Source organism: Flavobacterium ustbae, from assembly GCF_003946915.1.
Classification (GTDB): Bacteria; Bacteroidota; Bacteroidia; order Flavobacteriales; family Flavobacteriaceae; genus Flavobacterium; species Flavobacterium ustbae.
This window is the reverse complement of record NZ_RPOC01000012.1, coordinates 1-57,671: the sequence shown is the minus strand read 5'-3', so window position 1 is coordinate 57,671 and position 57,671 is coordinate 1. Positions and strand designations below refer to the sequence as shown.

Sequence of the window (57,671 nt, the reverse complement as noted above, 5' to 3'; positions counted from 1 at the left end):
ACCAGCTTTTGGTATTCTATATAAATGGAATAGAAGTGCTAGACATTCTTGGCGATTCTCCTACACACAGTCAAACGTCGTTGGAAACGACCTAAAATCTGATGAAACCGGGCGTAGCGGAAGAGGATATCGTTTTGAGAATAACATTAAAGAACTTTCTGCTGGTCTAGAGTTCAATTTTTTCGACTTTAACCTGCATGATTATCACACCAAAGTAACCCCTTACGTGTTTTCGGGTGTAAACTATTTTCTTTTCGATAATTTATACAGATATAGTACAAACCCAAATATCGTATATTCTCAAAAAAATCAAAGCTCAATTGCAATACCTATAATATTAGGTATAAAATCAAATATAACACCCCGCTTTGTTTTAGGGGCTGAAGTTGGAGCACGTTACACTTTTACAGATAATATTGACGGAAGTAACCCAAACACAAGCAATTCAACTATCCTAAAGTTTGGAAATTTAAATAATAATGACTGGTATGTTTTTTCGGGTATTACTTTAACGTATACCTTTGGACAGAAACCATGCTATTGCGCAGAATAAAAAATGAATTTAATAGAATCAATAGATCACACCAACCTACCAAAACACCTTGCCATTATTATGGACGGCAACGGACGCTGGGCAAAACAACAAGGCTTTCTGCGTGCATTTGGCCACGAAAATGGCACCAAATCTGTAAAAGAAATAATCAAAACCACAGCTAGGCTTGGAATTGAGTATTTAACCTTATACGCCTTCTCTACAGAAAACTGGAACCGCCCAAAACTTGAAGTACAGGCACTAATGAAAATATTGATTAATTCATTAAAAAAAGAACTTGTTACCCTTCAAGAAAACAATATCAGACTTAACGCTATTGGAAATCTTGATAAATTGCCAAAAACAGCCCAAAAAGAACTTTTGGATGTTATGGAAAAGACTAAAAACAATACTCGCTTAACTCTTACTCTGGCTCTAAGCTACGGCTCTAGAGAGGAACTGGTTAATGCTGTAAAGTCAATTAGTGATAAAGTTAAAAATAATATAATTTCAATAGACACTATTGACGATTCAATTATAAATGAGCATCTTTACACGCAAAATTTACCTGACGTAGATTTATTAATACGAACCAGTGGAGAACATAGAATAAGTAATTTTTTGCTGTGGCAGATCGCTTATGCAGAGTTATATTTTACTAATGTCTTATGGCCAGACTTTAAAGACCAAGATTTATATGAGGCTATTATTAGTTATCAAAAAAGAGAACGTAGATTTGGAAAAACCAGTGAACAAATTAAATAAGTTTTTAGTGTTACAAAAAAGAATACCGCAAATAATCTGTACCCTTTTACTACTGGGTAGTTTTTCACAAGTTAAAGCACAGGAAAGAGTTCCTTTTGATCAAGGGAAAAAATATATTCTAGCTAAAGTTTCTGTTGTTGGTAAAATAAGCTTCAATGAACAGACTGTTGTTACGTTTTCAGGACTTCAAAAAGGTCAAGAAATTACTGTACCAGGAGAAGAGATCAGTAGCGCAATTAAAAAATTAGGTAAACTAGGACTTTTTGATGAAATCGCTTTTTATGTTAATAAAGTAGAAAACGACAGTATTTATTTAGACTTAGATATCGTTGAGCTTCCTAAATTAAATGAAGTTAAAATTGTAGGGGTTAAGAAAAGTAAAATAGAAGGCTTAATTAAAGATAATAACTTGACAAAGAACAAAATTGTCAACGAAAACTTAATCACTACGACCAAAAATTACATCGAAAATAAATACAAAAAAGAAGGTTTTTATAACACGAAAGTTACTATTACAAATACTCCAGATACCATAAACGGGCATCAAGTTAATATGCTTGTTAGAATAGATAAAGGAGATAAAGTAAAAATCAGCAACATTGATTTTACTGGAAATAAACAACTTACAGACACTCAATTGCGAGCTGCAATGAAGGACACCAAACAGAAAAACTTTATTCGTGTCTTTAAGGCTTCTAAATTTATTCCAGAGAAATACAAAACTGACTTAGAAAAAGTAATCGCAGCGTACAAAGAAAAAGGATATCGTGACGCTCGTATAATTTATGATTCTGTAAAATATAATAAACAAAAAAACACCCTTGCTATTAATATTAACGTAGAAGAAGGAAATAAATACTACTTCGGAAACATTAAGTTCTTAGGAAATACTGTCTATTCAGACCAGCTTTTGAGCCGTTATTTAGGAATTAAAAAAGGGGAAACGTATAACGGAGTTTTATTAGAAAAAAGAATTGCTGATAAGACAAAACCAGATGCCGAAGATATTACGAACTTATACCAAAACAACGGTTATCTATTCTCAAACATTAATGCGGTAGAGGTTAAAACGGTTAACGATACTATCGATTTTGAGATTAGAGTTACAGAAGGTCCTATTGCTTATTTCAACAAAATTACGGTTGTTGGAAATGACAAAACAAACGATCACGTTATTTATCGTGAGTTAAGAACAAAGCCAGGAGAAAAATACAGTAAAGAACAATTAGTAAGAACGATTCGTGAGATTGGACAATTAGGTTTCTTTGATCCTGAAGCAATCGATCCGAAGTTTAAAAACGTAGATGCAGGTGCTGGAACTGTTGATATCGAATATAATGTTGTAGAAAAAGGATCTAGCCAGGTAGAGCTTCAGGGAGGTTACGGAGGAGGAGGTTTCATCGGAACCTTAGGGCTTTCGTTCAATAACTTCTCGGCTAGAAATATCTTTAATAAAGAATCCTACAAGCCTTTACCAATGGGAGATGGGCAAAAAGTTGCACTTCGTTTACAGGGAAGTACTTACTTTCAAACTTATAGTTTGTCATTCTCAGAGCCTTGGTTTGGAGGAAAAAAACCAGTACAGTTTAGTTCATCAATTTCATACAGTAAGCAATTTCTTAACAATTTCGTTACCCGAACTGTTGATAGAAGCAAAAGTTTTAATATTTTTACAGTGCAAGTTGGTTTAGCTAAAAGGTTAACTGTTCCAGATGACTATTTTGTATTATCACAATCTGTAAGTTATCAGCACTACGACTTGAATAATTATAATACAGGTTTGTTTACTTTTGGTAATGGTGCATCAAGAAATTTAGCTTATACTATTGGACTTTCAAGAAGTAATAAAGGGGTAAACCCGATATTCCCGACTTATGGTTCTGAATTTAGTATTAGTGCAAAAGTTACACCTCCATACTCATTATTTAATGGTATTGATTATGGTGATTTGCAAAACCAAAAAGAATATAAGACTCAATATACTGGTGCAAATAGATCAGATGATTTTGGACAGCCACTTAATAATGGTGATTATATAAAAACTGATTCATCAGGAAGAGTTACGAGTGTAGGATCTGATTACGCAAGTGCAGACACAGATGTAGCAAAAGTCGATCAGAAAAAATACAACTGGTTAGAATATTACAAAGTTAAATTTAAAGGAGATTGGTATACTAAAGTATATGGAAAACTAGTATTGAGAACCCTTACAGAGTTTGGTTTCTTAGGAGCTTACAATCAACAAAGGGGAGTAATTCCGTTTGAGCGTTTTTACTTAGGAGGAGATGGAATGGCTAACTATAACATGGATGGTAGAGAGAATGTTCAGTTAAGAGGATATCCTAACAACTCATTAACTCCGGTAAATAGTGTTGGTGATCCAATTGGAGCAACGATATACAATAAATTCTCTATGGAATTACGTTATCCAATTACATTAAAAGCATCGGCTTCTATTTATGCATTAACATTCTTAGAAGCAGGTTCATCATATCCAACGTTTAAAGATTACAACCCGTTTGACTTAAACCGTTCTGCTGGTGCTGGTTTACGTGTATTCATGCCTGCATTTGGATTATTAGGTATTGACTTTGGTTATGGATTTGATGCTCTTCCAGGACAAACAAAACCTAATGGATGGGAAACGCACTTTATCATTGGACAACAATTTTAGTGAAATAACGTTTGGTTAAAAATCATCAAATAAAGTTATGTTATGAGAAAACAATTTTTATTTATATTTTTAGCCTTGATTGTAGCAAATACAAGTCAGGCACAAGGTAAGACGACTAGAATAGGCTACATCGACATGGAATATATTTTAGAAAATGTTTCCGATTATAAAGAAGCTAAATCACAATTAGAGCAAAAAGCTCAAAAGTGGAAACAGGAAGTTGAGGCTAAAAAATTAAATATAAACAATTTGAAGGAAAGCTTAAAAACAGAAAAAGCTTTACTTACAAAAGAATTAATAGAAGAAAGAGAAACTGAAATTAAGTTTCTTGAACAAGAAATGATGGATTACCAACAGAAACAGTTTGGTTCTGACGGAAATCTTATGAGACAAAAAGCAGCTTTAGCAAAGCCTATACAAGATCAGGTTTTTACTGCTGTGCAAGATATAGCTGAAGCAAAAAATTACGATTTTGTTTTTGATAAATCATCAGATCTTACAATGCTTTTTAGCAATAAAAGATTTGATATCAGCGATCAGGTTTTAAGAGTTTTAAATCGTACTGAAAAACGCGAACAGCTGACGAAAAAAGAATTGAAACAGCAAGAGGCTAAAGAAAATATTGAAAATGCTATTGATGATAATCCAGCAATGCAAGATCGCCAGAAAGCACTTGATGAGAAAAGAGCCGCTAGAGAAAAATTAATTCAAGATCGAAAATTAGAGCAGGAAGCTAAGAGAAAGGAATACGAAGATCGAAGAAATGCAGCAGCTGCAGAAAGAGAAGCCAAAAAAAATGGCACGGTTTCTGGAACAGCTACACCAACAGCAACTCCTGCACCAACAAGCGGAGCTGTTAACACAAATTCGACTGCTAAACCTGCAACAACGCCTGCGGCAACAGGAGAAACACCTGCCACCGAACAGCCTGGAATGTCTAAAGCAGAAGAGAGACAATTACTTTACGAACAGCGTAAAAAAGAATTGGAAGAAAGAAGAAAGAAAATTTTAGAAGAAAGAGAAGCGGCTAAAAAAGCAAAAGAAGCCGAACAACAAAAAGCAAATACGACCAATAATTAATTAATATTTTAAAAATGATGAAACAAATCAAAACTTTACTAATTGCTGCGATTTTAATTTTAGGAGCAAGTAACACAATGAACGCGCAAGCGAAGGTAGCCCATGTTGATGTAAGCGAGATCATGTCGAAAATGCCTGCTATGCTTGACGCTCAAAATCAACTGCAAAAATTAAGTGGTACATATGATGCTGAATACAAAAAAATGGTTGACGAATATCAAGTAAAAATCAAAAAGTATGAAGCTGAAGCTACAACTGTAACTGATGCTGTTAATACTGAGCGTTCTAAAGAGGTTCAGGACATGCAAAAGAGAATTGTTGATTACAGAGACAATGCTCAAAAAGAATTACAACAAAAAGAAACTGACATCGTAAAACCATTAATGGAAAAAGTAAGAGCTTCTATCCAAAAAGTTGGAAAAGCTAAAGGTTTCCAATACGTTTTAGATGGATCTACTTTATTATTAGCTGATGGTCCAAACATCACTGCTGATGTTAAAAAAGATTTAGGATTCTAAGAAATTAAATCCCTATAATTAAACTGCTCAATTTTAAAATTGAGCAGTTTTTTTTTACAAAAATTTAAAAGTAATTTTTGTTGTAATTTCAAGATTTGACTTAACTTAGAATAACGAATTTATATTTAAAAAATATTACATTTGCTTTATGACAAACAATAATCCTATAGGCGTTTTTGATTCTGGTATTGGCGGAACTTCCATTTGGAGCGCCATTCACGATCTTCTTCCAAATGAAAAAACCATTTATCTGGCTGACAGTAAAAATGCACCTTATGGACAAAAAAGCAAGGATGAGATTGTTGCTTTAAGTAAAAAAAATGTAGAATTTTTACTCGAAAACAATTGTAAATTAATTGTTGTGGCCTGTAATACAGCTACTACAAATGCTATATTTGAACTTCGTAGAGATTATAACATTCCGTTTGTTGGGATTGAGCCAGCAATTAAACCTGCAGCAAACAATTCTCAGACACAGATAATTGGAATTTTGGCCACAAAAGGAACTCTTAACAGTGAATTGTTTAATAAAACAGCTGAGATGTTTCAGAATACGAAGATCATTGAGCAAGTTGGCCATGGTCTTGTACAGCTTATTGAAGATGGTAATTTGTATTCGCCAGAAATGACACAATTGTTAGAATCTTATCTAAAGCCCATGATTGAAGCTAATATTGATTACTTGGTATTAGGATGTAGCCATTACCCGTATTTAATTCCACAAATAAAAAAAATTCTCCCAGATCATATTAAAATAATAGATTCAGGAGAAGCTGTTGCGCGCCAGACCAAAAATCTGCTACGTGATAAAGTTGGTTTTTCTGAAAATATAGACCATGATCCTGTATTTTATGTCAACTCAAATCCTGCGGTTTTGGAGTCAATTTTAGATCATAAATACCCTGTAATCAAAAAAGACTTTTAGAATATTATTCAAATTTTCGCTTGACGAACCAAATTCCGTCCAACGATAAATTGATTGATATTTTATGGTAATTTTCTTTTATCAAATCATTTGCTATTCTGCCTTTCTGACCGTATGAATACGAAACATTAAGCGACGAAAATGTATTATCAATAGGTAGGTTTAATCCAATAGAAATTGAGGCATTATTAACACGATGTTTATCGACTTCAAGGTAGCCATTATCAAAATTTACACCAGCCGCATACCCCACTCTATCCCAATATTTTCTTATATTCTTTTTGGCACTGTAAGTAAATCCGAGTGCAAAACGATCCTGATTTACAAATTCGCCATAAAGTTCAGATTGCTTTGTGTTTTTCCAAAAACTCTTTTCGTAATCCAAAGTCACATTCAGATTATTTTTAAATCTTTTACTGGCTCCAAAACCAATTTCTAAAGGCATATAATAATCGTCTGTATCTGTAGCCTGATCGGTTTCTATAGAAGATTCTACGTCGTCTGCAACGCTTGTTACGGTCTGTATTTTGGAAGCATTTATTCTGGCAGGAATTTTAACGGTTGCTCCTATTGTGAATGTTGAATCTATTTTATACTGAGATCCTAAAGTGGCGCGAACTCCACTATAATCTGTTTTCTTATGTATCGTTGTAATTGTATTTGATATTAAAAAAGCACGATCATCTACTGTATTTCCAAATAGAACCGTACCTGTTACTCCCAACGACAATTTTTTTCCAATTTTAGATCCGTATGAAAAATCTAGATTATTCAATCCACCAGATCCTTGCGCTGTTACATAATAATATTCTTGGCTATCGGCAATTGGAAGCTGCAGATTTGAGATTTTAAATACAGAACTAGAATACGGACGAAGCGCTAAACTAAAACCAGAATTTTTAGAAACTGGAAAAGCAAAAGCTAAATGAGAAAATTGAAAATTATTTCGATTTTCTGTACGAGTGCTATTCTGATAAGTTGTTGCAATAGCTTTTCCTCCAATATCAAAAAGAAAATGATTCTGATTTATAGATCCTAATGAGGCTGGATTTAGATTATTAATAAAAGTATCTGAAGGCAAAGCAATTCCTGAACCACCAATTGAAGGCAAATAACCAAAATCGGAGTCATACAAGCTTCCTACGCCATAGAGCGAATACGGAGAACTGGAAATACTTTGCGAAAAGGAAGTTAGCGGTATTAAAAGGAAACCGATCCAAAAAACAATATTATTTTTCATTTAGTAAGAGATGTAATAAATTTTCAGCTGAATCTTATTAGTGTGTTTTTGATTTCCTAAAACAATTCTATCAACAGATTTTGAAATTCCAGGCAACGTCAAGATAAGGGACGATCTTGAATTTGTTTTAAGCATTTCCTTCTGAAGAAAAGCTCCTATAGGAATAGTATAACCAACATTTTCGTTAAGCTCATCGCTCTTTTTATTTAATACTCCGTAAACGGTGGTTCCTGCAGAATTTACTAAGTTGCCGCTTATGCGATTTAAATTATCGCCAATATAAACACTTAAAGAATCTGCCAACGGATATTTCTCAGAATAAGAATTATTTACAGGCTTCAAAATCAATTCTGCGTTTACGATCGCACCATTGGTCGAAAGATTTTTAAACTGTTTAATATTCGGAAATTCTACTCTACAGGCCACCCCTGTTCCCGATTGGATAAAGCCTTGATTATTGGTCAAATTACTGGAGAGGTTACTGCTCGAGACGGGAAGATTTTGGAGTAATGTTCCAGTTTTATCCAAAGAAATAGAATTGAACTGTTTTGCTTGATCTATAATTGTAAAATCGAGAATATAGGGCACCTCATTTTCATCTGCCATATATTTTGAATAATACATTCTAACTTTACTGTTTAAGGCACTAAATCCTATTATATTAGAATTGGAAGTTTCAGAAACTAAAACAAGCCCTTTAAAGAATTCTGTAAAACTGTCAAAATCTGTAATTTCTCTTTTTTTAATTTTCTGAAAAAGAGCTTCTCCAAACTCACTATTCATCTTAATATTTATAGAGTCCTTTTGAGTTGGTCTTGGTATAAAAGAGATCTTTCCCAAGCTTTCAGAACTATAATTTAAAGCAGAATTGTTATAGAAGTTGCTGTCATCGGTATTAGCCTTAACTTTTTGAAGTAAACGATGAATATTAAATGTCTGCACTTTTGTAGTATCGCCATAATAATATTTATCATATTTAAGAATCATCGAAATAGAATCGAAAACATAATTTACCGATTCGGTATCTGAACCCGAACTATTTAACGCATAACTATCGCCTGAAAGCTGAAAATAACTATCCGATTTTACTTTTCCGAAAATAGGATCGTCATAATTTCCGATCAAGATTCTGCCTTGATTTGACGTTACCAGCGAGTCAAAATTGATGGTCGACATTTCTACTGTCACCGTATCAATTAGAATTACTTTATTGCTCAAAGCCAGATAATCTGATCCGACAGTAAATTCTCCAGTATCTGTATCTGTACCACAGGAAAATAAGGTTAGTACAAAAAGCAGTATCAATATAAACTTGTGCATAATTTGTTTTTTGAGCAAATATAAATGGCGCACTTTGGCGACGCACTATAACATATACTACCGCCTTTTTTTAAGCTACAAAATGCACAAATTGATCTATAACATGAATTCTGTCTCTAAATTATAATTCGACTAGAAAAACGACGATTTTGTCTATCAAAATACGTCATACATATATCTTCTTTTTTTTAAGGGCATCATCTCTCTAATTTTGAGCCAATAAAATAAATAATGAAAGTAAGGTTTTTAATTTGTTTTCTTTTTTTGATTTCATTTTTAGGTTTAAAAGCTCAAAAAAAATTTAGTGCTACTCTAAACTTTAAAACAGAGCCAACAGAAAAGATAAATTTTAGCAAAACAAATATTGCAGTTCTCTACAACAAAAAACTAGGAACAAAAAGTGAAATAAAGAATACGTTAGAATATTCTAATTTGAAGATAAATTATGAATTCAATCCCTATGATTTTTATGCGAGTCAGGATAAATTCAACCAAATTCAAAACAAGTTTGAATATTCATCTGAAATAATAGAAAAAACAAAATGGCAGTTTTCTATTGTTCCTACAGCAAATTTCGAGAGCAAACTGGATTTTTCGGACGTTACCGTTTTAGGAAGTTTGACAATTACACAGCAATTTGGCTCAAAACTAAATGTGACTGTTGGAGCCGGAAGGACAACCGCTTTTGGAAGTCCTAAAATTATGCCGATCGCGGCTTTTGATTATAAAATGAATGAGAAAACCGATTTCAGAATTGGATTTCCAGATTCGAAAATTTCTTATTCAAACAATGAGCGAAACAAATTTAGCCTGACGAATGGTTTTAATGGAAATTTTTATCATTTAGATCAAAAAGACCGTGTAGATAAGAATGCAGAAAAAGCAGTGCTATCGCAAATGACATCGGCTTTAGAATACGAAAGAAATGTTGGAAATGATTGGTTTTTAAATTTTAAGGCTGGATACAATTTCAACAAAAAATACAATTTGCTAGACAGCAATAATCAGAAAATATACGACTACAATAGCGGAAATGGTTCCGTTTTAGGAATAGGGATCAAATACAAACAATAAATATTAAATACACTATGATTAATCTAAAAAAAAGAATTTTATTCACAGCGCTTTTATCAAGCCTCTTTTTTATAAGTTGCAGCAATGATAATGATGATGATGATTTGATGGGAAACTGGATTAAAAAATCATCTTTTGACGGTCCTGCAAGATCTAGTGCAACAAGTTTCGTTATCAGAGATTATGCCTATGTAGTTGGCGGTTATACTGGAGATGTTTATTTAAAAGATGTATGGGCTTACAACTCAACTGGAGATTATTGGGAGCAAAAAGCAGATTTTGCAGGCGTAGGAAGGAGTTCTGCTTCTAGTTTTGCCTTAAACGAAAAAGGTTACGTAGGCCTTGGTTATGACGGAACAAACAAACTCAAAGACTTTTACCAATATGATCCTGCAGCAAACAGTTGGACACAAAAAACAGATTTTGCAGGAACAGCACGTTACTCAGCTGTTGGCTTTCAGGCGGGCGGAAAAGCATATTTCGGAACCGGTTATGATGGCAATTATTTAAAAGATTTTTATCAGTACGATGATCAGGCAAATACTTGGACTTTGGTAAATGGTTTTAGCGGAAACAAAAGACGTAATGCAACTGTTTTTACAATTGCAGACAAAGCTTATTTAGTGACTGGTGTAAACAATGGCGTTTATCAGGAAGATTTCTGGGAGTTTGACCCAGCAACAGATGTATGGACTAGAAAAAGAGATATCGACAAAGATACAGACGATGATTACAGCTATAACGACGATTATGCCATTGTGCGTTCTAATGCTTCCAGTTTTTCTATGAATGGTTTAGGGTATATTGTGGGAGGTGAAAATCTAAGAACAATCTGGGAATATAACCCGACGACCGATTTGTGGGCAGAAAAATCTCCAATGGAAGGCGCAACAAGAACAGATGCTGTTGGTTTTGCTATCAATAACCGCGGATTTTATATGTTAGGAAGAATTGGTTCTACTTATTTTGATGATGCATGGGAGTTTAAGCCATTAGAAGAACAAAACAATGATGATTAATAAGAAACAATTCTTCAGTTACATCTTGAAGAATATAATAGTTCTTGCATTTCTTTTTTCTGCATCCTGCACAAAAAGAGAAACTTTAAAAACAGCTTCATTTCAAACCCATTTAGGCTGGGGATACACCATTGCTTCCAAAGAAAAGCTGTTAATTAAACAGACCGTTATTCCCGCAATAAGCAATATTAAAAGTTTTGAAACAGAAGCTGATGCTCTGAAAGTGGCTAATCTTGTTAAGCAGAAACTCCAACAAAACTTATCTCCAACGGTAACCAAAAATGAATTAATTTTATTAAAAATAAAATTGTAAATGCAGATAGACACCATTAAAAATACGGGCTACAACAAAATATTGTTCCATTGTGCGATATGGATTTTCTTTATTTTAACTTCTTTAATTCAGTTTTACGAAAGTCCATTTAAAATGAACAACGATTTTTATGCCCAATGGCTTACAGGAATTGTATTGTTTTATCTCAATTATTTTTATTTGGTTCCAAACTATTTACTGCAAAAAAAATACTGGCTTTATTTTACGTTTGCATTTGTTCTAATTGCAATATTTATGATTATTCGGCTAAACTATTTTATTCCTGAATTTAGACATTTAAGACCTGAGAATATAGTGCCAGCCCGATTGGTGCCTCATGATTTTCATGACTTTCATGATCCGAATTTTATGCCAAGAGCACGAATTACAGAAAGAATTGAAATGAAACAGCCACTTTTCTTTAAGCTTGGCCCTTCTTTTTTCTATATTTTGATTATTACTATTTCTGCCATTATTAGAACACTAACTGAATTTTATAATAATCAGCAAAATAAACTGATTGCCGAAACACATCGAACAAATACCGAATTAATATACCTGCGCAAACAAACCAATCCGCATTTTTTATTTAATTCCTTAAACAGTATTTATTCTTTGGCACATAAAAAGTCTGATTTGGTCCCTGATGCCATCGTAACCTTGTCTGAACTTATGCGCTATATGCTGTATGAAACAGACAATAAAACGGTGGCTTTAGAAAAAGAGGTTAACTATATTCAGAATTATATCGATTTGCAAAAGCTGCGGTTAAATAACATTGAAGACATTGTAATTAATGTTCATGGCGATACTAGAAATAAATTTATCGAGCCTTTATTATTGATTTCTTTTGTTGAAAATGCCTTTAAATACGGAACCGATTACAAAGGCGCAGCTCACGTAAAAATTAAGATTCTGATTATGGATAACAGCCTTGATTTTTGGATCGAAAATACCATTGAAAATTATGTAAAAGACCCTGAAAATTCGGGAATTGGATTAGTAAATATCCAAAGCCGTCTTGATCTTTTATATCCTAACGCACACCAACTAACCATTACTCAGGATAACGAATATTATAGAGTTCATTTGAATTTAAAGTTAGACGAAATTAAAACCGCAACACATTAAGTATAAATAGTTTCACACTAACAAAAACCATAACCGTAAACGCATAATTTTGATTAGTTAAACCAGTATTTTATGAAAATTTTAAAACTTAATTTACTGGTTTCAAATTACTTTTGACTGCTAAACAAATTTTAACAAATTAATTCAGAAAAGATGAAATGTGTAATTATTGATGACGAACCTTTAGCTGTAGAATTACTGCAGGATTTTGTCAAAAAAGTAGATACGCTCGAACTGATAAATACTTTCAATAATGCTATTGATGCCGTTTCATTTATCAATCAGAATAATGTTGATCTTGTTTTTCTAGATATTGAGATGCCTCATTTTTCTGGAATTGATTTTTTAAACACAATAGAAAAAAAGCCTTTGGTTATTTTTACCACCGCTTATTCTGATTATGCTGTAGAAGGATTTAATCTTGGAGCTGTCGATTATTTAGTAAAACCAATTCCATTTCATCGCTTTTTAAAAGCCGTAGTAAGAGCGCAGCAAGCTTTACAACCTGCTTTGGCAAACCAAACACTCACAGAGAATAATAATGCTCCTGAAATTGAACAGGATTTTATGTTTGTTCGAGCTGAATATGAAAATGTAAAATTGAATTTTGCCGATATTCTTTTTATTGAAGGTCTAAAAGATTATGTAAAAATTTATACAACCGACAATAAGTTTACGCTTACACTAATTAGTTTAATTAAATTGGAAAATTTACTTTCCAGCAAAGGTTTTGCAAGAATTCACAGATCGTATATTATCAATATAAAACACGTAAAATCGATTCAGAAAAACAAAGTATTAATAAGCGATAAACGAATTCCTATCAGCGAAAGCTATAAAAATACTTTCTTCGAAAAAATCAACCTCTAATTTTTTAAATTCCAAATAATCCCGAAGTTTCGGGACCAAATTCCAAAACTTGCTGAGCATTGGAATTTGGAATTTCTTTTTTGAAGTTTTTTAAAGTTATTCTTCTTTGAACCAGCTCGAATACATTACATAATTATTCGAGATACGTTCTATTTCACCTGCAAAATCAGATTGGTCAATATCTTTTACTTTTTTGGCAGGGATTCCGGCATAAATAGTTCCTGAAGGCACAACCGTATTTTGTGTCACTACAGAGCCCGCCCCTATTATCGAATTGCTTTCTATAACACAATTATCCATTACAATTGCTCCCATTCCGATTAAAACATTATCGTGAATTGTACAGCCGTGTACAATCGCATTATGCCCAATCGAAACATTATTTCCTATAATTGTCGGATGTTTTTGGTACGTACAATGAATTACGGCACCATCTTGAATGTTTACTTTATTTCCAACTTTAATAAAATGTACATCTCCTCTCACAACAGCATTAAACCAAACACTGCAAGAAGCTCCAAAAATAACATCTCCTACAATTGTAGCATTTTCGGCAACATAACAATCCTCTGGAATAAGAGGCGATTTTCCGTTTACAGATTTAATCAGCATAAAAATAAAATTAGTTAATTGCAGGACAATTACAGTCGTAACGTGCTTTTCTGCAGAATAAATTAATTCCTAAAGTAATTTGATGGTATCCGCCCGTATCAAACTTAACATCTCCCATTACTTGCGAATAAGTATAAGCGAACATAAAGTTCTTGAAATTAACTCCAACAATAGGTGTAAAATATTGCAGTTTTTGAGTTGACACACTATTTCCTGAAATATATTGCGCTCCGTCAAAAGCTCTTCTGTATGATAACGCAGCCCAAAGACTTCCAAAATCCATATTTCTATAGGCTTTCATGTTCAAATCGAGTGTTTTTCCTTTCGTTTGATCAAAATACTGAAAAAGAATAGAAGGCTCCCAAGTCCAATTGCCATTTTTACCAAACACATAACCTGCGCTAAATAAAAACTTTCTCAAATTATTATTCTCATAATCAGAATACAAGTCTTTTCTAGTTTGTATTAGACCTTGAACCGTAGCGTGGGCGTAAAAATCCAAATAATTATAAGATGCGCCAACATCCATGGTAAAATAATGATCGTTAAGAATAGAATTAGAAATAAGTGGATCTAAAGTAGGTCCAAATTTTGTTTCGTCCAGTTGATTCTGCATGACGCCTCCGCTAATACCAAATGACAACTGATTCAAATCGATTTCATCTCTTGAAAACAAAATATGATGCGCATACGTAAGCTTTAGTCCTTTTTGAGAATGATAACCATTTTTATCATTAAAAAGAATAATACCAGCCCCAGAACGTTCTCCTATTCTTCCATTAAAACTTAAGGTTTGCAATGATGGAGCATCTTCTTGTCCAAACCATTGTTTTCTGGCGGTCAATCTAATCTTGGCACAGTTTGCTGCACCTGCCATAGAAGGGTGAATTAAGTAATAATTATCAGACAAGTAATCGGAATAAACAGGTATTCCCTCTTGAGAATAAGAGTACGAAACCGTAATGAAAAAAATTAATAAAACCTTGATTTTAAATTTCATAAAGGCAATTTTGTTTCTATATAATTTTCACTCTTGCAATTTAACACGATTTATTTGAAAAGAGTCTTAATTATTTCATTAAAAAATCAAATATAGCCATTAGTAGAAAATAACTTTAGTAAATTTGCAAAAAATATATAATCATGACTAAAATCACTATAAAAGAAACCCAAAATCCAACTATTTTAAAGTTTGAATTTGAAGACTTTATTACTCAAAATCAAAACTTTGAGTTCAAAAATATTGACGAGGCACAAGCTTCTCCCCTAGCGCAACAATTATTCTATTTACCGTTTGTAAAAACCGTTTATATCTCTGGAAATTTTATTGCTATTGAAAGATATAGCATTGTGGATTGGGACGATGTAAAAGACGCGGTTGCCGAGCAGATTACTGCTTTTGTTGATAAAGGTGGCGTTATCATTAAAGTTGATGAAAATAAGGCTAAAAAACAGCCTATTACGGTATACGGAGAAACTACTCCCAATCCTTCTGCTCTGAAATTTGTTGTAAGCAGAATGCTGACTCGTAATGCTGTGGAATATAAAAATATCGATCAGACTGCTTCTTCTCCGCTAGCGCAGGAATTATTTAAATTTCCTTATGTGAAAGAGATTTTTATTGACGAAAATTATATTTCTGTTACTAAATACGAAATCAATGATTGGTCTGAAATTACTTTAGAACTAAGAACTTTCATTAAACAATTTATCGAAAATGGCGGAACTGTTTTAGACGAAAATCTTATCCAAACTGCTACAAAAAATGAAGTTACTAAAGATGAAGCGTTTGATAAATTGGATGTTACTTCGCAGCAGATTATCAATATCTTAGAAGAATATGTAAAACCAGCTGTAGCTGCAGATGGCGGAAACATTGCTTTTGAATCTTATAATGAAGATGATAAAACCGTAAAAGTACTATTGCAAGGTGCTTGTAGCGGTTGTCCTTCTTCTACTTTTACTCTAAAAAGTGGTATCGAAAACATGCTGAAAAGTATGCTGAATGATGAAGCTATTAAAGTAGAAGCTGTAAACGCATAAGATTAAAAATGCCGTTTCGATGGCTTTTTATCATCTAAATAATATACCTATATTTGCAACATTAATACCACCTTCTCTTTTTGAGAAGGTTTTTTTATTTTAAAAAAATATGAACATCGATCCAGATAAACTTGGCAATTACGCCACAAGATTTTTAAACGTTTTATTAGATTATTCTCCAAAATTAATTTCGGCATTTTTAATATTGTTTGTTGGTTTATATGCCATCAGACTAATTAATAGAATCATTAGAAAAATAATGGTCAAGAGAAATCTTGATCCAACATTGACTAAATTTCTTGCCGATATTTTATTATGGGCCTTACGAATTTTACTTTTTGTAACTTTTATATCTAAGCTAGGAATCGAAACTTCGTCGTTTGTTGCTATTTTAGGAGCAATGGGACTTGCTGTTGGTCTATCGCTTCAAGGTTCGCTTTCTAATTTTGCTGGAGGAATGCTAATTATTGTTTTCAAACCTTTTAAGGTTGGAGATACTATTGAAGCGCAAGGGATTATTGCTACCGTTGACGAGATTCAAATTTTTGTTACCAAAATGATTACTGGAAACAATCAAATCGTTTTTGTGCCAAATGGAGCTCTTTCTAACGGAACTATAATCAATTATTCTATGCAGGAAGAAAGAAAAGCAGACTTAACTTTTTCTATTTCTTATGATTCTGATATTAAAAAAGCAAAAGATGTTCTTCTAGAAGTTTTATTAAAAAACCCAAAAGTATTGGTAAATCCTGCACCAGAAGTATTTGTAAAAAACTTATCTGCAAGTTCTGTAGATTTTGCTGTGCGTCCGTGGGCGAAAAAGGAAAATTTTGGTTCTGTAGTGGCTGATACTTTAGAGAATTGCAAAATTGCTTTGGATGAAGCGGGAATCTCTGTTCAGCCGTATACTATACAGAAATAACATTTAGCAGTATTATTGAAATTGAAAAGTTAATCTTTAACACATAGAAACATAGATTCTATGCACGTAGAAGGTAACAAAGAGAAAAACATTTCTTTCGCATAGTCCAACGATGTGCATTTAAATAATTGAAACGCTTTTATAAGTTTAAATCCGATAGCTATCGGTACTATGTGTTTAAAAGCAAATTTCGTCTAAGTAAATAATTATTGCTTCTTTGGTGGAGCAATCATAAAATCTTTCAGATAATAAGGTTCAAAATAAGCGACATCTACAGTGTCGCTTTTTTGATACTTTTCAAAACTGATTTTACTCATTGCTTGAGCCGAAGGATATTTTATGTTTTCTAAAAAAACAAAATTGGCTGCAGTTAAAACAGGTTTACACTTATCGGCACAATCGCCAACAAAATAAAGCTTGTCTGTATATTCCTGAAATGAATTTTCGTCAATAATTTCCGCTTTAATAGCTCTTTCAAGTGTCAAATCCGAATTAAAAATGGCGCTGTAAACTTCCATACGGCGCGCATCCAGCATCGGTATGATTTTTCCGTCTGTCACTCCAGCCTGAGAAGCTAGAGTCTGCAAGGTATCTACAGCAATTAACGGAATATTTAAAGCGTAACAAAGGCCTTTTGCTGCCGAAACACCAATTCTTAAACCTGTATAAGATCCTGGACCTTGACTAACTGCAACAGCTGCTAAATCTTGCGCAGAAATGCCTGCTTTTTCTATTACTTCTTCAATAAAAACATGAAGTTTTTCGGCATGCGAATATCCTTCATCTGACAATTCGTTGCAAACAATGGTCTGGCCATCTTTTGCAATAGATACAGAACAATTTTTAGTAGCCGTTTCGATATTGAGAATAAAAGACAAAGTATTAGATTTTAAATTATTGTGGTATTATATTATTTTTTTGGAGCTTCCGATTTTTTAAGCTTTACCTTATCGCCAGAATTAAGTTCTTTAGAAACAGTTGTATAAGGACCTGTAATTACTACATCTCCAGATTTTAATCCAGACATTACTTCGATATTAGTATCGTCTTGAATTCCAGTTTTAATGACCCTGATTTTAGCTTTATCCCCAACTTTAACAAAAACGCATTCGAATTTTTTATCGCTTTTTGGAGCCGCTTTTTTGTCTTCATTTGGATCTTCAACCGTAAAATCTTTTACTGCTGTAGTATCCGATTTTACTACAACAGAACTAATTGGCACTGCCAAAACATTAGTTTTTGTGGTTGTAATAATATCTACTGTAGCAGTCATTCCTGGTCTAAAAGGAGAGTATGCGCTTGGTTTTCCTTCTAACAAATCTTGATACGACTCTTTTAAGATACGAACCTTAACTTTAAAATTGGTTACTTGATCTGAAGTCAATGCTGTGCTTGCAGAATTTGAGATACTGGTCACAGTTCCTTTAAACTTCTTTTTCAAATAAGCATCGACCTCTACATTTGCTTCGTCGCCAATTTTTATTTTTACAATGTCATTTTCGTTTACGTCAACTTCGACCTCCATATTATTCAGGTTGGCAACACGCAAAAGTTCTGTTCCAGCCATTTGTTGTGTTCCTAAAACTCTTTCTCCCAATTCTACATTCAAAACAGAAATCGTTCCGTCTGCTGGAGAATAAATAGTAGTACGTCCTAAATTATCTCTTGCTTCACTTACAGAAGCCGATGCACTCTGAACGTTATAATAGGAATTTTGTTTGGTTGCTTTTGCCACTTCAAAAGAGGCGATGGCTTTATCCCAATCCGATCTTGAAATTACGCCTTTGTCGTATAGGGTTTTATTACGTTCGTAATTGGCTTTTGCTTCTTTGTAACTAGCCTCAGACTGCGTTAAACCAGCTTTTGATCCTGACAAATTAGAAACCGAACGATTGTAGCTTGAAGTATATAAATCAGGATTAATTTTAACTAATAAATCTCCTTTTTTTACAACTTGCCCTTCTTTTACATTCAATAATATGATTTCTCCAGAAACTTCAGGTGAAATTTTAACCTCGATTTCAGGCTGAATTTTACCTGTAGCCGAAACGGTTTCAACAATTGTAGAAGCCGTAACTTTTGCAATTTCTACTTCTTTTCCTTCCTCTTTATTTCCTATTACTCCTTTCTTAGAAAGAACAACCAAAGCCACAATAAGTAATAATGCACCACCTAATAAGAAATAAACTGTTTTTTTTGACATAATAAATTATTTTGTAATAATTGGGACAATTGGAATTCCGAAATAAAACTCTAATATTTTAATTTTGAACATATAATCATACTTCGTTCTGATCACGTCAGATTGCGCATTAGTCAATAATGTTTGAGCTTGTGTGAAATCAAATGAATTCATTAAACCAACATCATATTTCTCTTTTGCATAATTGTAAGCCTGCTGTCTTGCTTCTAATGTTACTGTAGACGCTTCAAACGTATTTAAAGCCGCTTTAGCATCTGTAAAAGCTGTATAAACGTTACGCTGCAAATCTAAACTTTTTTGCTCTAAATCTATTTTAGATTTTTCTAAACTTACTTTACTACGCTCTACGTTATTCTTAACAGAGAAACCATTAAAGATAGGAACATTTAATTGAAAACCAAAGTTATGACCTTTGTTATCACTAAACTGTTGGAATATTGGATCTGGCCCTACAGTATATGGATTTCCGTTTGCGTCTAATCTAACCTGATCACTATAACTTGCTCTGGTATTAAAGGCATAAAAACCTGAAAGTGTTGGCTGATACGCCCCTTTAGCAATAGAAACATTTTTTTCTGCAATTTCCAGATTTGTCTGCGCTAATTTTAGCTCTGTTCTTGTTTCTTTAGCTTTATCGTAAATTTCTACAGGTGTCTGTGCCAATATATTGTTTTCATCTGCAACTTTAGTATCATCCACCACATCAAAATCTGCAAATTCCTTTAATTGTAAAAGCTGCGCTAAGCTCAATTTAGAAATCAATAAATTATTTTCAGAAACTGCAATATTTTGTTTATCTGTTGCAACAGTTGCTTTCAAATCGAATAAATCTCCTCGCGGAATGGTTCCTGCATTTACCATTTCTTCAGAACGCGCAAATCGTTTTTCATCAATTATCAACTGTTCCTTTTTAACTTTCAAATCTTCTTTATTAGATAAAATTTGCAAAAAGGCGCTGGCAACATTCAAAGAAATATCTTCCTGCATTTTTAGCAACTGATATCGCGAGGCAATAATGCTTAATTTTGCCCTTCTCATCGTATTCTGATTCTGCAGACCTTTGTAGATATCAACTCCTGCATTAACACCTATTGAAGAATATTGTGTAGTTTGATTACGTAAAATACCTGTTGTAAGATCCTGGTTCAAACCAATGTTCCAAGAGTGAGAAGCATTTCCGTTTACCGATGGAAGATAATTGCCTAAAGCACCTCTTTTGTCAATTTCAGCATTTTTTACATCTAATTCAGATAGTTTTACTGTGATATTATTTTCAAGTGCATATCTAACACATTCCTCCAAAGTCCATTGTTTTGATTGCGCCTGTCCAGTTAATCCGAAACCGAATAACATTGCAATAACCAGACTATTATATTTGTTTATTTTCATATACTTTTAATGAAGGCGCAGTAAACCGAACTACGCAAATTTAACATTTTTAAAACCAAAAAGATCCTTAAACCTTCAAATTAGATTATTTTTTTTCTTTGTCTCCTTCGTTAATCAAGCCTTGATTCCAGATTTTAATTTTATCTGTATCATTTACACCGCTTTTAACTTGAACATAGATTCCGTCGCTAACTCCAAGAACCAAATCTCTTCTTTGAAATTTCTGTGGAGCAGTTTCAACTTCTACATAAGGCTTTTGTGTTTTTTTGTCAAATTGAACCAGAGATTCTTTTATTGCCAGAACTTTTTCTGCTTTCTCCAAAATAATGGAAGCATTAGCACTTAAACCAGCTCTAATAAAAGTATCGTCTCTGTTAACCATTTGCGCTTTTATTTCAAATTGGATTGCACCATTTTCGGTAACTCCTTTTGGAGCAATGTAATTTAAAACGGCATCAAACTTTTTATTTTCGATGGCACCAATTGTAATCTCAATCGGCATTTTTTCTTTAATTTTCCCAACCTCAGATTCATCAATTTTTCCAATAAAAATCATTCTTCCAACATCGGCAACACTTGCAATTGTAGTTCCTTCATTAAAGTTATTACTTTCGATAACTTGATTTCCTACTTTTACAGGAACATCTAGAACCATTCCGTTAACTGTAGAACGAATCAACGTATTAGCATAGTTTCCTAAAGATGAAGTTGTTCCTGTTTTAACGATATCCAAACTTTGCTTTGCTGCCAAATATGTTTGTTTCGCCTGATTATACGCTACTTGAGCAGCATCAAAATCATTTGCAGAAATTACATCTTTTTCAAATAATGTTTTTTGTCTCTTATAAAGCTTTTCCTGATTGTCTAAAGCAATTTTAGCTGTCGTCACTTGATTTTGCGTGCTGCTCACATTCGAAACATTTGCTACAACTCTAATTTTAGCAATCATATCACCCGCTTTGATTTTTTCTCCAGCTTTGATATACACTTCTTCTATAATACCTGAGATGTTTGGTTTGATTAAAACTTCTTCGTCAGGCTGAATATTTCCCGTCGCGATAGTATTTTTTACGATGGTTTTAATTTCTGCTTTCTCCGTTTTAAATACAATTGGCGATTCTTGATTTTTAGCATATAGATAGTAAAGCGCGCCAAAAAAGACAACTGCAATAAATATTAAAATGGTTACCGTTACTCCTTTTTTCATTTTGTTTTTGGTTTAATCGATTTATTTTGATTGATAATTTATTCTGTTCTTAAAGCATCTACTGGTTTAACACTAATAGCGGTCTGGGCCGGAATAAAACCTGCAAGCAGTCCTGAACCTACTAATATTAGTAATGCAACAAATACAACTCTTAAATCTACGCTAGGATTCGCAAACATAGTATCGCTTCCTGGCGGCATGGAATCTAATGCCATATTTAAAAGCGCTATAATTCCTGTAGCAACTGCAATACCGAGCATTCCTGAGATAATGGTTAAAAATATAGATTCTAATAATATTTGTCCGCGAATTGCTGCAGGAGTTGCTCCCAAAGCTCGTCTAATTCCGATTTCTTTTGTTCGTTCTTTCACTACAATCAGCATGATGTTAGAAATCCCAATTACTCCCGAAATCAAAACTAATGTTCCAACAAAGTAAGCAATTACTTGTAGAATATTAAATAGACTTTGCACTTTATTAAATTGTTCGTACAAGTCAAAATTTCCTACGGCACGATCATCTGTAGGATTCACAGAATGCAGTGCTTTAATGATTTCTAATATTTTAGGTTTTAATTCCGTTATAGACGATTCGTCATTTGCTGTAAGAGCCATCCATCCTACTTTATCGCCATAATTAAAGGCCTGCTGAAAAGTAGTAAACGGAATAAAAATATTTTTTTGATCTTGTTCTGCATTTCCACCTTGCTGTTTGGATTTATAAACTCCAACCACCATAAAGTTGATACCGTTAATTTTGATATAAGTCCCTACGCATTCTTCTTCTTTACCATAAAGCTCGCTAATAACACCTTTACCAATTACTGCTACTTTTCTTCTTCCTTCAATATCTTGTTGATTTACAAAACGGCCTTTTATAATGTCCATCGGCTGCTGCTTGATTAACTCTGGATAATCTCCATAAACTGTAAAGGCAGAAGTTTTAGTTCCCCTCACTACATTATTACTTCCGTTAAAATCTCCCAGCTGATTTCTAGGAGAAACGTACAACAAATCTGGAATTGCTTGTTTTAGCGCCGCAACATCACTATTTCTAAAATCATAACGTCGTGTTTTTGGCAAACCTTTGTACGCTTTTGATGTCGTCTGGCTCCACATAAACATGGTATTTGTCGCAATTCCGTCAAAACCTTTTTTCACACCGTTTTCTAGTCCTTTTCCAGCAGCAAGCAATATTACCAAAATAAATATTCCCCAAAATACCCCAAAAGCAGTTAGAACCGTTCTGAAGACGTTTGCTGTTAAAGCCTGTAATATTTCGTCCCAATTATCTTTACTAAACATAATTATTCGTCTCTAAGTGCTACAATAGGTTTAATTTTGGCTGCTCTGTAAGCTGGAAAAAATCCTGCCATTGCTCCTGCAAATACTAGCAGGACTAAAGTGGTCAAAGCCACACCGAAATCTACTTCTGGATTTCTGAAAAATTCGCTCTCTACCATCGGACCAACAAATTCTAATAAAAGCAGACTTCCTAACAAGCCCACAAAACCAGCAATTGTCGTAATAAAGATAGACTCGTGTAGAATCATTGTAATAATAGAAATAGGCGAAGCTCCCAATGCTTTTCGAATACCAATCTCTTTCGTTCTTTCTTTCACGATAATGAGCATAATATTACTCACGCCTACGACACCTGCAATAATGGTACAGATACCGACCCACCAAAAAAAGATTCTGATATATAAGTTTAAATCGTAAAATTGTTTGGCATCTTTAACCGAATTATAAACTCCCACACCACCATCATCTTCAGGAGCTACCACATTTTTACTCTTTAATAAATCTTTTAAATCTTGTGTAAATTTTTCTGACTGTGCCAAAGCTTCATCATAATTGTCTGTCTTTTTTAAAGTAAAAAACAAGTTGCTGATCTTATCGCCTCCGCCAAAAGTTTTCTGAACTGTAGTTAATGGAAGATAAGCACGAGTCTCTTCTCTTTCTCCTCCTGGATCTGTAAAAACGCCAACTACTTTAAAATTAATGTTGTTTATTAGAATTTCTTCTCCGATTGCCTCTTTGTCTTTCAGCAGATCGTTTTTCAGCTTCATTCCAATAACCGCCACTTTTGCATTACTTTCTATATCCTTAGCATTTACATAACGGCCTTGAACTATGGTTAAGTTTTCTATTCCGCCATAATCTGGATTAACACCTCTAAACTGGTAACTTCCTGACTCTTTGCCGTAAGCAAAAGGCTGCCCCCAATAGTTATTGGTTGAAGCTCTCAAATCTAATTTATCTTCAAATTTTTGTACCGATTGATTGTAATCGCTATTGCGAAATTGAATTTGTCTTCCTGGATTTAATCCTTTATATTCTTTAGTAGTGGTTCCAGACCAAACCTCAATGATTCCTGCAGCATCACGCTCAAATTGTTTCTCAATTCCGTTTTGCAGACCTTTACCTGCACCAAGAAGGATTACTAAAATAAAAATCCCCGAAGCCACAGAAATTCCTGTTAAGAATGTTCTTAAACGATTTTTAGAAATGGCTTCAAATATTTCCTGCCAGCGTTCAATATTAAACATAAGACGAAGCTCTAACTTGTTCTACTTTTTTATCATCGATAATTAATCCATCTTTTAGGACTACATTTCTTTTGCACATTGCAGCAATATCAGGCTCGTGTGTAACAATCAAAATTGTTTTTCCCTCGTCATTAATCCCTTGAATCAATTCCATAACTTCATAAGATGTTTTGGTATCCAGAGCTCCTGTAGGCTCATCGGCAAGCAATACTTTCGGATTCGAAGCCAATGCTCTTGCAATAGCAACACGCTGTTTCTGTCCTCCAGAAAGTTCATTTGGCAAGTGATGGACGTGAGATCCTAAACCTACTTTTTCTAAATATTTCATTGCTATTTCGTAACGTTCCTTTCTTTTTACACCTTGATAATACAACGGCATAGCAACATTGTCTAATGCTGTTTTGTAATTTATTAAGTTAAAAGATTGAAAAACAAAACCTAAAAATTTGTTACGGTATTTTGAAGCAATTGTTTCGTTTAATTTCTTTATTGGTGTTTTGTCTAAAATGTAACTTCCAGAATCGGCTTCATCCAAAATTCCTAAAATATTAAGAAGTGTTGATTTACCAGAACCTGATGACCCCATGATCGCAACCAATTCCCCTTCTTCTATATTAAAATTAATTCCTTTTAACACGTGTAATTCTGAACTTCCCATCTTATAGGATTTGTGTAAATCTTTAATTTCGATCATGGTATTGTTAAATTTTTTAGACAATAATAACGTTTTTATTAAGTAATTTATGATAATAAAAAGTTAATAATTTTGTTACCTATTTTGTATTAGACTTGCTTTTTTACTTATTGTTACACTTTTTTAATAAAATATCATAGTTTTCGTAATTTTACCTTGTCTTAAAAATTCATACTAAATGAAGCTTACTTCTATTATTTCAATGTTTTTGGCGCTTGCCGTGCTAACAAGTTGTTCTTCGACTAAAAAATTAGAAACTTTAAAACCAGAACCAGACGATGCCAGTCCACTAGTGTACGACAGCAGTCCATCATTCATAAATCTTCCTATTACCATAAAACTAAATGACATTGAAAATCAGACTAATGCTTTTCTTAATGGATTAATTTATGAAGATAACAATATTGAAGACGACGATATTGAAATGAAAATCTGGAAACAAGCTCCGATCAAAATTCAAAATGACCCTGCTAATCCCAATAAACGAATTAAAACAATTTTACCGCTTAAAGCGAATATTAAATACAGAATTGGTACAAAGAAATTAGGAGTCGAATTATATGATGTTAGGGAATTTAATTTGAACGGAACTATTACTTTATCCAGCGAAACAGCTTTGACCAACTGGAAGCTCAGCACAAAAACTGAATTTAAATCGATCGATTGGAGCGAAACACCGACTATGAACGTTTTTGGCAAAAACATGCCGATTACCTATTTAATAAATCCTGCTATTACTATTTTTAAAGGCAAACTGGAAAAAACAATAGACGAAACCATAGAAAAATCAATGGATTTTAAGCCAAATGTTCTTCAGGCGGTCGAAAAAATCTGCACGCCATTTCAAATGAGCGATACTTACGAAAGCTGGCTTCGCATTGTTCCGGTCGAAATTTATTCTACAAATGCCAAACTAAAAAACGATTCTTTCCTGCTAGATATGGGTATGAAATGCAACATGGAAACCATTGTTGGCAAACAGCCAGAATCTAAATATAATGCTAGCAAAATTGTTTTAAAACCCGTTGCTAAAATTCCAAATCAGATTTCTGCTAATATTGCCGCGATTTCAAGTTATGTCGACGCCTCTAAGATTATGACCAAGAATTTTGCAGGTCAGGAATTTGGGGAAGGAAGCAAAAAGGTAACAGTAAAAAATGTTTCAATCTGGCACAAGGAAGGAAAAATGGTAATTGCTTTGGATGTCTTAGGGTCTATAAACGGAACACTTTATTTAAATGGTTTTCCTTCATACAACGCACAAACTAAAGAAATTTATTTTGAAAAATTAGATTATGTTCTAGACACCAAAAGCAAATTGATGCGAACAGCAAACTGGCTTGCTCAAGGATATGTTTTAAGAAAAATGGAAGAGAGCTGTCGTTACTCCATTCAGCCCAATCTGGAAGAAGGCAAAAAAAGCATGGCAGGTTATTTGAAGAATTACTCACCAATGCCAGGCGTATTTGTAAACGGCAAAATGGAAGATATTCAGTTTGAAAAAATTCAGTTAACCAATCAAGCCATTATCGCTTTTATCAAAATAAACGGAACGGTAAATGTTTCGGTCAACGGACTTAAATAGAAACAGAAAAGCAGTGTAATTACACTGCTTTTTTCTTTTTAGAATACATTCGATAAATCAAGTACCCAATTATTAATACCAGCAAATATGGAATTACCATCAAATAAACAATTCCATCATTTACTGCTTCAGCTTTTTTAGTATTAGAATCTCCTCCTAAAGCCGCACGACACATGGCACATTGGGCATTTGTTGAAATTCCAATAAAGAAAAACCAAATTCCAAAAACTAAAGCTTGGAATTTGGATTTTATGATTTGATATTTTTTTCTAGTGTACATAATATGGTGAAATCATTAAGTAAACCACTACTCCTGTTACCGCAACATACAGCCAAAGCGGAAAAGTGATTTTAGCTATTTTTCTGTGTCTGTCAAAACGCTGTGCAAGTGCTCTTACATACGTTATTAAAACAAGAGGAATAATAGCAATTGACAATAAGATATGTGTTACAAGAATAAAGAAATAGATATAACGTATAGCACCTTCTCCACCAAACTTAGTAGAATCTGAAGTCATGTGATACGCCACATACATTACCAAGAATGCAACAGACAGTGCAATAGCCAAAGTCATTAATCGTTCGTGAAGTTTTTGATTTCCTTTCTTTATAGCCATTACAGCTACAACCAAAACTACAGCTGTAAAACCATTAATTGTAGCATAAATTGGAGGTAGCATTGACAATGGCTCTACATCATAACCAAAATCTTTAAGTTTAACTCCAAACAGAATTGCTACAACAACTGGAATTATAATTGAAACCGCAATAATGAATTTATTATATTTTTTCTCTAAGGTATTATCTTCCATTTTTTATTCTTCTAATAAAATTTTAATGTCTTGCTGAATATCACGAACGCCTTTTTTATCTAAACCATCGTAGTAAATGCTAGGATTTCCAAACTCATCTTTTCTGCAACGAATATTTCCATCTTTGTCAATTAACGCGAACAATCCAGAATGTTCAAACCCGCCGCTTACTTTTTCATTTTCTCCTGCATAAAGATTAAAACCTTTATTTGACAAATCCATAATAACATTTTTATCTCCAGTCAAGAAATTCCAGTTAGAAGATTTCACGCCAAGCAATTTTGCATGATCTTTTAAAACCTGAGGCGTATCATGTTTTGGATCGATTGTAATAGACACAATACCGAAATTAGGATTTCCGAAAAACGTTTTTTCAATCTCCAGCATACTCATATTCATCTTTGGACAGATAGAAGGACAAGTTGTAAAGAAGAACTCTAAAACATACACTTTCCCTTTATACGTTTCATTTGAAACCTTTACATTATCCTGGTTGGTCAATTCGAATTTTGGCGCTGGTCCAATTGTTAAAAGCTTAGCATCTTTTGAAGATTTCGCTTCAACATTATCCAGACGATTTCCTTTTACAATATCTCCGTTTTTAACTCGATCAACAATTTTAGGAATAGCGTAAATCCCAAAAATCAAAATGACAAAAGAGATTCCGATATATGATTTATTTTTGAACATTATAAAAATATTTAAAGTTGTTTTGTGGCATTATGATTCTTCTTTAAAGCTGCGCGATATTCGTATAAAATGATTTTGAAGTCATCTAGCATTTCATTGCTCAGCTCAGAAGGATGAAAAGTATTGTAACCTTCTTTATATTCTTTAGCATCTTTTCTTCCTCTTAGATTGCGTTCTTTATCGATGATATAAACATTTGGAGTTCCAAGATTTTGATCTAGTTTTTCTTTTAAATGCAGTCCGTCATAAAAATTTTGGATTTCTTCTTTTGAAGCAAAAACAAAATTCCAATTTTTGACATCTGTAAAAGGAGATAAAGCATCAACTATTTTTTGAGCTTCTTTTTCAGTCCCTATCGGACAAAGCACTACAAACTGAAGATCTTCAAAACCATTATAACGTTTGTAGATCTTTTCGTTTAAATTAAAATAATTACCTCTGTTTTCTAAAATATTTGTTCCAGAAAAACCTAGAACGGTAATCTTTTTATCAAGGGAGATTTTTTTTCCGTTTAATGAATTCCAATTTCCAAAATCGCCCACTTTTGATGTTAATACAGGAAGTGTTGTAAAACTATTTACACCAGAAGCAAAAAACAAATATGCTACAATTGGCAATACAAAAAGTACAAAGAGAACTATATTTTTTTTCATTGTATTAACGGAAAATTATTGAGGTACAAAAATAAAAAAAGCTCCGTAAATCGGAGCTTCTTTTCGAATTAATATCATGTTAAAAATTCCATTTAATAGTAGAATCTTTAAAAACCCCATAAATATAATGTCCTTCTGTTAACAGAATAAACAATAAATATAAAACTAGGAAGATAACAGGAGAAACTACAGACCATCTAAGGCTGCTTTTTTCACCTTCCATGTGCATAAATGCCCATACAATATAATAAGCTTTGAAAATTGTAAGGATATAGAAAATCCAGTTTAACAAATTCAAACCAACAAAATGAGTAAACTCTAAAGCGTGAGGTTTGTAGATCCCTAAAATAACCTCTACAATAGTTACTGCTGAAAGTAATCCGAAAACAAACCAGATTCTTTTTGTATTTGATACGTGCTCGTGTGACATAATAATAAAATTGTAAAAATTAAACTAGATAGAATACTGTAAATACAAATACCCAAACTAAATCTACGAAGTGCCAGTATAAACCAACTTTCTCTACCATTTCGTAGCTTCTTCTCTTCTCGTAAGTACCTAACAATACATTAAAGAAAATAATGATATTAATGATAACTCCAGAGAATACGTGGAATCCGTGGAAACCAGTAATAAAGAAGAAGAAATCAGCGAATAATTTATTTCCGTATTCGTTTCTAATCAAGTTAGCTCCTTCTACAACATATTTAGCAGTTGCTAAATGTTTTTCAGACTCTTCTCTTGATAAAACAGTTTTCTTCTTTTCTGCTGTAAGTTTTTCTGTTCTGATTAAAACTTCTGGATGCGCTTTAAAACCTGCTTGAATTTCAGCAACTGTGAATGATGGCAATGACTGAGCATCTTCCATAAACCAAGTTGAATGGCTTCTTGTTAAAGCTTCTCTTTGTTCTGGCAATTTAACAGCAAAATCAGCTAAAGCTACTCTTTTACCGTCTTTATCCACAAACTGAAGCAAACTTCCTCCAGCTGTTTCAACTGCACCGTACTCCCCTTTAATGAAGTTTTTCCATTCCCAAGCTTGAGAACCAACGAAAATTAAACCTCCAATAATAGTTAAGAACATATAAACCGCAACTTTTGTCTTTTTCAATTGGTGTCCTGCATCAACAGCTAGTACCATTGTTACAGAAGAAAAGATCAAAATAAAAGTCATCAAAGCTACATAATACATTGGAGCCGCAACACCATGCATAAACGGGAAGTGAGTAAACACTTCATCGGCCAAAGGCCAAGTTTCAATAAATTTAAATCTAGAAAAACCGTAAGCTCCTAGAAATCCAGAGAATGTTAAGGCATCTGATACGATAAAAAACCACATCATCATTTTACCATAACTTGATCCTAGTGGCTGGATCTCATGACCGCCTCCCCAAGTTTTTTCGTCGTTGTTTGCAGTAGTAACTGTCGCTCCCATAAAAGATATTCGTTAAAAAGTTCCCAAATTTACGTTTTTTTCTTATTTAAAGAAATATAAAAATAAAAATAAATATACCCATAATAAATCCAAAAAGTGCCAATACATCGCACCTAGCTCTATTCCAAGAGTTTGAGTCGAATTGTATTTTTGTTTAAAATGATTATAAATTATAATTAAAAGTGAAATTAATCCGCCAGCTAAGTGCAACAAGTGTGTAACCGTTACCACGTAAAGAAAAGTTGTAGTAATTGAACTACCTTCTCCTGTAAAGTAGTATCCTTCAGCAACGATTTGTCCAAATCCTTGGAATTGCAATACCACAAATAAAATTCCTAATGCCAAAGTTCCAAGAAGCAATCCTGTAACTGCGCTTCTATTGTCTTTCTGAATGGCTTTTTTTGCCAGATAAAAAGTAACACTGCAAGCAATAATTACTGCTGTACTCCAATAGAAAGCTGAAGGAAGTTCAAAATTCTTCAACCAGTCTGCTCTTGATTTACTTACTACAAACGCACTTGTTAATCCTGCGAACATCATGGTCATACTAACCATTGCAAAAAGTAAAATCAGTTTGGCAGATTTTGACTTTTGCGCTTGTTCTTCATTTGTTTTCAATGTCATTTCCATAACTATCTTAAAAATTTATCTACTATAAATACAATTTGTAAAAGCGAAATATAAGAAACACTCACTAACATTAATGTTCTTGCTGCTTTTGCAGTTCTTAGCTTGTACAAACGAACGGCATAAAAAAGCATCCAAATCCCTAATAGAAACACTAAAACTGCTGCTATTGGAGAAATAAACAATTGCCCAGTAAAACCTAATACAGGTAATAACGACGCTATTATAAGCCAAATTGTATACAATATAATTTGCAAAGCTGTTCCTTTATCTTTTTTTCCTGTCGGAAGCATAAAAATTCCTGCTTTTTCATAGTCTTCATACAAAAACCAACCGATCGCCCAAAAATGTGGAAATTGCCAAAAAAATTGAATCAAAAATAAAGTGCCTGCTTCGATACCAAATTCACCAGTTGCTGCTACCCAGCCTAACATGAACGGAATTGCTCCAGGAAAAGCACCAACAAACACAGATAACGAGGTAACTGTCTTTAATGGCGTGTAAACACTTGTATATAAAAATATAGAAATCGCAGCAAACATTGCCGACTTTGCATTTATCGTATAAAGAAGTGCAATCCCAATAATAGTGAGCAAACTCGCTACTAACAATGCCATTTTAGGAGACATACGCCCAGAAGGAACCGGACGGTTTTTGGTACGATCCATTAACGAATCTATATCTTTTTCTATTACCTGATTAAAAGCATTTGAAGCTCCAACCATGCAATAACCTCCAATTGACAAAACAAGAAGAACACTCCATTTAAAAGGATGATCAGAATCTACTCCTAATAAATATCCGGCAATAGAAGAAAACAAAACACTAATAGCCAGACCGGCTTTAGTAATCTCTTTAAAATCTAGAAATATTGATTTGAGTGATAATGTATTTTTTGCAGCGTTCAATACCGTTGTATTTTGTGTATTTTTTTTGAGTGGTGCAAATGTACAAATTAGATTGTAGAATATAATCCTATAAAATTAGATTTTTTTCAATAAAACCTTTGCAAATTAAGATCTCAGCATTCTTTAACACTATTATTTCGAAAAATCTTATTAAAAACTAGTAATCAAAATACCAATTGAAAATATCCGAACGTAATCCAACGCTAAACCAAGTTGTACTTTGCTTAAAAGTTGCCGCTGTTTCTTGTGTTGGGTCAAAATTTCTATAGACTAAACTTCCAAATAGTTTCAAATTTGTCATCGGATTAATTAAATATCCTCCTTGAATATCTGCGATAAAAACATTTGTTTTATTTCCTTGCCCAATTTTTACACCTGTATCATACGGGCGATTTACATCGTAGCTTTTATAAATATTTCCACCATAGTTATAAGAGTCTTCTGCGGTATCAAAATCTAAACCTCTTGTCCCTACTGTCAGCTTCGCATCGGCAAGCCATCGCCCTTTGTGGTATCTGGCAATAGCAATAAGTTCTTTAAAATTTCCGCCCCATTGGTGCCCAACGCTCTGATTGTTATGCCCATAATTTGTAATAACGGCGCTATGAGAGTACACATAAGGACGTACACTATTTAATTCGACCTGAACCAGCAGATCTTTTACATTAAATGCATTGAAATATTTTGCTCCAAGCTGAAATCCAAATTTGTTTTTCCAACTTTTATTTCCTGCTCCAACATCAGAAACAGAAAATTCATCAATCAAAAATTGTGAGTAAAGATTTATGCTATTATTCCATTTGTATTTACCTGTTATCCCCAAAAGAGCATTTCCGCTTCTAGACGAAGAACCGAATTCTACTGCTCTGTAAAAAATAATCGGATTCACAAAATTGACATCAAAACCTCTATTGTTTGTATTTGTCCAAACTACAGATTCAAAAAAACCTAAATTCAATCTATTAGAAACATTCCAGCTCAAATAATGATTGGCCATGAATTTTGTTGCATATGTTCTTTCCGCAGTCACTTCTGGACGAACATCTTTTAGCCACATATACGTATTGGTATACTTAATTTTCCAAAAATTGGTATTCAACTTAAAATAAGGATAAGGACTTGCACCATCGCTTTCCAATAAAGAACGATAACCATCACCAATAAAGTTTCTTCCATAACCCAATTGAAGATCAAAAATTTTACTAGGGGTAAAAGTAATATTAGCATCTGCCAAAGGAAAATCATACGCATCAGATTTAAAACCTTTTGCAATTCCGATTCCTGGAATTATAGCAGGGTTCCCACCTGACGGCTTAATCGATTCTGCATAATCGTTAAAATAACCCGCAAATCTTCCTTGACTTTCAAAAAACGTAGTTGTAAAATTGATTTGTTTTCCTAAACCTCCTCTAAAATTTAGCGCTCTTGTATTCACGTAAGTGTAAGACGCATCAATATCAGAAGCTTTTCCTAATTGCAAATCTACAATCGGGTTTAAGGCGAACCAATAATCTTCTCCTTGTATTTGTACTAGATTTTCATTCCACCATTTTCTGCCCAGCCAAGTTGACGTTTTTTTCTGCAATGACTCATTAACCGCTTTTAAATTATAATATTTTGAAACCTCAGCATATGTATAAGGTTTAGAAGCTGTATGGTTATTACTCCCTACTTGATTCATTTCAGCATCAAATTGCGAATAATAACTATGAGAAAATGGGATATTTAAATGACTTTCGAATTCTGGATTATTGTATTTTTTATACACAATACTATCCAATTCTGTCATTGGTTTTTCAACTGGTTTTAAAATTTCTGCCGCCGCCAAAGCTTCAGCTTCAAGCTGTGCCGAACTTTTTAGTGGTATATCAATAGAAATAGTATATTTAGAATAGGTTGGTTTTCCGTTGTAAGTTGATGGTTTTATTTTTGGAAATTGCCCAAATACTCTTTTTGCTTCTTCAGATAATTCTGCTGTTTCTGCAGAAACATAAATAACCTTAAATTCTCCTTCTGCATTTACTTCAAAAAGCAATTTTACAGCACCTTTATAATTGTTTTCTTTTAATTTTTGTGGAACCTGAAAATTAGCAAATACAAAATCCTGAACCTCTTTATAAAAACAGTTTTCTAATTTTTTGCTTTCTAAATTTTCGCAATTAGGAAAAATTGGGAACATTTCTGCTGTAAAACCGGGCTGAACTGAAGAATTACCATTTTGCTGAGAAAAAACATTCCAGAATGAAAAAATAAAAACAAGGGACAAAAAAAACTTATTCACTTAAAATTTGGGTATTTATTTAATATTGATTTGGGGAAATTTCTCCGTTTGCAATTGCTTTTGCAGCCGAAGTACCGATGCGTTTTACTCCTAAATTAATCATTTCTGCAGCCTCCTCAAACGAACGAACTCCACCGGCTGCTTTTACTGAAAGTGGCGAAGCATTTTCGAGCATTATAATTATTACTGGAACTGTTGCTCCATTTGGCAAATTATTTTCTGTTTTATAAAATCCCGTAGACGATTTTACAAAAACAGACTCAAAATCATCTTCTTTAAAATTAGATACGACAACATTTTTTATTAGGGCAGATAATTGAATAATCTCCTTATCTGTTAAGGCCGCAACTTCAATAATCCATTTGACCGTTTTATCATTTGCTAAACCAATCTGCGTTCCAATTAAGATTTCTTTTTTTACTAAATCCAGATCGCCATTCTTAAATGCTTCGTAGTTACAAACAAAATCCAAATCATCGGCTCCATTTGCAATTGCTTCATTTGCTTCTTTAATTTTGATTTCGAGACTTGACTTTCCCTCTGGAAAATCAATTACAGTTCCAACTAATAAAACAGAATTGGCCTCAACAATCATTTCTTTTGCCAAAGCAACATATTCTGGGCGAATCATAATTAGTTTAAAACCTTCTTGAATAGCTTCTGCAATTGCATTTTTGACCACAATAGTATTTTCTGCTTCAGAAAGACCAGCTTGCGATGCAGTTTTTAAATAGGTGGAGTCTAAATATTGCTTTACATTCATTTCGTTGAAGTTGCAGAAAACCAGCACAAAAGTACATTTTATATTGATAAAACATAGTTTTTTATAGGCTTGATTTTCCTGTAATAAAAAACCCACCGAAGTGGGTTTGATTATATTTTATCGATTTGCTTTTTAAATCCTATCGCAGAAAAAACTGCTACAAAGGCTCCAAGCGCATTTGCTAAAACATCTGTAACATCTGCTGCTCTTGTTATTGTAAGAGCGCCTTGAAGAATTTCAATTGTAATTCCGAAAAAAACAGAAAATATAAATGATATCAAATACGCTTTATAATCATCTGCCTCTTTTCCTTTTAATTCTTTTTTGAAAAACAAAATCCATGAAATTGTGAATCCAAAATGAAAACAGAAATGTACAATTTTATCAATGCTTGGAAAACTAAGTGCTGGCAAATTACCAGAATCTGTAAGACAGAAATAAGTAATGATTCCAGAACAGATAATTGCCCAAATTAATAAGAGTTGTTTAGGCACCGATTAATTCTTTATAAGCTTGATCAGATAATAAAGTATCGATTTCTGATGCATCAGCAATTTTTATTTTAATCATCCACCCAGCTCCGTAAGGATCTGAATTTACAGTTTCAGGAGCACTTTCTAAATCTTCATTAAAAGCAATGATTTCACCTGTTAATGGTAAAAATAAATCTGAAACTGTTTTTACAGCCTCAACAGTTCCAAAAACTTCATCTTTTGAAAGTGTCTGATCTAAAGTTTCTACCTCAACATACACGATATCTCCTAACTCTTTTTGTGCAAAATGAGTAATTCCTACAGTCGCAACATCTCCTTCGATGCTAACCCATTCGTGATCTTTTGTGTACTTTAAATTTGCTGGTATGCTCATAATCGTTGTGTTTGAAAATTGATTGTTTAAAATTATAGCCACAAATGTAATAATCTTCTAATGAAATCTAGTTTAGAAACTAAAATTTAATTTCCGAAATTATAACGAAGTGTGAAACCTGATCTGATATTCGTTAAAGGAAAAGAAGTCGAAATAACTGCTTTAGAGAACGAATGATCGTAATAAAATATTGCTGTTAAATTTTTACTGAAAGCATAATCTGCTGTTAATTTTAAAGTCCAAATATCTTGTCCTGCTGCCAGCTGATTATTATCGTAATCTAAATATCGAACCAAAGTTTCATTATTTCTATATGAAAAATCTGCTTTTATGTTGATATCACTTTTAATAATTCCAGTTGGATTATCTGCTAATCTTGAAGATATAATAACATCTTTAAAACGATATCCTAATCCTACAACGTATTCTACTCCTCGAACTTCTGTCAACAAATTATTATCAAAACTCATAGACAAAGCGCGATCTTTCTTTATTTCAGTTAATACGCGGAATGAATTTTTCAACTCAAAATCAACTCGCATAAGCGGGCTAAACTGCTCTACTAAGTTAACATTCGACATAATTGTTTTGTTAAAGAAGTTCGTGTTTACATCTTGCCCTGATGGATTTTCATAATAATCAAAATTTGATCTAAACTGGCTAATTGTATAAGATGCTCTATAATTATGCTGTAATGAAAAACGTCTAAAATGATCTTTGAAATACTTATAACGCATTAAACCATTATATTTTACATTCCAGTTTGGAATAGGGAAACTTCTAAAAATACCTGTTGAACTTTTTTCTGCATCTGCACCGGTGTAAGCAGCCATAAAAGAAGGCAACAGAACGGCCTGATTACTTTTTGAGAAACCTATAGGATACCCCTCGTTGGCCACATAAATTTTATAATTCGGATCTGTCTCTGCTGGAATTGGATTGCTTGCATCTCCATATCTAGGAATTGGCACTCCTGAACCATAGTGATCTTCTGCCAAACGATTTGCAATAACCAAACGATTACTTCTAAAATCATCAAATGCTGCCGATACAGTTTCTGTACTGGTTGAAAAAGCTGTCTTAATTAATACTGTTGAAATAGAAAACATTCCATAAGTATAAGGTGATAATGGTATATATTCTCCTGTGTTTTGATCTACACTATATTGTTCTGATGAATTTTCAGAATAAGCTCTGTCCATAGCAAGATCAATTTTCAAGTCAGGCAGTAAATCTACATTTGCCGTAACTTTCAAAAGTTTGTTGCTTACTTGCGTAAAATTTTGGTTAAAATTCTGATAGCTGGTTAGCCATCCGTTTTTAGCCGCTTCAAAACGAACATCATCTTGACTACCAAACACAAATCCTAATGTAGGTTTAGACGTTCCAAAAAATCCTACTCCAGGAATATAACCTGGTAAAACGGTACCACTATTTTTAGTATAATTAATCTGAACATTTTTAACACTTGTTAAAACTCCAATTAAACCGTCATAAAAAGGATTACTGCTTGTAACTGGCTTAGCCGTATTTACAATTTTCTCTCCTGGTTTTGGCGGCGCTGCTGGTTTTGGTTTTGCTGGTTTTCCTCCAGGAACCAAACCTAAATATTTATACAGCGTATTCATATTTAATGTAGTCGAAAGCGTATTTGAATTGGCATTCTGAACCGTATTTCCTAAATCCCAAGACACTCCACTGTCATCAACATATTGAGAAAGCGCCGTCGAAGATCTTTGCCAATTGTAATCGGCTGTATAAGAATAAGTAGCTTTTACAAAACTGAAGATTGGAATCTTATTAATTGGAATATCATAGTTTAAAACCAATTGTTGTAAATGCTGATTTGGTATACCAATATCAAAATAATCATCCCAAATATTAAAGTTTTCTTTTGGAGTGTTATCGTCATTCAAAAAGTTTCTTACGATATTATTAGACGCTGCTGTATAATTTAATTTTAATGATTTTGTCAAATTAAACCCAAAACCATATTGATAATTAAATGCAAAATTTCTTCTGTAAAGAGGATCGAGACCAATACCTTCTACATCAACTTGTCTATATTGCTGACGATTGCTTTGTCTTAAAATATTACTATTAAACGAAACATTTGAAGGAAGATAATTGATATTAAAATCACTTAGCAATTTCCAATATTCACTTGTTTTCATGAATTTGGTATCCTTAAACGGCACTACTTCTTTTGGCTGGAAAGTATAGGCATAATTAACAGATGTGCTGGATTGCTCGTCTTCATAGCTTTCCACTTCATAATCATGTCGCTCTACCTGATTGTATGATTGAGAGAATGTGAAGTTTTCTACATCATAGACATGTGGCTTTTGTTCTGGCGCTCTATCTTTTCTTACCCCAATAAAATTGATGCTTTTACGCTTAGTATAATCTACTGCTCGCGTTCTGATATTATCTTTTTCAGCTGGATCTGTAGTTTCTTCTATTAACTGTTTCAATTTAATATCCTGATTAAAAGGATCGTATTCTGGCGTAATAACTTCTTCGCCAATTGCATAATTAAACGGTAGATTTATACCCCATTTTGGCGGAAGCAGTTTTCCTAGATTGATATTGGTTACAATATTGTATTGCTGAATATCTTCACGATCTCTTTCGTTGGCTCCTTGTTCAAGCGAACCAAAACCTATCGTACTCTTTTTACCAGAAGCAGACAACGTCATCAAATCGGCCATATTGGTGTCCACATTTAGCAATGCCGCCATACCGCCTTTGTTTTCTAGATCTGACATACGTAGTTCGTTAAACCAAACCTCTCCCATAATATCCTTATGGTTTGCCGCACTTTTTACTCCGACCATTAAAGTTCGGACTAAACCAAAATTCGGATTTCCTTTAATCCCTAAAGTCAATTTAGCATCCTCGTCACCTCCTTCTACATCAGGATCTCGGTCGGGATAGTAAATACCGTTTATGTCTCTTTTTGGTGAGTTTATATCGATATTCATTCCCAAAACTTTCATTCTTGTCAATAATGACAAAGCTAAATCAATATTGTTTTCTTCAAGCCAAACCTGATCTGGACTAATCGTACAGGATCCTCCCGTTCTTGTTACTTTTAACGGAATCTCTACTTGATAGAAGTTCTGTGTAAAGTCATTACCAAAACGAATGAATCCAATCATTTCGTCGTCTAAAAGTGCTGTTTCATTAGGAAGTGATTCTGCATGAAGGAACATTTTCAGTTTTTTGTACTGACGCATATCAACACTTACATTTTTAAAAACCGCTCTAGAATCTTGATATTCTAATCCATTACCCCCAATTCGCAATGCTAACGACTGCTCATTTTGGTTAATAATTGTATTGTTATTGTAAAGTTGTTCTCTTTGAACTCCTGGCGGAATAACATAATTTACAGGACATTTTGTACCGTTTTCTTGGATATTTACTGCTGCAACATCAAATTGAGTTCCGTCATTATCAGGATCTGTATCATTTGCGTCAAGCGTTCCAGTGTACTTTCTCCATTCTCCTCTTACTAAATCTAAAGCTCCAAAACGAACTGTCATTTGATCATTAAATCCAGTCATGAACATACGCATGAAACGAATCGATCTAAAATCGGTAATATTTCCAATTGTATTTTGAGGTTTAGAAACAGGAATTTTAAACTGAATCCATCTTGCGTTAGTCGAACCTCCATTAGGCAGTTCTACATTTTGTACTTCTCTAATATCTGTAATATAATTTTCTCCAACCTGCATACCTGGTCTCACATCAATACTATATTCATAATACGCATTGATTGTGCTCATCGTATTATCACGATTGATATCTTCAACATCTGGAAGCGTGGTAGAACCACGATTTGGATCGTCGACACTTACAGCAGAGTTTCCTTCTGTTCCGTTATATTGTTTATAGCGTTCTAATACTCCACCGTCTGTATTTAAGAAATAGGTATAATTATCTGCAGCTGGATCTGGCTCTCCTGCGTAGTTGGTATAAATTGAACCCTCTCTTGCATCTGGCAAACCATCTAAACCAACATCCTGATTTTTACGATTTTCTGTATTGGTATCAAAGGCATAAATTAAGGATTGAGATGCTGGCACGTCTCCCCAAATTGGTTGCGGATTTACCATTATCTGATCTGGCCCTAACCCGTTTTCATATTGTTTTCTTCCGTCTTTCAGAACGTCTTCAGAAACTTCTCCTAAATTGAAATAAATTTTTCCGCTATTTGTCCCCTGAGCCTGTCCATTACCAACATAAGGATCAAGTACCCAAAACTGAATATACTCAACATTTCCCTGCTCGAAGTTAGTAGAGTTCAACGCACGCATAATTCCACCGAAATTATTCGACGGGTTGCTGGTTGCAAAATCAGGATTATTATTGTAAGGTCCTCTATCTGACGGATAATACGTTAAATCCAGCGTATTAATAACCTGAATCTGTCCTTGTGCAATATCGGTATTTGGATAAAGTTCTCTACTATAAACTCTTCTGGTTGTATTTAAAGATAAATCATCATTTGAAATTCCAGACGGTTTTGAAGTGTAGAAAATTGGATCAATAGTATACCAAGCCAACTTAGCACGTTTGAAGCCATAATCTAAAGTATTTGAACTCGCATTAAAAGTATTATCTGTAGCAGAAGTGATAAATGGTGTTGAAGCCAAACTCCAAGCATAAGCAGATCTCATGTCTATTGTTGTCTGCGTACCTTCAAAATCATCAATATAAATAGTAGCTTCTCCTTCAAAATCGCTGGCTTTTGGAGCATCTGGTTTTAAGAACGCTACTTCTCCACGAATTGAAAGATTCGAAGGAACATCTGTATCTATATTAGGCAATTTGTTTGCTAATCTTGTTAAAAACGGAACTTCTGTTGCATAGTTTCCGTTGAAACCGAAAATAGTATTATTTACAGATTCTTGTCCGTAACTTGATTTTTGAGTAAAAGGACGTTCTGTCATTTTTAAGAAAGTACCTCCAACAACAAATTTTTCAGAAATTTTATGCTCAACATTAAATCCCATGAATCTTCGAGTCTGCTGCCCGAAGATTGAATTATTCTCCAACGAAACTTCAATCGGGGTATTTGATGCCTGAAGTGAAGGATCTAAAATCTGTACTCTTCCCAATTGATAATCGACACTATAATCGATACCTTCAACTAAAACTCGTCCCGCAGCTGTTACCACAACAGATCCTTGTGGCACGTTGAATGCACCAATCGGAATACCATTACTGCCCGAAGATTTGTATTTTCCTCTTAATAAGAATTTGTTTTTATCACTATCCTGTAATGCACCAGCCTGAGTATTTTTGTACATGTTTCTAAATACATATTTCCTCTGATTCGGATTATAGGTACTTGGATCATTATAGCTTTCTCCAGAATTGGTATTTAATTTTCTAAACAAAAGTTCTCCAAAAGGCTCTTTAGTCGTAAAAATAATTCGAGCATTCTGTACATCTACTGTTACTCCTGGAACGTAATCAAAAAATCCGTCTCCTCCTGTCTGTGGATCATTATTGTAATTTAAACGATCCAGATTAAAAACATTTAATAATGGCGTTTGTTCTACTTTATCTTCTGGCGCAGGATTTGGAGGAAAAGTACTTCCTTGCACTGGCGTAATATAATTTATTGGAGATGGATCTGTATAAAGAATGTTAAGTCTGAAATCTTCTTGTTTGATTTGATACGCTTGTGGAATCTGATACACGTTTTTCATCATCAAGTTCCAAACTGGATTCTGCACATTTGTTAAACTGCTTTTCAGCATTTTCAAAACCAAACTCTGCGTTACAATTGCTTGATTGGCATTGTTGTTTCCTGTTACTACAGTTGCATCTACACCGTCACTTCCAAACTCTCCAACTTGGTATGTTTTTCCTCCAACGGTATATTCAAACGCTACGGCTAGAATTTCATCGTTAGCCAAACGTTGTTGCAGCGAGATATAACCTAACTGTGCATTAAAAGTAAACTCGTTTGTAGTTAATTTTCTAGCATTTTCTAAAACAGAATAATCGGTACCTTCGTTTACATTGGTATTATTAAATCCTGATTTTGCTGTTACAATTTCTCTAATATTAGAATTTAAATAACTTCCTGCTTTTCCTATTGCTGCTGGATCGTATTTGTTATTGGTATTGTCTGTAGGAGAATCTATAGGATTATTAAAAAAACCTGCTGGATTTGTAATAACAACAACTTCGTTATCTGGAACACCAGCAACCTGACCTTCTCCCAAATCCTGAAGCGCAATAATATTTCTTAAGTTATTATTTGATGTTGTTACTCTATTCTGTTTATTGGTTACCCATACTTCTATTCTTGTAATTTGAACACGGCTGTCAATTAATGGATAATTTCGAAGAGAAGCATCGTATTTATTTCTAAAATATTGTGATAAGAAGAAATGTCGGTCATTATCATAATCCAATGCAAATAAATCAAAGTTTTGCACCGTTCCTCCACCTTCTGCGACTATACTTTTGGTCTGAGACTTCTGTTCTGAAAAAACTCCAGTAACCGTTGTCTTACCAAATTGTAGCTGTGCTTTGACCCCAAATAAACTTTGCGCACCTCTAATTAAGGTACTATTTAAAGGCATGCTCACGTTACCCACTTCGACTTTCTGAATGATATCGTCTTCTGAAGGCGTGTATGCAAGTTTAAATAAATTCTGAAAAGCAAATGTAGATTGTGTATCGTAATTGGCATTTACCTCCAAACGCGTTCCAATTTTACCCATTAAACTCATACTGATTCTTTGATCGAAATCAAAAGTCAGACTGGATCTGTTTCTTGGTGAAAATGAAGGATTATCTTGTTTGGTGTAGCGTAAACCCAAGTCCATTTCTACTGACCCTGTGGGCTTTACATCTATAGTATTGCTTCCAAAGATACTTTCGAATAAGCTCGAATTAATGTAATATCTAGGCAATAAATCTTTTTTGGCTGCTTCGGCCCCGGCTTTTTTACCGTCTATGGCATCCATTTTTTGTCTAAAATAATTCCTTCTGGATTCTTTTAGAACTAAATCTTCGTATTCTCTTGGAGTTAAAATTAAAGGATAATTGATCGAAAAACCATCTACTGAATTAGTGTAGATATATCGATCTGTAATAGGATCGTATCTATAAGCAGAGAGTACGCTTGGAGGATCCTCAAGCTCTATTTTACCTACCGAAAATTGAGTTTTAGTTGTATCTTGTGCTACCGGTGTGACCTGTGCCCGCAAAACATTACTGCAGAGTAATACCAGCAACAAAATACAAATTTTACGCATAGAATTCTTTTATATAAAATGAAATTTATAAGCTTTTTAAAGCCTTTTTGATAATCGTTTCAACAGTAGCCTCAGGATCTTCTTTTACGATCTTTTCGACTACTTTTTCAGAAGCTTTTCGAACAAAACCTAACACTTCTAGAGCAGATAACGCTTCATCTCGGTTTCTATTGTTTTGAGCAGCAAAAACTTCATCTATATCGTACAATTTAACAATTTTTTCCTTTAAATCAAGTATAACCCTTTGTGCTGTTTTGTTTCCAATCCCTTTAATAGACTGGATTACGCCAACATCTCCAGATGCAATGGCATTTATTATTTGCTTTGGTTCTATAGACGAAAGCATTGTTCTCGCAATTCCCGCTCCGATTCCTGAAACAGAAAGCAGCATTCTAAAAATTTCGCGTTCCGATTTTTCGGCAAAACCGTATAAAGTATGCGCATCTTCTTTAATTTGAAGATGCGTATACAATTTTATATTTTCAGAATTTGGAATTAAAGAGAAAGTATGCAACGATATATGCACATGATAACCAACTCCCCCACAATCAATTACAACTTCTGTAGGATTCTTTTCTACTAATCTTCCCTGCAACTGTGCTATCATAGATATAATTTATTAGTATCAAATATAACAAAAATGCCATAAAACTACGACAAATTTGTTCAATCCTTGTTAGACCGTTTATTGTGTTATTTTATTCTTTTTAATTTCTTTTTCCTGTGCATCAATAACAGCAATAGCCGCCATATTGACCATTTCTTCAACGCTGGCACCCAATTGGAAAATGTGAACTGGTTTACCCATACCCATCATAATAGGTCCAATTGAATTCACTTTGTACAATTCTTTTAACAATTTATAGGTAATATTTGCTGATTCTAAATTAGGAAAAACTAATGTATTTACTTTTTTTCCTGCTAATTTAGAGAATGGAAATTTCTCTTGAAGCAATTCTGGATTCAAAGCAAAATCTGCCTGAATCTCTCCATCAACTATCATTTCTGGATGATTTTTGTGCAAATAAGCTACTGCTTCTCTAACTTTTGAAGCACTTTCGCTTGTAGAAGAACCAAAGTTTGAGAATGAAACCATTGCAATAACGGGCTCAACACCAAACATTTTAGCAGTTTTAGCGGTCATAATAGCAATATTAACAAGGTCTTGAGCAGACGGATTAATATTGATTGCGGTATCTGATAAGAACATTGGTCCGCGAGACGTAAGCATCATATTAGTAGTTGCAATTAGAGATGCATTCTGTGCTTTTGGAATCAATTGCATCATTGGTTTTACAACCGAAGGATAACTTCTTGAGTGTCCTGTAACTACAGCATCTGCCTCTCCTTCGTTAACCATCATTGCTGCAAAATAATTTCTTTCGCGCATGAATTTTTCGGCATCTAATTTAGAAACGCCTCTTCTTCCTCTAGTTTCCCAAAATGCTTTTGCAAATTTATCACGTCTTGCGGCTTCCTCATCGGTTTTTGGATCGATAATTTCTAGATCGGCATCAAAACCAAGTTCTTTTTTCAAATCTAAAATCACTTCTTTGTTTCCTAGTAAGATTGGGAATCCGATTCCGTCTTCGTAAACAATTTGAGCAGCTTTTAAAACATTCAATTGATCTGCTTCTGCAAAAACAACACGTTTAGGATTTACTTTAGCGCGATTGGTAATCAAACGCACCATTTTATTATCGTTACCCATACGTTCCATAAGCTTCTCTTCATAAGCTGCCCAGTCTGTAATAGGATTTTTTGCTACTCCAGATTCCATTGCTGCTTTTGCAACTGCAGGAGCCACAACCGTAATCAATCTAGGATCGAATGGTTTAGGAATAATATATTCTTGACCAAAACCAAGTTTTGTTGCTCCATAAGCTACATTTACTTGCTCTGGAACTGGTTCTTTTGCCAAAATAGCTAAGGCTTTTACAGCCGCCATTTTCATTTCTTCATTAATTTTTGTCGCTCTTACGTCTAGTGCTCCTCTAAAGATATAAGGAAATCCTAATACGTTATTTACCTGATTAGGAAAATCTGAACGTCCTGTCGCCATAATAACATCTTTTCTCGTTTGTACAGCCAAATTATAATCGATTTCCGGGTTTGGATTTGCCATTGCAAAAACAATCGGATTCTCTTTCATAGTTAATAACATTTCTGGCGAAAGAATATCACCAGAAGATAATCCGATAAAAACATCGGCATCTTTTACCGCTTCGGCTAGAGAAATTTTTTCTCCATCGATAGCATATTTTAACTGTAAGTCTGAAAGCGCAGAATTATCTTTAGTTAAAAGTCCTTTACTATTAAACATTAAGATGTTCTCTACTTTTACTCCTAAAGAAACGTATAAATCTGTACAAGCGATTGCAGCCGAACCTGCTCCCGAAACTACCATTTTTACATTTTCAGCTTTTTTTCCTGCTAATTCAAGTGCGTTGATTAAAGCTGCAGAAGAGATAATTGCCGTTCCGTGCTGGTCATCGTGCATTACCGGAATATCCAATTCTTCAATCAGTCTTCTTTCGATCTCAAAAGATTCTGGAGCTTTGATATCTTCTAAATTGATTCCTCCAAAAGTAGGAGCAATATTTTTTACTGTCTGAATAAATTCTTCTACATTTTTAGTATCGATTTCGATATCAAAAACGTCAATATCAGAGAATATCTTAAACAATAAACCTTTTCCTTCCATTACTGGTTTTCCTGCTTCTGGACCAATATCTCCAAGTCCTAAAACAGCTGTACCGTTTGAAATTACGGCTACTAGATTTCCTTTTGCTGTATATTTGTAAACGTCTTCTACGTTTTCTGCAATTGCTAAACATGGCTCTGCAACTCCTGGCGAATAAGCCAATGATAAATCTCTTTGGGTTGCGTATTTTTTTGTTGGAACTACCTGAATTTTTCCTGGAGTTGGTTCTGCATGATACAGTAACGCTTCTCTTTTTTTACTCTCTTTGTTCATTTTTTTAGCTTTTATTCTAGCTTACAAAGATATAAGTCTTGTTTTAAAATGGCGTCTTTTTAGCGTTTTCTTTTCCTAAAATCTATTTGGATAAATAAAAAAAGTCCAATAGAAATTGGACTCGTTTTGAATATTTATCTTTTTTAAACATCGTTTATTGAGAAATATAAGAATTCAAATGGTTAATGGTGTCTTTTTGAATTTCTATAATTGCCTTAACTACATCACTGATTGAAATTATTCCAATCACTATTCCATCTTCCATAACAGGTAGGTGTCGGATTCTTTTTTCGCTCATAAGCTCCATACAATCTTCGATATTATTAGAAAGTTTTACGGTAAAAACATTACTTTCCATAATCTCATGAACAAAAGTTTCTTTGGAAGATTTATCCTTCAGCACAATTTTTCGGGCATAATCTCTTTCAGACAATATTCCTTTTAGCTTATTATCATCGATAACTAAAATTGCCCCGATATTTTTTTCTCCCATAACTTTTAACGCATCATAAACCGTTAAATTGGAGAAAATAGAATATACATTTCTTCCCTTTGCTTTAAGTATTTGATCTACAGTCATAATGAAAATTTTTTGATTTTATAAAGTTATAACAAAAACCAACATAATCTGTAACGAAATCGATTTTTTAAAAACATAAACAATTCATTTTAAACATAATACACAGAAATTTATATTTCTAAAATGATACTGCAAATAATGAAATGATTTAGAATTGTTTTTTGATGAAAAATTGATTTTTTAACTTTTAATGACAAAAACTACTTGTATACAAACGTAAAAAACCCTTTTCTAAATTTAGAAAAGGGTTCTGTAGTATTTAAAAGGATTTAGTAGGTTACATATCTACCACAATAAATTCGCTTCGTCTGTTTTGCTGATGCTGTTGCTCGGTACATTTTACACCGTCTGCACATTTATTTGTTAATTGCGTTTCTCCGTATCCTTTAGCGGTTAGTCTATTTGGATCGACTCCTTTGCTTATTAACCAATCTCTTGTTGACTGTGCTCTTTTGTCTGATAAAACCTGATTGCTTTCAGAAGAAGAACGGCTGTCTGTATGAGAACGGATATCTAATTTTAACTTTGGATATTGATTTAATGCCCCAACAACTTTTAATAATTGTGGTTCTGATGATTTTTTGATTGTTGATTTTCCTAAATCAAAAAAGTTCATCGGAATATGAAGCAATTTTACTAAGTCTGATCCAATATTAATGTTTGCAATTTTCACTGGTTTAACATATACCTTATTTACTGCAATTGGCTCAGCTACAATTGGTTTAACCACTTTCTGAAGTGCAATTGGCAATTCTGTTTTACCATTTTGTTTCTTTAAGGTAATAGAAACATCTTTACGGTTAAAATCTTCTTTAACAACTCTTATAGCATATTTTTTTCCGCATTTTACTTTATTAAAGACATAATTTCCCTTTTCATCAGATTCGATACTTTGTAAAGTATTAAAATTTTCATCAAATAAAATAAGTGATGCTTTTGCAACTATTTCGTTTGACTCCGAATCGGTAACAATCCCTGAAAGCTCTTGCTCGCAAACTAATTTTTTAATTTCAGTAAATCGATAAATATCATCCATACCATGTGCATTTTCACGGTTGGAAGAAAAGAATCCATTTCTGTTTTTACTGTCAATCGTAAAAGCAAAATCATCTTGCTTACCATTTACGGGCTGTCCTACGTTTTGAACATCATCAAACGTTCCGTCTTCATTTATTTTGGTTACATATACATCCAAACCTCCTAAGCCTGGTCGTCCGTCAGAAGAAAAATATAACTCATTTTCTTCTGAAACGAAAGGAAAGGTTTCTCTTCCTTCTGTATTAATAAATGCTCCTAAATTTTCTGGAGTTCCAAAACTTCCGTCTCCATTTACCGCGACTTTAAAAATATCAGATTCTCCTAAAGTTCCCGGCATATCAGATGCAAAGTATAAAACTTTTTCGTCTGGACTCAAAGCAGGATGGGCTGTGCTATACTGATTGCTGTTAAATGGTAGTTCTTTTTCGTTTTTCCATTCTCCCTTTACAAGTTCTGCCTTGTACAATTTCAGTAATGTTACACTTTTACTGTTTTCTCCTCTTTTTCCATCTGTAAAATTATTTCTGGTAAAATACATTGTGCGTCCGTCTTTTGTAAAAATAGGAGACGATTCATTGTACTTTCCATGATCCTTTTTACGAAGTGGTTTGACTTTTCCGACACTTCCATCTGGCAGTAAATCTGCTGTATAAAATTTAGAAAAAGATTTGTTTGTCCACTTAAAATTGATTTTAGCGATACTTCCAGTATCTCTTGCCGAAGTAAAAATAATTTTATTATCAAAAATGGTTCCTCCATAATCTGAGAATTCGGAGTTAACTCCAGCATCTGCAATTTCAAAACGGCCTGAATTTGATTTAATTTCTTCCAGATAATTTTTTTCATTTCTAACCAAAGCAGCTCTATTTTGTGATGCTGCTTTTTGATTGAATATCTCTAAAACTTCATCTGCTCTTTCATAATGTCCAACAGATTTTAGAGATTGCCCATATCGGTATAAATAATCTGGCTGCTGTTCTTTGTTTAGCCTAAAAAGTTCTCCATACCATTTCTCCGCATTTCTTAAATCACCTGTAAGATAATATGAATCGGCCAATTTTTGAAGTACTTTTTCGTCTTTTCGACTCTTCTTCAACACTTCTTTGTAGGCTTTTATAGCATCTGCATACTCGTAATCTTCATATTTTTTATCGGCTTTACTTACCAATTTTGCGTGTATCTTTTTTTCTTTTTCGTCCTTTCTTTTAAGTTTTTCTTCTGTCTTTTTTGCTTTTTCGCTTTTAACTGCAGTTTGCGACTGTACATTTATTTGGAAAAAAAAGCTCAACAATAAAACTATAAAACCTATATTTTTAATTTTCATACTTGGCATTGATTAGAAGAATCTTGGTGATATCATTTTATTATAATTATTGAAAAACTCAAAACGAAGGAAAATTTCATGAGATCCTGAATTGTATTTTCTCAATCTTGTCGTTTCGTGATCGTAACCATACCCAATATACATTCCTTTAGTAACTTGGAATCCTGCCATTGCACTAACAGAAGCACTCCAACGATAAGCAAGACCTAAAACGAATTTATCATTAAACATAAAGTTTCCAGAAACGTCGACCTGCAATGGCGCTCCTTCTACCATTTTGACCATCATAGCCGGTTTGAACTTAACATATTCTAAACGATCTAGATTAAATACATAACCTGCTATTAAATAGTAATTGATTTTATCTTTAAAAATGGCAATATCATCTGCATCGTAACGATTGGTTTCAATAAAATTTGGAACCGATAATCCAACATACGCACGATCGGAATGAAAATAAACTCCAGCTCCAACATTAGGAGAAAATTTGTTACTTAAATTTTGAAACTGCGGATCGTCCTGATCTTCAAAACTCAATTTACTAGCATCGATATTGAACAAATTGGCCGTACCTTTTATACCAAAAGACAAATTCCATGTTGGTGAAGTTGGTATTGTATAAGACAAATCTGCTGATAGTGTGTTTTCTGTTGTAGGACCAATTTTGTCATTTACTAAAGAAACCCCAAGTCCTAAATCACTATTCTTTAAAGGTGTATTTACCGAAAATGTACTAGTTTGTGGTGCTCCTTCTAAACCAACCCATTGGGTACGATAAAGCCCAAAAACGCTCAAAACCCCTCGAGAACCTGCATAAGCTGGATTGACTTCGATTGTGTTATACATATATTGCGTAAACTGCGCATCTTGCTGCGCATTTGACACAATCGAAAAAAACATAAAAACTAAAATTAATTTTTTCATTTATTAAGCTTTTAGAACGGCTTAGCTTACAGCTAAGCCGTAATCCTTTTTATTTATTAATGTATAGGTAACCAGATTTTTCGTGAGGGTTATTAGCACTGTCTTTGTATTTCAAAATATAGAAATAAGTTCCCACTGGCAGACCCTCTGTTTGTTTTACTGTAGAACGTCCGTTAGAATATCCGACAAAAACTCTATCATTATTATTATACTGGTCTATACTGAAAACCAAAACTCCCCAACGGTTATAAATTTCAACTGTATTATCTGGGTAGCATTCTAAACCTCTAATATAGAATCTTGCATTCTTTTGGTCTCCGTTTGGAGAGAAAGCATTCAATACTTCGATTACACATCCATTTAAATCTATTACGGTAGGGTTATCTCCGTCATTTCTCGAATCGTCTGACTTATCTTCGACTACCACTCCTCTTAAACTGCTTCCTTTTACAGTTGCCTGATTACTCACACTGCCTAGATTAATATCTTCTTGCGTTATTTTGTAAACTGCTGTAAAGTTCGTCTCATTAGATTCGTTTACGCCCAAATTAATGGCTTGACCTGAAACTACAACTCCTGGCAATAAATCTTCTATTGTGATTCCAACAAGAGCAACATTTCCTGTATTGGTTACCGCAAATTTGTATGTAATTGTTTCTCCTGCATTAGCAAAACCATCTTTGTTTTCATCATTGAGTACTGCTGTTTTGACTACTGCAATTGCAGGAACTTCAACAAAAACAGTTAATACTGCTGTAGAACAATTTGACGGATTTGCTTTTTCGCAAACTTGGTACGTTAACGTATACGTATTTCCTGGTGTATTTGGTTTTACGCTTACCGTTCCATCTGCATTCCATTCAAAATAAGCATCAGTTGTCAATGGCGTAACGATAACATCTGCCGGATTAATTGGCATTCCGTTTATCAAATCATTGTCTAAAACATTTACAAATTCTATAGAACCGTTGATTCCGTCTACACTAATATTAGTATCATCTACTAAAGTAATGTTATTTGGCACTGAAGGATCAGTCGGATTTACACTGTTTACAACTGTAATCTTAACTATTGCTGGTGCACTGCAATTTGATGTATTGGTTGCATCACAAATTTGATACGTAACTTCATAAATTCCATTTGGAGTATTCGCCGCCATACTTATTGATCCATCTGCATTTAAAGTCACATTTGGATTTGAAACAACAGTTGTTAAAATAACATCTGATGCATTTGGTTTCACTCCATTTACACTATCATTATCAAAAATGTTAACCGAAAGAGCAGTTCCTTTTTTAACATCAATTGGTCCATACTCATCATTATTTGCAACAATTGAAAATGTTGGACGCGCATTACATTCTGGCGTAGCAAGTGGATAAGCTACAGCAATTGTTACTGTTGGATTTACAGAGAATTCTATTCTCACTCCGTTTCTAGTAAGCTCAAAACCATCAGCACTTTCTGTCCATTGTCCATTATTTAAAGTCCATCCTGGCCAGTCTACTCCATTTCCGTCAGCATCAACTACAGCACCTGGCCAAATAACATTTCCGCTTAATGGTAAATTAGTCTGTGTTGCCACAACATTATTAGCGCTATCAATCCATTTAATTGTTAATTGATTATTCGCTGTAAAATTATCTGGCGTTACCGTATAATTTACATAAGGAACATTGTTAGAGCAATAACTGTTTGCTACTACCTCCATAGTTGGTTCTGCTACAGTTACTGTTACAACATTTGAGCTGCAATTTGATGAATTTAATTTATCACAAATTGAATAAGACAATTCATAATTACCCGCTGGTGCATTAGGAGCAAGAATTGCATTTCCGTTTGCATCCAATGTTAAATATCCTTTTGGATCAGCAACAGTAACAGTAAGAATTACATCTGACGGAACTAAAGCATTTCCGTCTTTAGTGTCATTTGCAAAAACATTAATTAATGACTGCGGAACGTTTATTCCAACTGCCGATGGCACAACATCTATATTTGCAACAATAGTGCTTTCAACTGTTACTCTTACTGTATTTGAACTACAGTTTCCAGTATTTAACTTCTCACATATAGTATAAGTCACTTCATAATCTCCTGCTGGCGCATTGGCTCCTAAAGTAACGCTACCGTCTGGATTAACTATTAAGTATCCTTTTGGATCTGGCGTAACAGTCAGATTTACATCTGATGGATTTAACGGCGCTCCATTTTTAGTATCATTTGTAAAAATGTTCACTCCTAAATTCTGCGCAGTATTTGATGTCTTAACAGATGGAATATTATCTGAATTTGCAACCAATGTTCCATTATTTACCGCAACTTTTGAAATTGCAGTATCGCAGTTTGAAGGATTGCTAATCTCGCAGATACTATATTCAATATTGTAAACTCCTGATGGCGTATTTACAGCAACAGTCACTGTTCCGTCTGCATTTAATGTTAATCCTGTCGGAACATTTATTGACGTTAGTTTTACCTGACCAGCAAGTGTTCCTATAACAGCTGGATTGCCATTTAGTGTATCATTATCAATTACAGAAGCTGTAGTTGTTCCTCCAATGCTTCCGTTGATAGATGGCGTTAACGTCTCTGCAATGGCGTCAATAGCAGGCATGCCTACCGTAACTTTAACGGTGTTCGATTTGCAGTTGCCTGGATTTAGCTTCTCGCAGATTGTGTACGTCAGCTCATAATCGCCTGCAGGAGGGTTAGCTCCTAGCGTTACCGTTCCGTCAGGATTCAATACCAGATATCCTTTCGGGTCTGGCGTAGATTCAGTCAGGGTAACGTCTGCAGGATCTAATTTCGCTCCGTTTTTAGTGTCATTCTCCAAAACATTGACACCCAAAGTCTGAGGCGCATTTGAGCCTTTAACCGCTGGGATAGAATCTGCATTGGCAACAAGATCTCCTCCTGTAACTGGTACAGTGATTTTTACTGAGTCGCAGTTTCCAGGATTGTTGTTGTCGCAGATTCTGTATTCTATGCTGTAATCTCCTTTTGGAGTGTTTGGCGCAACTGCAATTGTTCCGTCTGCACCATTCAGGGTGAATCCTGAAGGCAGCGTGCCGATAATGCTTATCGTCACTTCTCCCGGATTGCCTCCAATGGCAAACGGCTTGCCGTCTAATGTATCGTTTCCTGCCAATGCGATTGTCGTGCCTCCGATATTTCCGTTGATTGGATCAATCGTATCCGCAACAGCATCAATGCCTGGCAGGTCTACCGTAACCCTAACCGTGTTTGATTTGCAGTTGTCAGGGTTCAGCTTCTCGCAGATTGTGTACGTCAGTTCGTAATCGCCTGCAGGAGGGTTCGCTCCCAATGTCACCGTTCCATCAGGATTCAATACCAGATATCCTTTCGGGTCTGGAGTAGATTCAGTCATGGTCACGTCTGCAGGATCCAGCTTCACTCCATTTTTAGTGTCATTGTCCAAAACATTCACCCCTAAAGTCTGAGGCGCATTTGAACCCGCAACAGATCCGATCGTGTCTGCATTGGCAACCAGATCTCCAGCCGTTACCGGAATGGTGATCGTAACTGAGTCGCAGTTGCCTGAATTGGTATTGTCACAAATACGGTATTCAACTGCATAATCTCCTTTTGGAGTATTTGGAGCTACTGTAATTGTTCCGTCTCCATTTAAAGTCAATCCTGTTGGAAGTGTTCCTACAATGTTGATACTAACTTCTCCCGGATTAGTTCCAATAACTACTGGTTTTCCGTTTAAGGTATCATTAGCTGTTAAAACTAATGTTGTTGCTCCTGTGTTTCCGTTAATTGAAGGTATGCTGTCAATAACCGCATCGATAACTGGCAATCCTACCGTCACTGTAACTGTATTTGATTTACAGTTTCCTGGGTTCAATTTCTCACAGATGGTATATGTCAACTCATAAGTTCCCGCCGGAGGATTAGCTCCTAACGTTACTGTTCCGTCTGGATTCAATACCAGATATCCTTTCGGGTCTGGAGTAGATTCAGTCAGGGTAACGTCTGCTGGATCTAATTTCACTCCGTTTTTAGTGTCATTGTCCAAAACATTCACCCCTAAAGTCTGAGGCGCATTTGAACCCGCAACAGATCCGATCGTGTCTGCATTGGCAACCAGATCTCCAGCCGTTACCGGAATGGTGATCGTAACTGAGTCGCAGTTGCCTGAATTGGTATTGTCACAAATACGGTATTCAACTGCATAATCTCCTTTTGGAGTATTTGGAGCTACTGTAATTGTTCCGTCTCCATTTAAAGTCAATCCTGTTGGAAGTGTTCCTACAATGTTGATACTAACTTCTCCCGGATTAGTTCCAATAACTACTGGTTTTCCGTTTAAGGTATCATTAGCTGTTAAAACTAATGTTGTTGCTCCTGTGTTTCCGTTAATTGAAGATATGCTGTCAATAACCGCATCGATAACTGGTAATCCTACCGTCACTGTAACTGTATTTGATTTACAGTTTCCTGGATTCAATTTCTCACAGATGGTATATGTCAACTCATAAGTTCCCGCCGGAGGATTAGCTCCTAACGTTACTGTTCCGTCTGGATTCAATACCAGATAGCCTTTCGGGTCTGGAGTAGATTCAGTCATGGTCACGTCTGCAGGATCCAGCTTCACTCCATTTTTAGTGTCATTGTCCAAAACATTCACCCCTAAAGTCTGAGGTGCATTTGAACCAATAACTGATGGTATCGGATCTGCATTGGCAACCAGATCTCCAGCTGTAACAGGAACTGTAATTGTTACCGAGTCACAGTTTGATGGATTTGTATTCTCACAAATACGGTATTCAACTGCATAATCTCCTTTAGGAGTATTTGGAGCTACTGTAATTGTTCCGTCTCCATTTAAAGTCAATCCTGTTGGAAGTGTTCCTACAATGTTGATACTAACTTCTCCCGGATTGCCTCCAATGGCAAACGGCTTGCCGTCTAATGTATCGTTACCTGTCAATGCGATTGTCGTTCCTCCGATATTTCCGTTGATTGGAGCTATTGTATCGGCTACAGCTTCAATGGCAGGAAGGTCTACCGTAACCCTAACCGTGTTTGATTTGCAGTTGTCAGGGTTCAGCTTCTCGCAGATTGTGTACGTCAGTTCGTAATCGCCTGCAGGAGGGTTAGCTCCTAGCGTTACCGTTCCATCAGGATTCAATACCAGATATCCTTTCGGGTCTGGCGTAGATTCCGTCAGGGTGACATCTGCAGGATCTAATTTCGCTCCGTTTTTAGTGTCATTGTCTAAAACATTAACACCTAAAGTCTGAGGTGCATTTGAACCCGCAACAGATGGGATCGCGTCTGCATTGGCAACCAGATCTCCAGCTGTAACAGGAACTGTAATTGTTACCGAGTCGCAGTTGCCTGAATTGATGTTGTCGCAGATTCTGTATTCTATGCTGTAATCTCCTTTTGGAGTGTTTGGGGCAACCGTAATTGTTCCATTTCCGTTCAGTGCCAATCCTGATGGCAGCGTGCCGACAATGCTTATCGTTACTTCTCCCGGATTGCCTCCAATGGCAAACGGCTTGCCGTCTAATGTATCGTTACCTGCCAATGCGATTGTCGTGCCTCCGATATTTCCGTTGATTGGATCAATCGTATCCGCAACTGCATCAATGCCGGGAAGATCTACCGTAACCCTAACCGTGTTTGATTTGCAGTTGTCCGGGTTCAGCTTCTCGCAGATTGTGTACGTAAGTTCATAATCGCCTGCAGGAGGGTTTGTTCCTAGCGTTACCGTTCCGTCAGGATTCAATACCAGATAGCCTTTCGGGTCTGGCGTAGATTCCGTCAGGGTAACGTCTGCTGGATCTAATTTCACTCCGTTTTTAGTGTCATTCTCCAAAACATTGACACCTAAAGTCTGAGGCGCATTTGAGCCCGCAACAGATCCGATCGCGTCTGCATTGGCAACCAGATCTCCAGCTGTAACAGGAACTGTAATTGTTACCGAGTCGCAGTTGCCTGAATTGGTGTTGTCGCAGATTCTGTATTCTATGCTGTAATCTCCTTTTGGAGTGTTTGGGGCAACCGTAATTGTTCCGTCCGCAGCATTCAGGGTCAATCCTGATGGCAGCGTGCCGATAATGCTTATCGTCACTTCTCCCAGATTGCCTCCAATAGCAAACGGCTTGCCGTCTAATGTATCGTTTCCTGCCAATGCGATTGTCGTGCCTCCGATATTTCCGTTGATAGGATCAATTGCATCGGCAACTGCATCAATGCCTGGCAGGTCTACCGTAACCCTAACTGTGTTTGATTTGCAGTTGTCAGGGTTCAGCTTCTCGCAGATTGTGTACGTCAGTTCGTAATCGCCTGCAGGAGGGTTCGCTCCCAATGTCACCGTTCCGTCAGGATTCAATACCAGATATCCTTTCGGGTCTGGCGTCGATTCCGTCAGGGTAACGTCTGCAGGATCTAATTTCACTCCGTTTTTAGTGTCATTGTCTAAAACATTAACACCTAAAGTCTGAGGTGCATTTGAGCCCGCAACAGATCCGATCGCGTCTGCATTGGCAACAAGATCTCCAGCCGTTACCGGAATGGTGATCGTAACAGAGTCGCAGTTTGTTGGATTAGCTCCAACTTCACATATTCTATATTCTATGCTATAATTTCCTTTTGGAGTGTTTGGAGCAACTGCAATTGTTCCGTCCGCAGCATTCAGGGTCAATCCTGATGGCAATGCTCCCACAATGCTTATCGTCACTTCTCCCGGATTGCCTCCAATGGCAAACGGCTTGCCGTCTAATGTATCGTTACCTGCCAATGCGATTGTCGTGCCTCCGATATTTCCGTTGATTGGATCAATCGTATCCGCAACAGCATCAATGCCATTTTTCACAACAACCGTAGCACTTGCCTGATCGCAGTTTGATGGCGATGCGCCGTTCTCGCAGATCTGGTAAACAACCGTATAAGTTCCTGAAGGGGTATTGGCATTTACTGCAATGGTCCCGTCCGATGTATTTAAGGTCAGGCCTGACGGAACGGTGATTTCTGTTAGGGTAACCTTTCCTGCACCGTTACCGATCGCAAATGATTTTCCGTCAAGGGTGTCGTTTGCCGTTACGCTTGGCGTGCTGTTGCCTGAGCTTACTGTAGGAGTGGTAAAATCATCGTCATTGGCACATATTACAGAATTAATTACTGCATTTGCTGATGATTCTGAAGTACAACTACCTAAAGTAGCAGTTAAAGTATATGAACCAGTAGGGGCTGTAACTTTTGAATCAACTATTGTAACACCTACTGATGGAGTAATTGAGTAACTATATGAAGCGTTATAATTTGTTATCTCAAAACTTCCATTTGGTGTAGAACATGTAGCCTGCATAAATGAACCGAATGTCGGTACATCTGGCATTGGGTTTACCGTTACCGAAGCTGGCGTTGAAGCCGCGCTCTGGCATCCGTTACCATCTGTCACACGAACTGTATAGCTTCCTGATGTCGAAACTGTGATTGACTGGGTTGTTGCCCCTGTAGACCACAAGTTGCCCGTTGCATAGCTTGACGTAAGAGTCACGCTTCCTCCAGAACAGAAAGTTGTCGCGCCTCCAGCGCTGATGCTCGGAGCCGCAGGAAGAGGGTTTACTGTTACCGAAGCCGGTGCAGAAGCTGCGCTTGTGCATGTTCCGTTATTGAACGTAACCGTGTATGAGCCTGATGAAGCTGCAGTATATGTCGGGTTGGTTGCGCCAGTAATGGCAGATCCGTCTCTGAACCACTGGTTTCCTGATGATGCCGATGAAGTAAGAACCACATTTCCGCCTGAACAGAAAGTCGTCGCGCCTCCAGCGCTGATGCTTGGAGCCGCAGGAAGA

At 34.8% G+C, this 57,671-nt stretch carries 44 protein-coding genes (1 of these 44 running past the window's edge); 14 read left to right on the top strand and 30 right to left on the bottom strand.

What is annotated here, in order from left to right; genetic code table 11:
• The 6 genes from porG to murI form a co-directional block, all read left to right on the top strand.
• Positions 1-553, top strand: partial view of a type IX secretion system protein PorG gene (gene porG, locus EG814_RS15075; protein WP_125722727.1) — the 3' portion only. It extends 140 nt beyond the left edge of the window; the window shows 553 of its 693 coding nt (coding positions 141-693); its start codon lies off the left edge, out of view; the stop codon is at positions 551-553.
• A gap of 3 nt (positions 554-556) precedes the next feature.
• The gene (locus tag EG814_RS15070) at positions 557-1,297 is read left to right on the top strand and encodes an isoprenyl transferase (RefSeq protein ID WP_125722726.1); all 741 of its coding nucleotides are present in this window, start codon (positions 557-559) and stop codon (positions 1,295-1,297) included.
• Complete coding sequence (bamA, locus tag EG814_RS15065; RefSeq protein ID WP_125722725.1) at positions 1,230-3,971, top strand: outer membrane protein assembly factor BamA; 2,742 nt, start codon at positions 1,230-1,232, stop codon at positions 3,969-3,971. Before EG814_RS15070 ends, bamA begins: the two co-directional genes overlap by 68 nt.
• A gap of 42 nt (positions 3,972-4,013) precedes the next feature.
• Positions 4,014-5,051: an OmpH family outer membrane protein gene (locus tag EG814_RS15060; RefSeq protein ID WP_125722724.1), complete on the top strand. Its 1,038-nt coding sequence runs from the start codon at positions 4,014-4,016 to the stop codon at positions 5,049-5,051.
• A 14-nt stretch (positions 5,052-5,065) separates the two neighbouring features.
• Positions 5,066-5,569, top strand: a complete 504-nt coding sequence (locus EG814_RS15055) for an OmpH family outer membrane protein (protein ID WP_206430316.1) — start codon at positions 5,066-5,068, stop codon at positions 5,567-5,569.
• 148 nt (positions 5,570-5,717) lie between these two features.
• A complete protein-coding gene (gene murI, locus EG814_RS15050) occupies positions 5,718-6,494 on the top strand; it encodes a glutamate racemase (protein WP_125722723.1) in 777 nt (258 codons plus the stop codon).
• A 4-nt stretch (positions 6,495-6,498) separates the two neighbouring features.
• On the opposite strand, the gene EG814_RS15045 is transcribed toward murI, so the two are convergent.
• Together EG814_RS15045 and EG814_RS15040 are read right to left on the bottom strand one after the other, a co-directional pair.
• Entirely contained in the window at positions 6,499-7,734 is a 1,236-nt protein-coding gene (locus EG814_RS15045; RefSeq protein ID WP_125722722.1) for a PorV/PorQ family protein, read from the bottom strand.
• On the bottom strand, positions 7,735-9,054 hold the full coding sequence (locus tag EG814_RS15040; protein ID WP_125722721.1) for a DUF4270 family protein: 1,320 nt from the start codon (positions 9,052-9,054) through the stop codon (positions 7,735-7,737).
• A gap of 264 nt (positions 9,055-9,318) precedes the next feature.
• Between EG814_RS15040 and EG814_RS15035 the strand changes: the two genes are divergently transcribed.
• From EG814_RS15035 to EG814_RS15015, 5 genes are all read left to right on the top strand, one after another.
• Entirely contained in the window at positions 9,319-10,128 is an 810-nt protein-coding gene (locus EG814_RS15035; protein WP_235830986.1) for a DUF6268 family outer membrane beta-barrel protein, read from the top strand.
• A gap of 14 nt (positions 10,129-10,142) precedes the next feature.
• Positions 10,143-11,147, top strand: a complete 1,005-nt coding sequence (locus tag EG814_RS15030) for a Kelch repeat-containing protein (protein WP_125722719.1) — start codon at positions 10,143-10,145, stop codon at positions 11,145-11,147.
• Positions 11,137-11,460: a DUF4907 domain-containing protein gene (locus tag EG814_RS15025; RefSeq protein WP_125722718.1), complete on the top strand. Its 324-nt coding sequence runs from the start codon at positions 11,137-11,139 to the stop codon at positions 11,458-11,460. Before EG814_RS15030 ends, EG814_RS15025 begins: the two co-directional genes overlap by 11 nt.
• Positions 11,461-12,591 (top strand): sensor histidine kinase, encoded by a 1,131-nt coding sequence (locus tag EG814_RS15020; RefSeq protein WP_125722717.1) that lies wholly within the window; start codon positions 11,461-11,463, stop codon positions 12,589-12,591. It begins immediately after the preceding gene.
• Positions 12,592-12,744: 153 nt separating this feature from the next.
• A complete protein-coding gene (locus EG814_RS15015) occupies positions 12,745-13,461 on the top strand; it encodes a LytR/AlgR family response regulator transcription factor (protein WP_125722716.1) in 717 nt (238 codons plus the stop codon).
• A 96-nt stretch (positions 13,462-13,557) separates the two neighbouring features.
• On the opposite strand, the gene EG814_RS15010 is transcribed toward EG814_RS15015, so the two are convergent.
• Together EG814_RS15010 and EG814_RS15005 are read right to left on the bottom strand one after the other, a co-directional pair.
• The gene (locus EG814_RS15010) at positions 13,558-14,073 is read right to left on the bottom strand and encodes a gamma carbonic anhydrase family protein (protein ID WP_125722715.1); all 516 of its coding nucleotides are present in this window, start codon (positions 14,071-14,073) and stop codon (positions 13,558-13,560) included.
• 10 nt (positions 14,074-14,083) lie between these two features.
• Positions 14,084-15,073 carry a PorP/SprF family type IX secretion system membrane protein gene (locus tag EG814_RS15005; protein WP_125722714.1) on the bottom strand — a complete coding sequence of 330 codons (990 nt, stop codon included), beginning with the start codon at positions 15,071-15,073 and terminating at the stop codon, positions 14,084-14,086.
• A 143-nt stretch (positions 15,074-15,216) separates the two neighbouring features.
• Between EG814_RS15005 and EG814_RS15000 the strand changes: the two genes are divergently transcribed.
• Positions 15,217-16,116 carry a NifU family protein gene (locus tag EG814_RS15000; protein ID WP_125722713.1) on the top strand — a complete coding sequence of 300 codons (900 nt, stop codon included), beginning with the start codon at positions 15,217-15,219 and terminating at the stop codon, positions 16,114-16,116.
• A gap of 109 nt (positions 16,117-16,225) precedes the next feature.
• A complete protein-coding gene (locus EG814_RS14995; RefSeq protein ID WP_125722712.1) occupies positions 16,226-17,038 on the top strand; it encodes a mechanosensitive ion channel family protein in 813 nt (270 codons plus the stop codon).
• Positions 17,039-17,244: 206 nt separating this feature from the next.
• Here the strand turns inward: EG814_RS14995 and tsaB are convergent, their stop codons facing one another.
• The 7 genes from tsaB to EG814_RS14960 form a co-directional block, all read right to left on the bottom strand.
• A complete protein-coding gene (gene tsaB / locus EG814_RS14990) occupies positions 17,245-17,916 on the bottom strand; it encodes a tRNA (adenosine(37)-N6)-threonylcarbamoyltransferase complex dimerization subunit type 1 TsaB (RefSeq protein ID WP_125722711.1) in 672 nt (223 codons plus the stop codon).
• A gap of 32 nt (positions 17,917-17,948) precedes the next feature.
• On the bottom strand, positions 17,949-19,241 hold the full coding sequence (locus EG814_RS14985; protein ID WP_125722710.1) for an efflux RND transporter periplasmic adaptor subunit: 1,293 nt from the start codon (positions 19,239-19,241) through the stop codon (positions 17,949-17,951).
• Between the two features lie 6 nt (positions 19,242-19,247).
• Positions 19,248-20,630, bottom strand: coding sequence for a TolC family protein (locus EG814_RS14980; protein ID WP_125722709.1), 1,383 nt, complete (start codon positions 20,628-20,630; stop codon positions 19,248-19,250).
• An 85-nt stretch (positions 20,631-20,715) separates the two neighbouring features.
• On the bottom strand, positions 20,716-21,837 hold the full coding sequence (locus EG814_RS14975) for an efflux RND transporter periplasmic adaptor subunit (RefSeq protein WP_125722708.1): 1,122 nt from the start codon (positions 21,835-21,837) through the stop codon (positions 20,716-20,718).
• A gap of 38 nt (positions 21,838-21,875) precedes the next feature.
• Positions 21,876-23,141 (bottom strand): ABC transporter permease, encoded by a 1,266-nt coding sequence (locus EG814_RS14970; protein ID WP_125722707.1) that lies wholly within the window; start codon positions 23,139-23,141, stop codon positions 21,876-21,878.
• Positions 23,142-23,143: 2 nt separating this feature from the next.
• Positions 23,144-24,388: an ABC transporter permease gene (locus EG814_RS14965; protein WP_125722706.1), complete on the bottom strand. Its 1,245-nt coding sequence runs from the start codon at positions 24,386-24,388 to the stop codon at positions 23,144-23,146.
• Positions 24,381-25,082, bottom strand: coding sequence for an ABC transporter ATP-binding protein (locus tag EG814_RS14960; RefSeq protein ID WP_125722705.1), 702 nt, complete (start codon positions 25,080-25,082; stop codon positions 24,381-24,383). Before EG814_RS14960 ends, EG814_RS14965 begins: the two co-directional genes overlap by 8 nt.
• A 178-nt stretch (positions 25,083-25,260) precedes the next feature.
• Here EG814_RS14960 and EG814_RS14955 point away from each other — a divergent pair, with 178 nt between their 5' ends.
• Positions 25,261-26,667 (top strand): DUF4403 family protein, encoded by a 1,407-nt coding sequence (locus EG814_RS14955; protein WP_125722704.1) that lies wholly within the window; start codon positions 25,261-25,263, stop codon positions 26,665-26,667.
• Between the two features lie 19 nt (positions 26,668-26,686).
• Here EG814_RS14955 and EG814_RS14950 read toward each other — a convergent pair whose 3' ends face one another.
• From EG814_RS14950 to EG814_RS14860, 19 genes are all read right to left on the bottom strand, one after another.
• Complete coding sequence (locus EG814_RS14950) at positions 26,687-26,947, bottom strand: hypothetical protein (RefSeq protein ID WP_125722703.1); 261 nt, start codon at positions 26,945-26,947, stop codon at positions 26,687-26,689.
• The gene (locus tag EG814_RS14945) at positions 26,937-27,479 is read right to left on the bottom strand and encodes a DUF420 domain-containing protein (RefSeq protein WP_125722702.1); all 543 of its coding nucleotides are present in this window, start codon (positions 27,477-27,479) and stop codon (positions 26,937-26,939) included. The genes EG814_RS14950 and EG814_RS14945 overlap by 11 nt, the downstream gene beginning before the upstream one ends.
• A 3-nt stretch (positions 27,480-27,482) precedes the next feature.
• Entirely contained in the window at positions 27,483-28,169 is a 687-nt protein-coding gene (locus EG814_RS14940; RefSeq protein ID WP_125722701.1) for an SCO family protein, read from the bottom strand.
• Positions 28,170-28,180: 11 nt separating this feature from the next.
• Positions 28,181-28,822, bottom strand: a complete 642-nt coding sequence (locus EG814_RS14935) for a hypothetical protein (protein ID WP_125722700.1) — start codon at positions 28,820-28,822, stop codon at positions 28,181-28,183.
• Between the two features lie 79 nt (positions 28,823-28,901).
• A complete protein-coding gene (locus EG814_RS14930) occupies positions 28,902-29,252 on the bottom strand; it encodes a cytochrome C oxidase subunit IV family protein (RefSeq protein ID WP_125722699.1) in 351 nt (116 codons plus the stop codon).
• A gap of 19 nt (positions 29,253-29,271) precedes the next feature.
• Positions 29,272-30,258 (bottom strand): cytochrome c oxidase subunit 3, encoded by a 987-nt coding sequence (locus EG814_RS14925; protein ID WP_125722698.1) that lies wholly within the window; start codon positions 30,256-30,258, stop codon positions 29,272-29,274.
• 42 nt (positions 30,259-30,300) lie between these two features.
• Positions 30,301-30,888, bottom strand: a complete 588-nt coding sequence (locus EG814_RS14920) for a cytochrome c oxidase subunit 3 (RefSeq protein ID WP_125722697.1) — start codon at positions 30,886-30,888, stop codon at positions 30,301-30,303.
• A gap of 2 nt (positions 30,889-30,890) precedes the next feature.
• On the bottom strand, positions 30,891-31,793 hold the full coding sequence (cyoE, locus tag EG814_RS14915; protein WP_125722696.1) for a heme o synthase: 903 nt from the start codon (positions 31,791-31,793) through the stop codon (positions 30,891-30,893).
• Between the two features lie 157 nt (positions 31,794-31,950).
• Positions 31,951-34,074, bottom strand: a complete 2,124-nt coding sequence (locus EG814_RS14910; protein ID WP_125722695.1) for an energy transducer TonB — start codon at positions 34,072-34,074, stop codon at positions 31,951-31,953.
• 19 nt (positions 34,075-34,093) lie between these two features.
• A complete protein-coding gene (gene deoC / locus EG814_RS14905) occupies positions 34,094-34,837 on the bottom strand; it encodes a deoxyribose-phosphate aldolase (protein WP_125722783.1) in 744 nt (247 codons plus the stop codon).
• 110 nt (positions 34,838-34,947) lie between these two features.
• Positions 34,948-35,331: a VanZ family protein gene (locus EG814_RS14900; protein WP_125722694.1), complete on the bottom strand. Its 384-nt coding sequence runs from the start codon at positions 35,329-35,331 to the stop codon at positions 34,948-34,950.
• Entirely contained in the window at positions 35,324-35,704 is a 381-nt protein-coding gene (gene gcvH, locus EG814_RS14895; RefSeq protein ID WP_095927914.1) for a glycine cleavage system protein GcvH, read from the bottom strand. The genes EG814_RS14900 and gcvH overlap by 8 nt, the downstream gene beginning before the upstream one ends.
• Before the next feature lie 86 nt (positions 35,705-35,790).
• Positions 35,791-42,993: a T9SS outer membrane translocon Sov/SprA gene (gene sov / locus EG814_RS14890; protein ID WP_125722693.1), complete on the bottom strand. Its 7,203-nt coding sequence runs from the start codon at positions 42,991-42,993 to the stop codon at positions 35,791-35,793.
• A gap of 25 nt (positions 42,994-43,018) precedes the next feature.
• Positions 43,019-43,600, bottom strand: a complete 582-nt coding sequence (gene ruvA, locus EG814_RS14885; RefSeq protein ID WP_125722692.1) for a Holliday junction branch migration protein RuvA — start codon at positions 43,598-43,600, stop codon at positions 43,019-43,021.
• A 78-nt stretch (positions 43,601-43,678) separates the two neighbouring features.
• Positions 43,679-45,970, bottom strand: coding sequence for an NADP-dependent malic enzyme (locus tag EG814_RS14880; RefSeq protein ID WP_125722691.1), 2,292 nt, complete (start codon positions 45,968-45,970; stop codon positions 43,679-43,681).
• A gap of 154 nt (positions 45,971-46,124) precedes the next feature.
• Complete coding sequence (locus EG814_RS14875) at positions 46,125-46,550, bottom strand: CBS domain-containing protein (RefSeq protein WP_125722690.1); 426 nt, start codon at positions 46,548-46,550, stop codon at positions 46,125-46,127.
• Positions 46,551-46,827: 277 nt separating this feature from the next.
• Entirely contained in the window at positions 46,828-48,912 is a 2,085-nt protein-coding gene (locus tag EG814_RS14870) for an OmpA family protein (RefSeq protein ID WP_125722689.1), read from the bottom strand.
• Between the two features lie 12 nt (positions 48,913-48,924).
• On the bottom strand, positions 48,925-49,836 hold the full coding sequence (locus EG814_RS14865; RefSeq protein ID WP_125722688.1) for a PorP/SprF family type IX secretion system membrane protein: 912 nt from the start codon (positions 49,834-49,836) through the stop codon (positions 48,925-48,927).
• Between the two features lie 49 nt (positions 49,837-49,885).
• Positions 49,886-57,671: T9SS type B sorting domain-containing protein (locus EG814_RS14860; protein ID WP_206430315.1), on the bottom strand; the 7,786-nt coding region annotated here is incomplete at its 5' end.

Excerpts from the sequence above, each read along its gene's own strand:
- EG814_RS15070 (WP_125722726.1), top strand. The coding sequence starts at position 557 with ATGAATTTAATAGAATCAATAGATCACACCAACCTACCAAAACACCTT.
- bamA (WP_125722725.1), top strand. The coding sequence starts at position 1,230 with ATGAGGCTATTATTAGTTATCAAAAAAGAGAACGTAGATTTGGAAAAA.
- EG814_RS15060 (WP_125722724.1), top strand. The coding sequence starts at position 4,014 with ATGAGAAAACAATTTTTATTTATATTTTTAGCCTTGATTGTAGCAAAT.
- EG814_RS15055 (WP_206430316.1), top strand. The coding sequence starts at position 5,066 with ATGATGAAACAAATCAAAACTTTACTAATTGCTGCGATTTTAATTTTA.
- murI (WP_125722723.1), top strand. The coding sequence starts at position 5,718 with ATGACAAACAATAATCCTATAGGCGTTTTTGATTCTGGTATTGGCGGA.
- EG814_RS15045 (WP_125722722.1), bottom strand. The coding sequence starts at position 7,734 with ATGAAAAATAATATTGTTTTTTGGATCGGTTTCCTTTTAATACCGCTA.
- EG814_RS15040 (WP_125722721.1), bottom strand. The coding sequence starts at position 9,054 with ATGCACAAGTTTATATTGATACTGCTTTTTGTACTAACCTTATTTTCC.
- EG814_RS15030 (WP_125722719.1), top strand. The coding sequence starts at position 10,143 with ATGATTAATCTAAAAAAAAGAATTTTATTCACAGCGCTTTTATCAAGC.
- EG814_RS15025 (WP_125722718.1), top strand. The coding sequence starts at position 11,137 with ATGATGATTAATAAGAAACAATTCTTCAGTTACATCTTGAAGAATATA.
- EG814_RS15020 (WP_125722717.1), top strand. The coding sequence starts at position 11,461 with ATGCAGATAGACACCATTAAAAATACGGGCTACAACAAAATATTGTTC.
- EG814_RS15015 (WP_125722716.1), top strand. The coding sequence starts at position 12,745 with ATGAAATGTGTAATTATTGATGACGAACCTTTAGCTGTAGAATTACTG.
- EG814_RS15010 (WP_125722715.1), bottom strand. The coding sequence starts at position 14,073 with ATGCTGATTAAATCTGTAAACGGAAAATCGCCTCTTATTCCAGAGGAT.
- EG814_RS15005 (WP_125722714.1), bottom strand. The coding sequence starts at position 15,073 with ATGAAATTTAAAATCAAGGTTTTATTAATTTTTTTCATTACGGTTTCG.
- EG814_RS15000 (WP_125722713.1), top strand. The coding sequence starts at position 15,217 with ATGACTAAAATCACTATAAAAGAAACCCAAAATCCAACTATTTTAAAG.
- EG814_RS14995 (WP_125722712.1), top strand. The coding sequence starts at position 16,226 with ATGAACATCGATCCAGATAAACTTGGCAATTACGCCACAAGATTTTTA.
- EG814_RS14985 (WP_125722710.1), bottom strand. The coding sequence starts at position 19,241 with ATGTCAAAAAAAACAGTTTATTTCTTATTAGGTGGTGCATTATTACTT.
- EG814_RS14980 (WP_125722709.1), bottom strand. The coding sequence starts at position 20,630 with ATGAAAATAAACAAATATAATAGTCTGGTTATTGCAATGTTATTCGGT.
- EG814_RS14975 (WP_125722708.1), bottom strand. The coding sequence starts at position 21,837 with ATGAAAAAAGGAGTAACGGTAACCATTTTAATATTTATTGCAGTTGTC.
- EG814_RS14970 (WP_125722707.1), bottom strand. The coding sequence starts at position 23,141 with ATGTTTAGTAAAGATAATTGGGACGAAATATTACAGGCTTTAACAGCA.
- EG814_RS14965 (WP_125722706.1), bottom strand. The coding sequence starts at position 24,388 with ATGTTTAATATTGAACGCTGGCAGGAAATATTTGAAGCCATTTCTAAA.
- EG814_RS14960 (WP_125722705.1), bottom strand. The coding sequence starts at position 25,082 with ATGATCGAAATTAAAGATTTACACAAATCCTATAAGATGGGAAGTTCA.
- EG814_RS14955 (WP_125722704.1), top strand. The coding sequence starts at position 25,261 with ATGAAGCTTACTTCTATTATTTCAATGTTTTTGGCGCTTGCCGTGCTA.
- EG814_RS14950 (WP_125722703.1), bottom strand. The coding sequence starts at position 26,947 with ATGTACACTAGAAAAAAATATCAAATCATAAAATCCAAATTCCAAGCT.
- EG814_RS14945 (WP_125722702.1), bottom strand. The coding sequence starts at position 27,479 with ATGGAAGATAATACCTTAGAGAAAAAATATAATAAATTCATTATTGCG.
- EG814_RS14940 (WP_125722701.1), bottom strand. The coding sequence starts at position 28,169 with ATGTTCAAAAATAAATCATATATCGGAATCTCTTTTGTCATTTTGATT.
- EG814_RS14935 (WP_125722700.1), bottom strand. The coding sequence starts at position 28,822 with ATGAAAAAAAATATAGTTCTCTTTGTACTTTTTGTATTGCCAATTGTA.
- EG814_RS14930 (WP_125722699.1), bottom strand. The coding sequence starts at position 29,252 with ATGTCACACGAGCACGTATCAAATACAAAAAGAATCTGGTTTGTTTTC.
- EG814_RS14925 (WP_125722698.1), bottom strand. The coding sequence starts at position 30,258 with ATGGGAGCGACAGTTACTACTGCAAACAACGACGAAAAAACTTGGGGA.
- EG814_RS14920 (WP_125722697.1), bottom strand. The coding sequence starts at position 30,888 with ATGGAAATGACATTGAAAACAAATGAAGAACAAGCGCAAAAGTCAAAA.
- deoC (WP_125722783.1), bottom strand. The coding sequence starts at position 34,837 with ATGAATGTAAAGCAATATTTAGACTCCACCTATTTAAAAACTGCATCG.
- gcvH (WP_095927914.1), bottom strand. The coding sequence starts at position 35,704 with ATGAGCATACCAGCAAATTTAAAGTACACAAAAGATCACGAATGGGTT.
- sov (WP_125722693.1), bottom strand. The coding sequence starts at position 42,993 with ATGCGTAAAATTTGTATTTTGTTGCTGGTATTACTCTGCAGTAATGTT.
- ruvA (WP_125722692.1), bottom strand. The coding sequence starts at position 43,600 with ATGATAGCACAGTTGCAGGGAAGATTAGTAGAAAAGAATCCTACAGAA.
- EG814_RS14880 (WP_125722691.1), bottom strand. The coding sequence starts at position 45,970 with ATGAACAAAGAGAGTAAAAAAAGAGAAGCGTTACTGTATCATGCAGAA.
- EG814_RS14875 (WP_125722690.1), bottom strand. The coding sequence starts at position 46,550 with ATGACTGTAGATCAAATACTTAAAGCAAAGGGAAGAAATGTATATTCT.
- EG814_RS14870 (WP_125722689.1), bottom strand. The coding sequence starts at position 48,912 with ATGAAAATTAAAAATATAGGTTTTATAGTTTTATTGTTGAGCTTTTTT.
- EG814_RS14865 (WP_125722688.1), bottom strand. The coding sequence starts at position 49,836 with ATGAAAAAATTAATTTTAGTTTTTATGTTTTTTTCGATTGTGTCAAAT.